The sequence below is a fragment of the Streptomyces sp. BK340 genome, assembly GCF_007827595.1.
Lineage (GTDB): Bacteria > Actinomycetota > Actinomycetes > Streptomycetales > Streptomycetaceae > Streptomyces.
In genome coordinates this window covers 225,746-281,969 of the sequence record NZ_VISR01000001.1, presented here as the reverse complement: position 1 = coordinate 281,969, position 56,224 = coordinate 225,746, and the positions used below count along the sequence as shown (strand labels likewise).

At 71.8% G+C, this 56,224-nt stretch carries 55 protein-coding genes and 1 pseudogene (2 of these 56 cut by a window edge); 28 read left to right on the top strand and 28 right to left on the bottom strand.

Going from position 1 to position 56,224, the window contains the following annotated elements; all coding sequences use genetic code 11:
- The 7 genes from FB157_RS01350 to FB157_RS01320 all read right to left on the bottom strand — a co-directional run.
- Window positions 1-1,413, bottom strand: partial view of a branched-chain amino acid ABC transporter permease gene (locus FB157_RS01350; RefSeq protein ID WP_145875067.1) — the 5' portion only. It extends 411 nt beyond the left edge of the window; the window shows 1,413 of its 1,824 coding nt (coding positions 1-1,413); the start codon lies at window positions 1,411-1,413; its stop codon lies beyond the left edge, outside the window.
- Between the two features lie 5 nt (window positions 1,414-1,418).
- Window positions 1,419-2,351, bottom strand: a complete 933-nt coding sequence (locus FB157_RS01345) for a branched-chain amino acid ABC transporter permease (RefSeq protein WP_145875065.1) — start codon at window positions 2,349-2,351, stop codon at window positions 1,419-1,421.
- Between the two features lie 109 nt (window positions 2,352-2,460).
- On the bottom strand, window positions 2,461-3,699 hold the full coding sequence (locus FB157_RS01340; protein ID WP_145875063.1) for a branched-chain amino acid ABC transporter substrate-binding protein: 1,239 nt from the start codon (window positions 3,697-3,699) through the stop codon (window positions 2,461-2,463).
- 290 nt (window positions 3,700-3,989) lie between these two features.
- Window positions 3,990-4,598, bottom strand: coding sequence for a Tat pathway signal sequence domain protein (locus FB157_RS01335; RefSeq protein ID WP_145875062.1), 609 nt, complete (start codon window positions 4,596-4,598; stop codon window positions 3,990-3,992).
- On the bottom strand, window positions 4,595-5,023 hold the full coding sequence (locus tag FB157_RS01330; RefSeq protein WP_261386124.1) for a hypothetical protein: 429 nt from the start codon (window positions 5,021-5,023) through the stop codon (window positions 4,595-4,597). Before FB157_RS01330 ends, FB157_RS01335 begins: the two co-directional genes overlap by 4 nt.
- A 54-nt stretch (window positions 5,024-5,077) precedes the next feature.
- Entirely contained in the window at window positions 5,078-5,569 is a 492-nt protein-coding gene (locus tag FB157_RS01325; protein ID WP_145875060.1) for a PaaI family thioesterase, read from the bottom strand.
- Window positions 5,570-5,617: 48 nt separating this feature from the next.
- Window positions 5,618-7,960: an FdhF/YdeP family oxidoreductase gene (locus FB157_RS01320; RefSeq protein ID WP_261386123.1), complete on the bottom strand. Its 2,343-nt coding sequence runs from the start codon at window positions 7,958-7,960 to the stop codon at window positions 5,618-5,620.
- Between the two features lie 237 nt (window positions 7,961-8,197).
- Between FB157_RS01320 and polA the strand changes: the two genes are divergently transcribed.
- Both polA and FB157_RS01310 read left to right on the top strand, forming a co-directional pair.
- The gene (gene polA / locus FB157_RS01315) at window positions 8,198-10,924 is read left to right on the top strand and encodes a DNA polymerase I (protein ID WP_145875058.1); all 2,727 of its coding nucleotides are present in this window, start codon (window positions 8,198-8,200) and stop codon (window positions 10,922-10,924) included.
- A gap of 212 nt (window positions 10,925-11,136) precedes the next feature.
- Window positions 11,137-11,544: a hypothetical protein gene (locus FB157_RS01310; RefSeq protein ID WP_145875056.1), complete on the top strand. Its 408-nt coding sequence runs from the start codon at window positions 11,137-11,139 to the stop codon at window positions 11,542-11,544.
- On the opposite strand, the gene FB157_RS01305 is transcribed toward FB157_RS01310, so the two are convergent.
- Window positions 11,462-12,319 (bottom strand): DUF4184 family protein, encoded by an 858-nt coding sequence (locus FB157_RS01305; protein ID WP_145875054.1) that lies wholly within the window; start codon window positions 12,317-12,319, stop codon window positions 11,462-11,464. The two genes, FB157_RS01310 and FB157_RS01305, sit on opposite strands and share 83 nt — an antisense overlap.
- Window positions 12,320-12,637: 318 nt before the next feature.
- Here FB157_RS01305 and FB157_RS01300 point away from each other — a divergent pair, with 318 nt between their 5' ends.
- From FB157_RS01300 to FB157_RS01290, 3 genes are all read left to right on the top strand, one after another.
- Window positions 12,638-14,329: a lytic transglycosylase domain-containing protein gene (locus tag FB157_RS01300; protein ID WP_145875052.1), complete on the top strand. Its 1,692-nt coding sequence runs from the start codon at window positions 12,638-12,640 to the stop codon at window positions 14,327-14,329.
- Between the two features lie 163 nt (window positions 14,330-14,492).
- Window positions 14,493-14,627 carry an SPW_0924 family protein gene (locus FB157_RS01295; RefSeq protein WP_145875050.1) on the top strand — a complete coding sequence of 45 codons (135 nt, stop codon included), beginning with the start codon at window positions 14,493-14,495 and terminating at the stop codon, window positions 14,625-14,627.
- Between the two features lie 27 nt (window positions 14,628-14,654).
- A complete protein-coding gene (locus FB157_RS01290; protein ID WP_145875048.1) occupies window positions 14,655-15,647 on the top strand; it encodes a DUF3068 domain-containing protein in 993 nt (330 codons plus the stop codon).
- Here the strand turns inward: FB157_RS01290 and hrpB are convergent.
- A complete protein-coding gene (gene hrpB, locus FB157_RS01285; protein WP_145875047.1) occupies window positions 15,637-18,162 on the bottom strand; it encodes an ATP-dependent helicase HrpB in 2,526 nt (841 codons plus the stop codon). The genes FB157_RS01290 and hrpB overlap by 11 nt on opposite strands.
- A gap of 70 nt (window positions 18,163-18,232) precedes the next feature.
- Entirely contained in the window at window positions 18,233-19,111 is an 879-nt protein-coding gene (locus FB157_RS01280; protein WP_261386122.1) for a class I SAM-dependent methyltransferase, read from the bottom strand.
- Between the two features lie 318 nt (window positions 19,112-19,429).
- Between FB157_RS01280 and rpsA the strand changes: the two genes are divergently transcribed.
- Entirely contained in the window at window positions 19,430-20,923 is a 1,494-nt protein-coding gene (gene rpsA, locus FB157_RS01275; RefSeq protein ID WP_009322963.1) for a 30S ribosomal protein S1, read from the top strand.
- 159 nt (window positions 20,924-21,082) lie between these two features.
- Here the strand turns inward: rpsA and FB157_RS01270 are convergent, their stop codons facing one another.
- Window positions 21,083-22,051, bottom strand: coding sequence for a right-handed parallel beta-helix repeat-containing protein (locus FB157_RS01270; RefSeq protein ID WP_145875045.1), 969 nt, complete (start codon window positions 22,049-22,051; stop codon window positions 21,083-21,085).
- Window positions 22,052-22,255: 204 nt separating this feature from the next.
- Here FB157_RS01270 and FB157_RS01265 point away from each other — a divergent pair, with 204 nt between their 5' ends.
- From FB157_RS01265 to FB157_RS01255, 3 genes are all read left to right on the top strand, one after another.
- A complete protein-coding gene (locus FB157_RS01265) occupies window positions 22,256-23,194 on the top strand; it encodes a PAC2 family protein (protein ID WP_145875042.1) in 939 nt (312 codons plus the stop codon).
- Window positions 23,195-23,269: 75 nt separating this feature from the next.
- Window positions 23,270-23,917 (top strand): dephospho-CoA kinase, encoded by a 648-nt coding sequence (coaE, locus tag FB157_RS01260; RefSeq protein WP_145875041.1) that lies wholly within the window; start codon window positions 23,270-23,272, stop codon window positions 23,915-23,917.
- A 49-nt stretch (window positions 23,918-23,966) separates the two neighbouring features.
- A complete protein-coding gene (locus tag FB157_RS01255) occupies window positions 23,967-24,347 on the top strand; it encodes a tetratricopeptide repeat protein (protein WP_145875039.1) in 381 nt (126 codons plus the stop codon).
- A gap of 94 nt (window positions 24,348-24,441) precedes the next feature.
- On the opposite strand, the gene FB157_RS01250 is transcribed toward FB157_RS01255, so the two are convergent.
- The gene (locus FB157_RS01250) at window positions 24,442-24,762 is read right to left on the bottom strand and encodes a DUF6343 family protein (protein ID WP_145875037.1); all 321 of its coding nucleotides are present in this window, start codon (window positions 24,760-24,762) and stop codon (window positions 24,442-24,444) included.
- Window positions 24,763-24,839: 77 nt separating this feature from the next.
- Between FB157_RS01250 and FB157_RS01245 the strand changes: the two genes are divergently transcribed.
- The 3 genes from FB157_RS01245 to FB157_RS01235 all read left to right on the top strand — a co-directional run bounded on the left by FB157_RS01245 (window position 24,840) and on the right by FB157_RS01235 (window position 27,037).
- The gene (locus FB157_RS01245) at window positions 24,840-25,766 is read left to right on the top strand and encodes an acyltransferase domain-containing protein (protein WP_145875035.1); all 927 of its coding nucleotides are present in this window, start codon (window positions 24,840-24,842) and stop codon (window positions 25,764-25,766) included.
- Window positions 25,767-25,840: 74 nt separating this feature from the next.
- Complete coding sequence (locus tag FB157_RS01240) at window positions 25,841-26,521, top strand: bifunctional 2-polyprenyl-6-hydroxyphenol methylase/3-demethylubiquinol 3-O-methyltransferase UbiG (RefSeq protein ID WP_145875692.1); 681 nt, start codon at window positions 25,841-25,843, stop codon at window positions 26,519-26,521.
- A 75-nt stretch (window positions 26,522-26,596) separates the two neighbouring features.
- Complete coding sequence (locus tag FB157_RS01235; RefSeq protein ID WP_145875032.1) at window positions 26,597-27,037, top strand: DoxX family protein; 441 nt, start codon at window positions 26,597-26,599, stop codon at window positions 27,035-27,037.
- A 132-nt stretch (window positions 27,038-27,169) separates the two neighbouring features.
- On the opposite strand, the gene FB157_RS01230 is transcribed toward FB157_RS01235, so the two are convergent.
- On the bottom strand, window positions 27,170-27,817 hold the full coding sequence (locus FB157_RS01230) for an RNA-binding S4 domain-containing protein (RefSeq protein WP_145875030.1): 648 nt from the start codon (window positions 27,815-27,817) through the stop codon (window positions 27,170-27,172).
- 83 nt (window positions 27,818-27,900) lie between these two features.
- Here FB157_RS01230 and FB157_RS01225 point away from each other — a divergent pair, with 83 nt between their 5' ends.
- Window positions 27,901-28,596 (top strand): uracil-DNA glycosylase, encoded by a 696-nt coding sequence (locus FB157_RS01225; RefSeq protein WP_145875029.1) that lies wholly within the window; start codon window positions 27,901-27,903, stop codon window positions 28,594-28,596.
- Window positions 28,597-28,603: 7 nt separating this feature from the next.
- On the opposite strand, the gene FB157_RS01220 is transcribed toward FB157_RS01225, so the two are convergent.
- Entirely contained in the window at window positions 28,604-29,278 is a 675-nt protein-coding gene (locus tag FB157_RS01220) for a GntR family transcriptional regulator (RefSeq protein ID WP_145875027.1), read from the bottom strand.
- A gap of 203 nt (window positions 29,279-29,481) precedes the next feature.
- Here FB157_RS01220 and FB157_RS01215 point away from each other — a divergent pair, with 203 nt between their 5' ends.
- Together FB157_RS01215 and FB157_RS01210 are read left to right on the top strand one after the other, a co-directional pair.
- Window positions 29,482-30,942 carry an NCS1 family nucleobase:cation symporter-1 gene (locus FB157_RS01215; protein ID WP_145875025.1) on the top strand — a complete coding sequence of 487 codons (1,461 nt, stop codon included), beginning with the start codon at window positions 29,482-29,484 and terminating at the stop codon, window positions 30,940-30,942.
- A 5-nt stretch (window positions 30,943-30,947) separates the two neighbouring features.
- Complete coding sequence (locus FB157_RS01210) at window positions 30,948-31,673, top strand: aspartate/glutamate racemase family protein (RefSeq protein ID WP_145875023.1); 726 nt, start codon at window positions 30,948-30,950, stop codon at window positions 31,671-31,673.
- Window positions 31,674-31,781: 108 nt separating this feature from the next.
- On the opposite strand, the gene FB157_RS48185 is transcribed toward FB157_RS01210, so the two are convergent.
- Together FB157_RS48185 and FB157_RS48180 are read right to left on the bottom strand one after the other, a co-directional pair.
- Window positions 31,782-32,237 carry a GNAT family N-acetyltransferase gene (locus FB157_RS48185; RefSeq protein ID WP_261386142.1) on the bottom strand — a complete coding sequence of 152 codons (456 nt, stop codon included), beginning with the start codon at window positions 32,235-32,237 and terminating at the stop codon, window positions 31,782-31,784.
- Window positions 32,238-32,318: 81 nt separating this feature from the next.
- A pseudogene (locus tag FB157_RS48180) lies at window positions 32,319-32,651 on the bottom strand (RidA family protein); the annotation flags it as partial.
- A 424-nt stretch (window positions 32,652-33,075) separates the two neighbouring features.
- On the opposite strand from FB157_RS48180, the gene FB157_RS01200 reads away from it, so the two are divergent.
- The 4 genes from FB157_RS01200 to FB157_RS47045 all read left to right on the top strand — a co-directional run bounded on the left by FB157_RS01200 (window position 33,076) and on the right by FB157_RS47045 (window position 37,502).
- Entirely contained in the window at window positions 33,076-34,959 is a 1,884-nt protein-coding gene (locus tag FB157_RS01200) for an FUSC family protein (protein WP_186581275.1), read from the top strand.
- Between the two features lie 56 nt (window positions 34,960-35,015).
- On the top strand, window positions 35,016-36,368 hold the full coding sequence (locus FB157_RS01195) for an amidohydrolase (protein ID WP_145875019.1): 1,353 nt from the start codon (window positions 35,016-35,018) through the stop codon (window positions 36,366-36,368).
- A gap of 141 nt (window positions 36,369-36,509) precedes the next feature.
- A complete protein-coding gene (locus FB157_RS01190) occupies window positions 36,510-37,154 on the top strand; it encodes a DUF899 domain-containing protein (RefSeq protein ID WP_145875016.1) in 645 nt (214 codons plus the stop codon).
- Window positions 37,155-37,328: 174 nt separating this feature from the next.
- A complete protein-coding gene (locus FB157_RS47045) occupies window positions 37,329-37,502 on the top strand; it encodes a hypothetical protein (protein WP_186581274.1) in 174 nt (57 codons plus the stop codon).
- A gap of 6 nt (window positions 37,503-37,508) precedes the next feature.
- Here the strand turns inward: FB157_RS47045 and FB157_RS01185 are convergent, their stop codons facing one another.
- From FB157_RS01185 to FB157_RS01175, 3 genes are all read right to left on the bottom strand, one after another.
- Window positions 37,509-39,452: an ABC transporter ATP-binding protein gene (locus FB157_RS01185; RefSeq protein ID WP_145875014.1), complete on the bottom strand. Its 1,944-nt coding sequence runs from the start codon at window positions 39,450-39,452 to the stop codon at window positions 37,509-37,511.
- A 289-nt stretch (window positions 39,453-39,741) separates the two neighbouring features.
- Window positions 39,742-40,182 (bottom strand): hypothetical protein, encoded by a 441-nt coding sequence (locus FB157_RS01180; RefSeq protein WP_391336489.1) that lies wholly within the window; start codon window positions 40,180-40,182, stop codon window positions 39,742-39,744.
- The gene (locus FB157_RS01175) at window positions 40,167-40,805 is read right to left on the bottom strand and encodes an ATP-binding protein (protein WP_145875012.1); all 639 of its coding nucleotides are present in this window, start codon (window positions 40,803-40,805) and stop codon (window positions 40,167-40,169) included. The genes FB157_RS01180 and FB157_RS01175 overlap by 16 nt, the downstream gene beginning before the upstream one ends.
- A gap of 221 nt (window positions 40,806-41,026) precedes the next feature.
- Here FB157_RS01175 and FB157_RS01170 point away from each other — a divergent pair, with 221 nt between their 5' ends.
- Window positions 41,027-41,887 carry a helix-turn-helix transcriptional regulator gene (locus FB157_RS01170; protein WP_145875010.1) on the top strand — a complete coding sequence of 287 codons (861 nt, stop codon included), beginning with the start codon at window positions 41,027-41,029 and terminating at the stop codon, window positions 41,885-41,887.
- Window positions 41,888-42,142, top strand: a complete 255-nt coding sequence (locus FB157_RS01165; protein WP_145875008.1) for a DUF397 domain-containing protein — start codon at window positions 41,888-41,890, stop codon at window positions 42,140-42,142.
- Window positions 42,143-42,186: 44 nt separating this feature from the next.
- Here FB157_RS01165 and FB157_RS01160 read toward each other — a convergent pair whose 3' ends face one another.
- On the bottom strand, window positions 42,187-43,608 hold the full coding sequence (locus FB157_RS01160; RefSeq protein ID WP_145875006.1) for a PLP-dependent aminotransferase family protein: 1,422 nt from the start codon (window positions 43,606-43,608) through the stop codon (window positions 42,187-42,189).
- A 47-nt stretch (window positions 43,609-43,655) separates the two neighbouring features.
- Here FB157_RS01160 and FB157_RS01155 point away from each other — a divergent pair, with 47 nt between their 5' ends.
- Window positions 43,656-44,216 carry a carboxymuconolactone decarboxylase family protein gene (locus FB157_RS01155; protein WP_145875005.1) on the top strand — a complete coding sequence of 187 codons (561 nt, stop codon included), beginning with the start codon at window positions 43,656-43,658 and terminating at the stop codon, window positions 44,214-44,216.
- 27 nt (window positions 44,217-44,243) lie between these two features.
- On the opposite strand, the gene FB157_RS01150 is transcribed toward FB157_RS01155, so the two are convergent.
- From FB157_RS01150 to FB157_RS01140, 3 genes are all read right to left on the bottom strand, one after another.
- The gene (locus FB157_RS01150) at window positions 44,244-45,731 is read right to left on the bottom strand and encodes a glutamate synthase subunit beta (RefSeq protein WP_145875688.1); all 1,488 of its coding nucleotides are present in this window, start codon (window positions 45,729-45,731) and stop codon (window positions 44,244-44,246) included.
- Between the two features lie 185 nt (window positions 45,732-45,916).
- Window positions 45,917-46,396 carry a DUF1772 domain-containing protein gene (locus FB157_RS01145; RefSeq protein WP_145875686.1) on the bottom strand — a complete coding sequence of 160 codons (480 nt, stop codon included), beginning with the start codon at window positions 46,394-46,396 and terminating at the stop codon, window positions 45,917-45,919.
- A gap of 162 nt (window positions 46,397-46,558) precedes the next feature.
- Complete coding sequence (locus FB157_RS01140; RefSeq protein WP_145875003.1) at window positions 46,559-47,251, bottom strand: DUF2293 domain-containing protein; 693 nt, start codon at window positions 47,249-47,251, stop codon at window positions 46,559-46,561.
- A gap of 293 nt (window positions 47,252-47,544) precedes the next feature.
- Here FB157_RS01140 and FB157_RS01135 point away from each other — a divergent pair, with 293 nt between their 5' ends.
- Together FB157_RS01135 and FB157_RS01130 are read left to right on the top strand one after the other, a co-directional pair.
- Window positions 47,545-48,177: a uridine kinase gene (locus FB157_RS01135; protein WP_145875001.1), complete on the top strand. Its 633-nt coding sequence runs from the start codon at window positions 47,545-47,547 to the stop codon at window positions 48,175-48,177.
- 57 nt (window positions 48,178-48,234) lie between these two features.
- Window positions 48,235-48,648: a PPOX class F420-dependent oxidoreductase gene (locus tag FB157_RS01130; protein ID WP_145875000.1), complete on the top strand. Its 414-nt coding sequence runs from the start codon at window positions 48,235-48,237 to the stop codon at window positions 48,646-48,648.
- A gap of 4 nt (window positions 48,649-48,652) precedes the next feature.
- Here FB157_RS01130 and corA read toward each other — a convergent pair whose 3' ends face one another.
- The gene (gene corA, locus FB157_RS01125; RefSeq protein WP_145874998.1) at window positions 48,653-49,780 is read right to left on the bottom strand and encodes a magnesium/cobalt transporter CorA; all 1,128 of its coding nucleotides are present in this window, start codon (window positions 49,778-49,780) and stop codon (window positions 48,653-48,655) included.
- Between the two features lie 204 nt (window positions 49,781-49,984).
- On the opposite strand from corA, the gene FB157_RS01120 reads away from it, so the two are divergent.
- The gene (locus FB157_RS01120) at window positions 49,985-50,779 is read left to right on the top strand and encodes a methyltransferase (protein WP_145874996.1); all 795 of its coding nucleotides are present in this window, start codon (window positions 49,985-49,987) and stop codon (window positions 50,777-50,779) included.
- A 61-nt stretch (window positions 50,780-50,840) separates the two neighbouring features.
- Here FB157_RS01120 and FB157_RS01115 read toward each other — a convergent pair whose 3' ends face one another.
- The gene (locus tag FB157_RS01115; RefSeq protein ID WP_145874994.1) at window positions 50,841-51,836 is read right to left on the bottom strand and encodes a carbohydrate kinase family protein; all 996 of its coding nucleotides are present in this window, start codon (window positions 51,834-51,836) and stop codon (window positions 50,841-50,843) included.
- Complete coding sequence (locus tag FB157_RS01110; RefSeq protein ID WP_145875684.1) at window positions 51,824-52,726, bottom strand: pseudouridine-5'-phosphate glycosidase; 903 nt, start codon at window positions 52,724-52,726, stop codon at window positions 51,824-51,826. The genes FB157_RS01115 and FB157_RS01110 overlap by 13 nt, the downstream gene beginning before the upstream one ends.
- Before the next feature lie 102 nt (window positions 52,727-52,828).
- Between FB157_RS01110 and FB157_RS01105 the strand changes: the two genes are divergently transcribed.
- Window positions 52,829-53,257, top strand: coding sequence for a VOC family protein (locus tag FB157_RS01105; RefSeq protein WP_145874993.1), 429 nt, complete (start codon window positions 52,829-52,831; stop codon window positions 53,255-53,257).
- Between the two features lie 29 nt (window positions 53,258-53,286).
- On the opposite strand, the gene FB157_RS01100 is transcribed toward FB157_RS01105, so the two are convergent.
- Window positions 53,287-53,841: a methylated-DNA--[protein]-cysteine S-methyltransferase gene (locus FB157_RS01100; protein ID WP_145874991.1), complete on the bottom strand. Its 555-nt coding sequence runs from the start codon at window positions 53,839-53,841 to the stop codon at window positions 53,287-53,289.
- A gap of 53 nt (window positions 53,842-53,894) precedes the next feature.
- Complete coding sequence (locus FB157_RS01095; RefSeq protein WP_145874989.1) at window positions 53,895-54,764, bottom strand: glycerophosphodiester phosphodiesterase family protein; 870 nt, start codon at window positions 54,762-54,764, stop codon at window positions 53,895-53,897.
- Between the two features lie 278 nt (window positions 54,765-55,042).
- Here FB157_RS01095 and FB157_RS01090 point away from each other — a divergent pair, with 278 nt between their 5' ends.
- Window positions 55,043-55,921 (top strand): MHYT domain-containing protein, encoded by an 879-nt coding sequence (locus tag FB157_RS01090; RefSeq protein ID WP_145874988.1) that lies wholly within the window; start codon window positions 55,043-55,045, stop codon window positions 55,919-55,921.
- 40 nt (window positions 55,922-55,961) lie between these two features.
- A protein-coding gene (gene uvrB, locus FB157_RS01085) for an excinuclease ABC subunit UvrB (protein ID WP_145874986.1) crosses the window boundary here: on the top strand, window positions 55,962-56,224 show its start. Its footprint extends 1,885 nt past the window's final position; only the first 263 of its 2,148 coding nucleotides appear in the window; it begins with the start codon at window positions 55,962-55,964; its stop codon lies beyond the right edge, outside the window.

Sequence of the window (56,224 nt, the reverse complement as noted above, 5' to 3'; positions counted from 1 at the left end):
GGTCTCGTCCTCGCGGATGGCGATCCAGGCGCGGCCGATGCGGGAGTCGCTGCTGCGCCGGAACACCACGACCACGATGAGCGTGATGAGCAGCATCAGCAGGAAGTAGTTCGCGAACCGGCCGACGGTGGCGCCGAGGAACTGGTGCTCCTGGCCGAAGTCGAAGCCGAGGATGTTCAGGTTCGGGATCGAGGAGATGCCGTTGGAGCCGTTGGTGACGTCCGGGCCCGAGGTGCCGTCCATGTTGAGGACGGTGATGCGGAAGATCTCACCGAAGCCGAGGGTCACGATGGCGAGGTAGTCGCCGCGCAGTCGCAGGGTCGGGGCGCCGATCAGCACGCCGAAGACCATCGCGACGGCCGCGCCGCACAGCGCCGAGGCCCAGAACGGCAGGTTGACGTGCAGCGGCGAGGACGGGGAGCCGGAGACCAGGGCCGCGGTGTAGGCGCCGACACCGAGGAAGGCGACGTAACCGAGGTCGAGGAGGCCGGCGAGGCCGACGACGATGTTCAGGCCGAGCGCGACGGTGGCGAAGATCAGGATGTAGACGCCGATCGTCGCGTACTGGTCGTCGGACTGGGTGAACGGGAAGGCGGCCGCGGCGACGAAGGCACCGGTCATGGTGATGTTGCGGTGACGCGCGGTGATCGCCGAGACCCGGGCCACGAGCCCGGCCTTGGCGAGGGCGCCGAAGCCGAAGCCGGCGGTGATGAGGAAGCCGATGAACAGCTGGTCGTACTCGGTGCCGATGCCGTAGGTGAAGACGATCAGACCGACGGCCATCGCCGCGATGATGACGAGGATCTCGGCGTAGGCGGGAAGCTTGGGGGCCGGCGCCGGGGTCTTGGCGGCGAAGGCCGCCTTGAAGTTGCTCCAGTTCTGCCGGGACTGGTGGCGGAACTTCTCCAGGCCGGTGTCGTCCGGGTCGGCGAGGTCCGGGGCCGGCCGCTCGTACGGCAGGGCCAGCGCGCCGACCAGGGCCGCCAGGGTGGCGATGGCCACGAGGAAGCCGCCGGCCTCCAGGTTCACCAGACCGCCCAGCTTGGCGCTGATGGCGATGACCGTGTACCAGGCGGTGGCGAAGGCGCCGAGCGCGGACGTCTTGAGGGCGCTGTCGGCGCTGCCCGGGGTCAGCCACTGCAGGCCCTTGACACCGTAGGAGGCCAGGCCGAAGACGGTGGTGAGGATGCCGCCGATCAGGACGAGGACCTGAAGGCCGCCGGGGTAGCCGTAGACGGTGAGGTCGCCGGGGAACGCGGCGGTCCAGGTCCAGGCGAGGAAGGTGGAGAGGATCGTCAGGACGCCGCCGCCGGTGGCGAGGGCCCGGCCGAGCGGGGCGGGCAGGCCGATCAGGCCGGACGGGGCGGCCGCGGGAGCGCTGGGGGTCCCGGATGCGGTGGTCTGTGTGGTCATCGGTGTCACGCCCTGTCCGCGACGCGTTCGCCGAGCAGACCCTGGGGCCTGAACAGCAGAACGAGGATGAGGAGTACGAACGCCCAGACGTCTGCCCAGGACTGGCTGCCGAACTTGTCCATGCCGGGGATGTCGGCGATGTAGGCGGTGGACAGGGCCTCGGCGACGCCGAGGACGAGGCCGCCGAGCATGGCGCCGTAGATGTTGCCGATACCGCCGAGGACGGCCGCGGTGAACGCCTTCAGGCCGAGGATGAAGCCCATGCGGAAGTCGATCTGGCCGTACTTGAGGCCGTAGGCCACGGATCCGACGGCGGCGAAGGTGGCACCGAGGGCGAACGCGACCACGATGATGCGGTCGGTGTTGATGCCCATCAGCTTCGCGGTGTCCGGGTCCTGGGCGGTGGCCTGCATGCCGCGCCCGGTACGGGTGCGCATCACGAAGTAGGCGAGGAACGCCATGCTGAGCGGCGCCGCGCAGACCAGGAAGATGTCACCGGTCTGGATCGTGACGTTGCCGATCTCGAAGGGCCCGCCGGGGATGCTCGGGAAGGTGCGGGCGGACTTGGCGCCCGGGTACCAGGCCCACACCGCCTGCTGGAGGGCGAGGGAGAGACCGATGGCGGTGATGAGGGGAGCGAGGCGGGGTGCGCTGCGCAGGGGGCGGTAGGCGAACCGTTCCGCTCCGACGGCGACCGTGACGGCGACGAGGATGGCGCCGATGAGCATCAGCGGCAGGGCCACCCACATCGAGGTGCCGTCGGGAAGGATGTAGGCGTAGACCGTGAGCGCGCCGAACGCACCGGTCATGAATATCTCGCCGTGGGCGAAGTTGATGAGCTGGACAATGCCATAGACCATCGTGTAGCCGATGGCGACCAGCCCGTACATGGATCCAAGTAGCAGGCCGTTGACCAGCTGCTGCGGCAGTTCGTTCACCGCATGTCCTCCGAGCGTTCGGAAAGTTCGACGGATGTGACCGGATGCGAGTCCGCGCGGGGCGCCAGTGGAACAGCGCCCCGCGCGGCTCGGTTGGTGCGGGTGTGGGTCAGCTGCCGTTGAAGGTGCCGGACTCCACGGCCTTCCAGGCACCGCTCTTGACGGAGTAGACGGTGAGCTGCTTGTTGGTCGCGTCACCGTACTCGTCGAAGGAGACCTTGCCGGTCACACCGTCGAAGGAGACGTTCTGCATCGCGGCGGTGATCTTCGCGCGGGCGTCGGACGGCAGCTTGCCGCCGTTGTCGTCGACGACCTTCTTCACGGCCTCGATGATCGACCACGCGGAGTCGTAGGAGTAACCGCCGTACGCCGCGTACGCCTCCTTGTAGCCCGCCGCCTTGTAGTTGGCGACGAACTCCTTGGCGGAGTCGAGCGTCTCGACCGGCGCGCCGACCGAAGTGGCCAGGTCGCCGGTGCCGGAGGCGCCGGCCAGCTTGATGAAGTCGTCGGCGTAGATGCCGTCACCGCCGACCAGCGGGATCTTGGCGCCGGCGGCCTTGATCTGCTTGCTGAGCGGACCGGCCTGCGGGTACTCGCCGCCGTAGTAGACCACCTGGGCGCCGGAGTTCTTCACCTTGGTGGCGACCGCGGAGAAGTCCTTGGTGTCGGGGTTGATGTGCTCGGTGCCGACGATCTTGCCGCCGAGCTTCTTGAACTCGTCGGTGAACGTCCCGGCGAGGCCGGCGCCGTACGTCTTCTTGTCGTCGATGACGAAGGCCTTGGTCTTCTTGGCCTTGTTGTAGACGTACTGGGCGGCGAACGGGCCCTGGATGGCGTCCGTGGTCGCGGTGCGGAAGTACGACTTGTACTGGCGCGCCTTCGACTTGCGCCAGTCGGTGCCCTGGGTCAGGTCCGGGCTGGTGTTGGCCGGGGAGACCTCGACGAGCTTGGCGTCGTCGAAGACCTTCTGCATCGACTGGGCCACGGAGGAGTTCAGCGGACCGACGACGCCGAGGACGTCCTTCTCGCCGACGAAGCCGGTGGCGTTCGTCTGGCCCGAGGAGGGCTGGGCCTGGTCGTCGCGCGCCTCGACCTTGAAGGTGATGCCCTTGACGTAGTTCTTCTTGTTGGCCGTCTTGGCCGCCAGGTCCACAGAGTTGCGGATGCCCAGGCCGAGCGCGGACAGGTCGCCGGTCAGCGGGGCGTCGACGCCGATGGTGACGGTGGTGCCGCCACCGTTGCCGGAGTCCGAACCCTTGTCGCCGCTGTCGCGCGAGCCGCAGGCGGTGAGGGTGAGCGTACCCGCCGCCAGGGCGGCGGTGATGGCGATGAGCGAACGTTGACGCACGATCAGTCCTTTCCGATCGACGACCGCATCCCCGTGGAAACGGTCGAGCCGCTCGCGCCTGGCCGAAGTGAGAATCCGAGTGCGCGGTGACTGGCCGTGACTCTAGGCGTGTGCAGGGAACGTGGAGGAGGGTCTGACCAATGCTGTGACGCTCTTGTTATGACACGAGGTAATGCAGAGCGGTACGCCGTGGGGGGAACGGAGGAATTAAGGCCGATTCGCCCTGTCCGCATTGTGAGAACCCGCAGGAACCACCCAGATCGGTTCAGGCGTCTCGAGGGTTTTGGTGATTACCTGCCACTGTTGCTGCAGGCGACTTTCAGGGCGTGCGAGAGGTGCTGTGCGTAGCGGGGACCGAGGATGAAACTCTGAATCTGGATTGCACGCGTATTACGTAGAGTTACTTCCAGGAAAGGCATCCCGGCGTCCTTCGGAACCTTTCCGCATTCCGTCACTTGCATGGTTATGGTGATCTTGCGGGGAGCGCCTGCCTTTGTCCGGAAGGGGACATGCGGCGCCGCGGCCACCGACAGGCCGGCGTACGGCTGGGTGACTTGGGTGACGGCGACCGGCGGCCCCGACGCCACGCTCAACAGCACGTCGAAGCGGAAGCTGCGGGCCGGTGCGCCGGGCGGGGCGGCCCGCTCGCGCAGGTACGACACCGTCACCACCTGGGCGGGGTAGGGAACTTGGGGCGGTGGCGGTTGCTGCGGGCGGGTCGCGTAGAGATAGCCGCCGCCCGCGAGCAGGAACGCGACGGCGGCGAGGGCCAGGGCGGCGCGGCGGTGGCGGGCGTACAGGGACGAGAGCAGTACGTGCCCGCGGCCGCGGGGCGCTCGCGGCGCGGTGTCCCACGCCTGCGTGCCCTCGCCGGGCTCCAGGGAGCCGATGCCGCTCATCGCCACGGACCTCCGCCCGGGGTTCCGTGCCGGTACCGCTCGGCGCAGGACCTGCGGGCCTGACGGTCGATCAACTCGTCGGCGGCCGCGGCCCCTTGGCTCCGCCCGGCAGCCCGTGCCGCGTCCACGACGTCGCGCAGGATCTCGTACTGCCCGTTGGACAGCCCCATGGACTGGTAGTCGCCGTAGGTGCCGCTGTCGAGCACCTTCCGCGACCAGTGCGCGACGATCCTCGCGCACAGCTCCGCGTCGGAGGCCGGCGACGCGGAGGCGGCGGCCGAGCCGCGGGCCGAGCGCCCGGGGCCGCCGGAGCCGCCCGCACCCGGCCCGGCGCCGCCGGTCCCGCCGCAGCTCGTCGTCCACAGCAGCGCCAGCGAGAGCACCAGCAACCTCACCCCCGGCCGGGGGCCCCCAAGCCGTCCCATGTGCCGAAGCTAAGGGGAGGGGCGGCGGGGGGCAACGGGGCGGCGGGGACGCTCTCAGCCGCCGGCGGGCCGGACGTGCGCCTCGTCACCGGCCCGCACGTCGCGCAGCAGGCAGGTCAGCCGGGCGCTGCACACCCGGCGGCCCTCCTCGTCGCTGATCACGATGTCGTACGTCGCCGTCGACCGCCCGCGGTGCACCGGCGTCGCCACGCCGGTCACCAGGCCGGAGCGGACCCCGCGGTGGTGCGTGCAGTTCAGGTCCACGCCGACCGCGATCTTCGAGCTGCCGCCGTGCAGCATGGAGCCGACCGAGCCCAGGGTCTCCGCCAGTACCGCGGACGCGCCTCCGTGCAGCAGCCCGTACGGCTGGGTGTTGCCCTCCACCGGCATCGTGCCGACGACCCGCTCCGCCGACGCCTCCAGGATCTGCACACCCATCCGCGCCCCGAGGTGGCCCGCCGAGAACAGTGCGGGCAGGTCGACACCGAGCGCGGCGTACTCGTCGATGACCTCCTGCGGGAATTTCACCTGCTGCTGCTCGCCCATGGGCCCGGCTCCGTTCGTCGTACACCTGTCACTTGGCTGAGCAAACGCTCAGTCGGTCGCCGATTGTTCCAGACGGGCTTCCGGCCGGGGCTTCGGGAGGCCCTCCAGCGCGCTCTCCAGGCGCACCACGACGGACTTGCTGGCCGGGGTGTTGCTGGTGTCGGCGGTGGCGTCCAGCGGCACGAGCACGTTGGTCTCCGGGTAGTACGCCGCCGCGCAGCCCCGCGTCGTCGGATAGTGCACGACACGGAAGCCGGGCGCCCGCCGCTCCACGCCGTCCTTCCACTCGCTCACCAGGTCCACGTACGACCCGTCGGTGACCCCCAGGGCCCGCGCGTCCTCCGGGTTCACCAGCACCACCCTGCGGCCGTCGGTGATGCCCCGGTAGCGGTCGTCCAGGCCGTAGATCGTGGTGTTGTACTGGTCGTGCGAGCGCAGGGTCTGCAGCAGCAGCCGGCCCTCGGGCAGCTCCGGGTACTCCACCGGCGCCGCCGTGAAGTTCGCCTTGCCGGTCGCCGTCGGGAAGCGGCGCTCGTCGCGCGGCGCGTGCGGCAGCGTGAAGCCGCCCGGTCGGGCCACGCGCGCGTTGAAGTCCTCGAAACCGGGGATCACGCGGGCGATGCGGTCGCGGATCGTCGCGTAGTCCTTCTCGAACTCCTCCCACGGCACCTTGCTGTCCGCGCCGAGCACCCGGCGCGCCAGCCGGCACACGATCGCCGGCTCGGACAGCAGCTGCGGGCTCGCCGGCGCGAGCCGCCCGCGCGAGGCGTGCACCATGCCCATGGAGTCCTCGACGGTGACGAACTGCTCCGCGCTCTTCCCGTCCGGGCCGACCTGCAGATCGCGCTCCGTACGGCCGAGCGTCGGCAGGATCAGGGCGCGCGCGCCCGTGACGACGTGCGAGCGGTTGAGCTTGGTCGACACGTGCACGGTCAGCCGCGCGCGCCGCATGGCCGCCTCGGTGACCTCCGTGTCGGGGGAGGCGGCGACGAAGTTGCCGCCCATGGCGAAGAACACCTTCGCCTCACCGTCCCGCAGCGCGCGGATGGCCCGCACGACGTCGAAGCCGTGCTCACGCGGGGGTGCGAACCCGAACTCCTTCTCCAGCGCGTCCAGGAACGCCGGGGCGGGCCGCTCGAAGATGCCCATCGTGCGGTCGCCCTGCACGTTGGAGTGGCCGCGCACCGGGCACACGCCCGCACCCGGGCGGCCGATGTTGCCGCGCAGGAGCAGGAAGTTGACCACTTCGCGGATGGTCGGGACGGCGTGCTTGTGCTGGGTGAGGCCCATCGCCCAGCAGACGATGGTCCGCTCGGAGGCGAGGACCATGCCGAGAGCCTGCTCGATCTCCGTCCGGGACAGGCCGGTCGCCCTGAGCGTCTCGTCCCAGTCGGCGGCACGCGCGGCCTCGGTGAACTCCTCGTACCCGTGCGTGTGTTCGCGCACGAACTCCTCGTCGACCGCGCCCTCGGTCTCCAGGACCAGCTTGTTGAGGAGACGGAACAGGGCCTGGTCGCCACCGATGCGGATCTGCAGGAACAGATCGGTGAGGGCGGCGCCCTTGAGCATGCCCTGCGGGGTCTGCGGGTTCTTGAACCGCTCCAGTCCGGCCTCGGGCAGCGGGTTGATGCTGATGATCCTCGCGCCGTTCTCCTTGGCCTTCTCCAGCGCGGACAGCATGCGGGGATGGTTCGTCCCGGGGTTCTGCCCCGCGACGACGATCAGGTCGGCCTTGTACAGGTCCTCCAGCAGGACGCTGCCCTTGCCGATGCCGATCGTCTCGGAGAGCGCCGAGCCGGACGACTCGTGGCACATGTTCGAGCAGTCGGGCAGGTTGTTCGTGCCCAGCTCGCGCGCGAAGAGCTGGTACAGGAACGCGGCCTCGTTGCTGGTCCGCCCCGAGGTGTAGAAGACGGACTCGTCGGGGGAGCCGAGGGCGGAGATCTCCTCGGCGATGATGTCGAAGGCGCGCTCCCAGCTCACCGGCTCGTAGTGATCCCCGCCCTCGGCCAGATGCATGGGATGCGTGAGCCGCCCCTGCTGTCCCAGCCAGTACCCGCTCCTGGTGGCCAGGTCGGCCACGGAGTGCGCGGCGAAGAACTCCGGGGTGACCCGGCGCAGGGTGGCCTCCTCGGCGACCGCCTTGGCGCCGTTCTCGCAGAACTCCGCCTTGTGCCGGTGGTCCGGCTCCGGCCAGGCGCAGCCCGGGCAGTCGAAGCCGTCCTTCTGGTTCACCCGCAGCAGGGTCAGCGCGGTGCGCTTCACACCCATCTGCTGCTGGGCGATGCGCAGGGTGTGCCCGATGGCGGGCAGCCCCGCCGCAGCGTGCTTCGGCTCCGCGACCTGCGGTGCGTCCTGAACCGGATCGTCCTTGGGCGGTTTGGTCGCCATCGCGCGGTCCCCTTCGACTGCGGGTGAGAAGTACGCCGCAGATCCTCCCACGGGGTACCGACAGTGGGGAGCCCCGGTCCTGCCGGGCGCCGGGAGCAATGCCCGTGCCGGGGTCCGCCGGGGCCGGCCGGGGCCGGCGGGGGGCCTGCGGCTTCCGCCCCGTGTCCGTGGGCCTCCGCACGGGGTGCCGACCCGCCGCGGGCCGGAGTGTCAGTGGGGCGTGGCAGGATCGGGGGCGTGGCAGAGACAGCATCGAAGAAGACCGACAAGAACCCCGGCGGCACCCGTCCCCGGCTGATGCTCATGGACGGGCACTCGCTGGCCTACCGCGCGTTCTTCGCGCTGCCCGCGGAGAACTTCACGACCGCGACGGGCCAGCCGACGAACGCGATCTACGGTTTCGCGTCGATGCTGGCCAACACCCTGCGTGACGAGGCGCCCACGCACTTCGCGGTGGCCTTCGACGTCTCCCGCAAGACCTGGCGCTCCGAGCAGTTCACCGAGTACAAGGCGAACCGCTCCAAGACCCCGGACGAGTTCAAGGGCCAGGTCGAGCTGATCGGCGAGCTGCTCGACGCCATGCACGCACCGCGCTTCGCCGTCGAGGGCTTCGAGGCCGACGACATCATCGCCACCCTCGCCACCCAGGCCGAGGCCGAGGGCTTCGAGGTGCTGATCGTCACCGGCGACCGCGACTCCTTCCAGCTGGTCACCGAGAACACCACAGTGCTGTACCCGACGAAGGGTGTCTCGGAGCTGACCCGCTTCACCCCGGAGAAGGTTTTCGAGAAGTACGGGTTGACGCCCGTCCAGTACCCCGACTTCGCGGCCCTGCGCGGTGACCCGTCCGACAACCTCCCCGGCATCCCCGGGGTCGGCGAGAAGACCGCCGCGAAGTGGATCAACCAGTTCGGCTCGTTCGCCGAGCTGGTCGAGCGCGTCGACGAGGTCAAGGGCAAGGCCGGGCAGAACCTCCGCGACCACCTGGAGGCGGTCAAGCTGAACCGCCGCCTCACCGAGCTGGAGCGCGGGGTCGAGCTGCCGAAGACGGTCACCGACCTGGAGCGGGGCCCGTACGACCGCAAGACCGTCGCGATGGTCCTGGACACCCTGGAGATCCGCAACCCCTCCCTGCGCGAGCGTCTCTTCGCGGTCGACCCGGGCACCGAGGAGGCCGAGGCCACCCCGGTCGCGACGGAGGGCGTGGAACTGGACGGCAAGATCCTCGGCACCGGCGAGCTGGCCCCCTGGCTGGCCGAGCACGGCACCGAGACCCTGGGCGTAGCCACGGTGGGCACCTGGGCCCTGGGCACCGGCTCGGTCGCCGAGGTCGCCCTGGCGGCGGCCGGGGGAGCGGCCGCCTGGTTCGAACCGGCCGAGCTGGACGAGACCGACGAGAACGCGTTCGCGGCCTGGCTGGCCGACGCAGGCCGCGCCAAGGTGTTCCACAGCGCCAAGGGCGCGATGCGCGTCTTCGCCGAGCACGGCTGGAGTGTCGAGGGCGTCGCCATGGACACCGCCCTCGCCGCCTACCTGGTCAAGCCGGGCCGCCGCTCCTTCGACCTGGACGCGCTGTCCCTGGAGTATCTGCACCGCGAGCTGGCCCCGGCCGCCGCGGCCGACGGCCAGCTGGCCTTCGGCGCGGACGACGGCGCCGAGGCCGAGGCGCTGATGATCCAGGCCCGCGCCGTCCTCGACCTGGGCGAGGCCTTCGAGGTCCGCCTCCAGGAGGTCGGTGCGGCCGACCTCCTCCGGGACATGGAACTGCCCACCTCCGCCCTGCTCGCCCGCATGGAGCGTCACGGCATCGCCGCCGACCGCGCGCACCTGGAGGCGATGGAGCAGATGTTCGCCGCCGCCGTGCAGCAGGCCGTGAAGGAGGCGCACGCGGCCGCCGGCCACGAGTTCAACCTGGGCTCTCCGAAGCAGCTCCAGGAAGTCCTCTTCGGCGAGCTGGCCCTGCCCAGGACGAAGAAGACCAAGACCGGCTACACGACCGACGCCGACGCCCTCGCCTGGCTCGCCACCCAGACCGACAACGAACTGCCCGTGATCATGCTCCGGCATCGCGAGCAGGCGAAGCTGCGCGTCACGGTCGAGGGCCTGATCAAGACCGTCGCCGGCGACGGCCGGATCCACACCACCTTCAACCAGACGGTGGCCGCGACCGGCCGGCTGTCCTCCACGGACCCGAACCTGCAGAACATCCCGGTCCGCACCGACGAGGGCCGGGCGATCCGCCGCGGCTTCGTGGTCGGCGAGGGCTTCGAGTCCCTGATGACCGCCGACTACAGCCAGATCGAGCTGCGCGTGATGGCCCACCTCTCCGAGGACGAGGGCCTGATCGAGGCGTTCACCTCCGGCGAGGACCTGCACACCACGGTCGCCTCCCAGGTCTTCTCCGTCGAGCGGGACGCGGTGGACGCGGAGATGCGCCGCAAGATCAAGGCCATGTCGTACGGCCTGGCGTACGGCCTCTCCGCCTTCGGTCTCTCCCAGCAGCTGAACATCGAGGCGGCCGAGGCGCGCGCCCTGATGGACACCTACTTCGAGCGCTTCGGCGGCGTCCGGGACTATCTGCGCCGCGCGGTCGACGAGGCGCGGGCTACGGGCTACACGGCAACGCTCTTCGGGCGCCGGCGCTACCTCCCGGACCTCAACAGCGACAACCGGCAGCGCCGCGAGGCGGCCGAGCGCATGGCCCTGAACGCGCCGATCCAGGGCACGGCGGCCGACATCGTCAAGATCGCCATGCTCAACGTCGACCGGGCCCTGCGCGAGGCGGACCTCAAGTCCCGCATGCTCCTCCAGGTCCACGACGAAATCGTCCTGGAGATCGCCCCCGGCGAGCGCAAGGCCACCGAGGAGATCGTCCGCCACGAGATGGCGAACGCGGTCCTCCTGAGGGCCCCGCTCGACGTCTCGGTGGGCGTGGGCCCGGACTGGGAGTCGGCGGCGCACTAGCCGGGACAGCACCTGATCGCGAGCCGTTGCGGCAGGAAAGGGAGACTCTGCTCCGCAGAGAATTTCCCGCCGCAACGGCGATCAACCCCCACGGCGCATCCCGGCGGTGCCGAACTCACCGAAACCCACCCTGCCGAACCCGCGGAGGGCGTTTCACTCACGTGGCCCCCGCCAAAACGCCCCCCGAGCCCCGGACCCGCAACACTGCGAGCATGGGTATACGCATGCTCCACCACCGGACACCCGAAGCGCAGGGCAGCACCCCGGCCCCGGCGGACACCGCCGCGGACCGGGCCACGCCCGCCTCGCCGGTCCCGGCCCTCGCGGCCGACGCAAGCACCGCCCGCATCCCCGCCGACCTGGCCACGACCGTACGCAGGGCCGCGGTGGACCTCCGGAGCCGACTCGCCGCCCGCACCCGCCACGCCCCCGACTGGCGCGCCTGGCCGGATCTCGCCCGCGGCTACCTCGCGCTGCTGCTCACCCTGATCCCGAGAGCGCGGCCCCGGCGCACCCTCACCGTGTTCGTGGTCCCCGTCATCGAGCGGACGACCGGTCCCGGCGCCCACCGACCGACGCTGCGGGAGGGCCCGGAGCCGGGACAGGGCGCCACACCCTGACCCCGGCGGCGTACACCAGCACCCCGAGCACCAGCCCGGAGCCCACGCCGAAGCACAGGGTGGGCACCAGGTCCCAGGGCCGCGCGTGCGCAGCCCAGTACTCCCACCACCGCGCCACCCGCTGCGCCGCTCCCGCCAGGGCGCATCCGCCGAGCACGGCGGCGGCCCACCAGCGGTCCCGTACGGACAGGGCGGGCACCCCCGCCGGCTCGCCGGCCGGCGCCCGCCGCAGCGCGCGTACCAGGAACACGGCGATGACCACGGCGGCCACCGCGGACGTGCCGTACTGCAGCCAGGAGTAGAGCGGCATGCCCGCAAGGCCGCGCCCGAGGGCCGGAACCAGCCGGGACCCCCACCGGTCGTGATGCGTGAACGCGTCCCACACGATATGCGTCAGCGCGCCGAGCACCGCGGAGACGTACCACCACAGCACCGAAACGGCCCGCACGCGCGCGCGTGGCGCACCGCAGCGCAGCAGAGCGGCCGGGCGGCCCTGCCGGGCCCGGGGCAGCAGCGCCACCAGCGGTTCCCGGACGAGCAGCCACAGCCCCACCAGCGCCCAGGAGATGGGCACGTCGACGCCGGCCACTCCGGCGAAGGAGTGCGTGACCGCACCGAACTCCATGCCGCCCGGCAGGACGCTCGCGGCGTAGTAGGTCATGTCGGGCGCGAAGGAGCCCGCGACGAGCACCGAGGGCACCAGCCGGCCCCGGCCGCCGCCGTCCCGGCGGATGGCGGGCAGCACGGCCGCCGCATGGCTGAGCGTGAACGGCAACAGAGCCCCCTGGAGCGGTCGTCGGCCGTGACACCGGAACCGGTGATCACGCCCGTCCAGTATGCGCGAGTACCGTCCGACGCCCGCCGCACCAACGGAAGTTGGCCAACCGGTGAAAAACGGGCGCGAACCCGTGCCCGCTTCAAGGAAGGTGTCGTAGGGTCACCTGGGTCGCGGTGCCGGGCGCACGTTCGAACGTACGTCGCGCGGATGGAAAGACGGAACAGGCGCAACCAGAGCACCGGGTCAACCGTCAGACCAGGGCGAGGCACACGGACGGAGACGGACGCAGGGGCGTCCACGGGAGGGGTTCACTCTATGGCGGCGCACATCGGCAGGCGGCTGCGCAAGGGAGCGGCGACCACCGCCGTGGCCGCGGCAGCGGTCGCGGCTCTGTCCGCGTCCCAGGCTCCGGGAGCGCCCGGCGAGGACCACGGCAGACAGGCCGCGGCCGGCGCCAGCGCCCCGGTACCGGACGTGACCGCCGACGCCAACGCCACCGGCAACTCGCCGTACTACACGGACCTGCCGCCGCTCAACAGCCCCAACCCCAGCCCGTCGCCCACCGTCGGCACGCCCGTCTCCCGGGGCCCGGCCGAGGCCGGTATCCCCACGACGGTCCTCGACGCCTACAAGAAGGCCGAGGCCGAGCTGCGCAGCTCCAAGCCGGGCTGCAACCTTCCCTGGCAACTCCTGGCCGCCATCGGCAAGGTCGAGTCGGGCCACGCGCGCGGCGGCCGTGTCGACGCCGACGGCACCACGCTGAGCCCGATCCTCGGCCCGCAGCTCGACGGCAACGGCTTCGCGCTCATCAAGGACACCGACCACGGCGAGTACGACGGCAACAGCAGCTACGACCAGGCCGTCGGCCCGATGCAGTTCATCCCGTCCACCTGGGCCTGGGCCGGCCGCGACGGCAACGGCGACGGCAAGGCGGACCCCAACAACGTCTACGACGCCGCGCTCGCCGCCGGTCACTACCTGTGCCGCAACGACTGGGACCTGTCCGGCGAGGCCGGCCTGCACAGTGCGGTCCTCAGCTACAACAACTCGCAGGACTACCTGAACCTGGTCCTGAGCTGGCTGGAGTACTACCGCAAGGGCAGCCACTCCGTGCCCGACGGCACCGGCGGCGTGCCCTCCCACCGCAGCGACGGCGGCTCGAAGCACACCACGAAGCCCTCCGGCCCGCCGAAGACCAAGCCGGGCAAGCCCGGCGGCGGCAAGGGGCACCACGACCCGAAACCGCCGAAGCCGCCGAAGCCGCCCACGCCCTCCGACACCGTGGACCACCTGGAGGACGCGAGCACCGGCAACGCGAAGCTCACCGCGATGGCCGGTGACGCGTTCGCCCAGCGGATCGGCACCCGCGCCGAGACCAAGGCGGGGTCGGCCGTCGGCAAGGTCCGGATCCGGTTCACCATCACCGGCGACACCGACGCCACGTTCGCCGGGGGCGAGACCGTGGCCACGATCGCCACCGACGCCAAGGGCGTGGCGCTCGCACCGGCGCTCGAGGCGGGCGAGAAGACCGGCACCTTCAAGATCACCACCGCTGTCGTCGGCCACAAGACCAAGGGCGTCGACTACACGGCCACCGTCACCGCACGCGCCGCCGACACCCTGGCCCGCACCAGCGACACCCCGCTGACCTGCACCCCGGGCGGCGAGTTCGCCGACCAGGTCCAGGTGAAGGCGACGTACAAGGGCACCGTCGCCGACAAGGTGGCGGCCACCGCCACCCTGATCAAGTCGGCCGACGACGCCACCGAGAACGACAAGGGTCCTTACTTCAAGGACGCCGACGGCAAGGCCGTACGCACCCTCACCGGCCTCGAGACGGACGACAAGGGTCTGCTCACGCTGCCGAAGCTGTACGCGGACGACGTCACGGGCACCTTCCTGCTCCGCATCACCACCACCGGCGGCGCGACGCTCACCGTCGAGCTGCAGGTCGCCGCGGCCGACGCCTCGGCCAGCCCCTCGCCGAGCCCGTCCGCGACCCCCTGACGGCGCGAAGCCGGCACAGCGCAACAGGGCGCCCCCTTCGCCGCGGCGAAGGGGGCGCCCTTGTCCGTATGCCCGTACGCGTTACGTGTTCTCATCTCGCGCGCGCGTTGCTACGGTGCCGCACCTGACGATCCATCAGGAACCGTCCGCCGGGAGGCCCCGCATGCGCGCCCTGATCGCCGCCGCGACCGGACTCGCCCTCGCGCTCGCCCTGGTCCTCGCGATCACCGCCATGGGCACGCCGACGGGCCGGACGTCCCCCAAACCGCTGCTGACGACGGTGCCCGCGCATCCGTAGCAGCGCCCGTCCGGGAGGGAGGCCGGAATGCGCCGCAAGGCAAGCCTGGTCCTGCTCGCCTGTGCCGTGTTCTTCGCGGCGCTGTCCCCGCTGCTGCGCTGGTACGCCTTCCCGCGCCTGGCCAGGATCCCCGCGAACCAGTACCAGGACATGGTCCTCGAGGCCAAGGGCGCGACCCTCCTCGACTACGGCACCATGCGCGCGAGGAAGGTCCCCGAGGTGACCATCGTGCAGACCCTCAAGGGCAACGTGGAGGCGGCCGAGCGGATCGGGAAGAGCGCGGGGCGGCCCGTCGTCGTCTGGGACGGGCTGTCCTACGTCCAGGGCCCCGACGGCAAGATGGTCTCCCGCGTCCCGGAGCGCTACATCTTCGACGCCCACAGCCAGGACCCCGTCCACGCCACCGGCGAGTCGGTCGACGGAGACCCGGTCGAGCGGGACGGCATCGAGTTCAAGTGGCCGTTCCTGACCCAGAAGCGCGACTACGAGTACTTCGACGCGCAGACCCGCACCACCAGCCCCATCCACTACCAGGGCACCCGCACCTTCCGCGGCCTGAAGGTCTACTACTTCGAACAGACCATCCCCTGGACCAAGGTCGCCATGCCCAAGACCATGCCGGTCAAGGGCATCACCCCCGAGTCGGTGGCCAGGACCGGCACCACCCGCTGGTACAGCACGGTCCGCAGGTTCTGGGTCGAACCCGTCACCGGAGCGCCCGTCTACGGCGAGGAGCTCCACAAGGAGGAGCTGCGCGGCGGCACCCTGCTCGGCGGCCGCGCCCGCGTGACCGCGTTCGCCGGGGACGTGAAGATGCGCGAGGACTACATCGAGCACACCGTCGCCCTGGTCGAGCACAACCGCACCCTGGTCCTGCTGATGACCTCCTACCTGCCCTGGGGCTTCCTGAGCCTCGGCCTGCTGCTCCTCGCGCTCTCCCTCTGCCTGGAGGCACGCGGCCGCCGGCCCGGGGACCCGGCACCCGCGCGGGCGACGGAACCCGAACCGGTCAGCGCCTGAGCCGCGCGTTGGTGTGCCGGGTGGGCTCGGCGGTCGCCGGGTCCTCGGGCCACGGATGCTTCGGGTAGCGCCCGCGCAGCTCCGCGCGCACACCCTTGTAGCCGTCCTTCCAGAAGGAGGCGAGGTCGGCCGTGACGGCGGCGGGCCGTCCGGCGGGGGAGAGGAGATGGACGAGCACCGGCACCCCGGCCACCGCGGGGGTCTCCTGCAGCCCGAACATTTCCTGCAGCTTCACCGCGAGGACGGGCCGCTCCGGGTCCGCGTAGTCGATCCGGATTCTGGACCCACTGGGTACGGCGATCCGTTCGGGCGCCAGCTCGTCCAGCCGGACCGCCTCCCCGCTCGCCCAGGGCAGCAACCTCGCAAGCACCTGCCCGGCGTCGATCCGCCCGAGATCGGCCCGCCTCCGGGCCCGGCCCAGCTCCGGCTCCAACCACTCGTCCACGCGCGCGTACAGCGCTTCGTCCGACACGTCCGGCCACGGCTCCCCGAGGCGCGCACGCACGAACGCCAGCCGCTGCCGCAGCACCTCCGCCTCCGCGGACCACCGCAACAGCCCGAACCCCTCCTGCCGGAGCCCTTCGAGGAGGGCGCCGCGCACGAGCCCGGGATCGACGTCCCTCAGGGGCCGTACGGCCAGCTCGATGGCCCCGAGCCGTTCGACACGCCGGGCCACGACATCCCCGTCGGCCCAGTGCACCTCGTCCCGCTCCGCCAGCAGCGCCCCGGCCGCGGCCCGCGCCACGTCCTCGTGCACACCGGCTCCGAGCCGCACGCGCGCGTGCCCCTTCCCGCCGGGCCGGTCGGCGACGGCGACGACGATCCAGGGTGCGCCGCGCAGCGCCGACCCCTCGGACAGCTCGGCCCGGGTCCCGGACGCCATGAGGTACGAGCCGCCGTCGAGCCTGGCGACCCGCTCGGGGAAGGCGAGCGCGGCGACGAGACCGGCGGTGCTGTCGTCACCGGAGCCGGGTCCGGCCTGGGAGGCCGCCGGCAACCGACGGTCCCGGGTGACCGGGTGGGAGAACTCCTCCGACACGGCCCGCAGCCGCCGTACTTCACCGGTCCACCGCCCCGCGTAGGCGTCACCCCCACGCCGGGCACGCCGCAGCGCACCGGCAAGATCATCCCCGTAGTCCCGGGGCACCTCTTCGGAGAGCAGAGCGACGACCGGGGCACCCCCACCGGAGGTGTCCAGCAGGGCCCGCCCCAGCCGGGGGTGCACCCCCAGCCGCCCCAGCCGTACGCCGACCTCGGTGGCCCGGCCGGCGGAGTCCACCGCTCCCACCGCCGTCAGCGTGGAGCGCGCCGCAGCCATGGCCCCACCCGGCGGCGCATCCAGCAGCGCCAGCCCGGAGGCGTCGGGATCGCCCCAGCAGGCCGCCTGGAGGGCGAACGCGGTCAGGTCGGCCACCTTGATCTCCGGCGCGGGAAAGGCCGGCAGACGGACGTCCTCCGCCTCCGTCCAGCACCGGTACACCACACCCGGCGCCTCACGTCCGGCCCGCCCCGTCCGCTGCCGCCCGGCGGCCCGGGACGCCCGTACCGTGGCCAGCCCGCTCAAGCCGCGCGCGTGGTCCACACGGGGCTCCCGCGCCAGGCCCGAGTCGACCACCACCCGCACCCCGGGCACCGTCAGCGACGACTCCGCCACGGACGTGGCCAGCACCACCCGGCGCCGCTCCCCGGGGGCCAGCACCGCGTCCTGCACGGCGGCCGGGGCCCGCCCGTGCACCTGCAGCACCTCGACCTCGCCCGGATGGCCCAGCTGCCCGGCCACACGCGCGATCTCGCCCACGCCGGGCAGGAAACACAGCACGTCACCCTCCCGCTCGGCCAGCGCCCGCCGCACCACCGCCGCCACATGACCCAGCAGCGCCGGATCGACCCACATGCCGTGCGGCGGCCGCACCGCACGCGCGGGCGGCGCCCAGACGACGTCCACGGGATGCGAGACACCCTCGGCCTCGACCACCGGAGCGTCGCCGAGCAGCCGCGCCCAGCCCTGCGCGTCCGTGGTCGCCGACGCGGCCACCAGCCGCAGCTCCGGCCGCAGCGTCTGCCGCACGTCCCAGAGGAAGGCGGCCACCGTGTCGGCGTCCAGGTGCCGCTCATGGCACTCGTCGAGGACCACCACGTCGACGCCGGCCAGCTCCGGATCCCGTTGGAGCCGCTGCAACAGCACACCGGTCGTCACGACCTCCACGCGCGCGCGGCGCCCCACGACCCGCTCGCCGCGCACCGTGAAGCCGACGCTCTCGCCGGGCTTCTCGCCCAGCAGCCACGCCATCCGCCGGGCCGCCGCCCGCGCCGCGATCCGCCGCGGCTCGGCCACCACGACCCGGCGCGCCGGGCCGCCACCGACCAGCCCCGCCAGCACGAGCGGCACCAGCGTCGTCTTGCCGGTGCCGGGCGGCGCCACCAGCACGGCGGTGCCGTGCCCCTCCAGGGCGTCGCTCAGGGCGGGCAGGGCGGCACGGACGGGCAGCGCGTCCAGGGCGTCGTAACGGATCACGCCCCCAGTGTCGTACGGACGCGAGAACGCCCCGCACGCGTGCGTGCGGGGCGCCGGTGAGCGAGGCCGCTCAGTCCCGTTCGCAGACGAAGATCGCCGTACCCGGGATCAGGTTCCCGCGCAGCGGAGACCAGCCGCCCCACTCCGAGGTGTTCCAGGCCGGCCACTCCGGCTCCACCAGGTCCACGAGCCGGAAGCCCGAGGCCACGACGTCCCGGACCCGGTCGCCGAGCGTTCTGTGGTGTTCGACGTAGACCGCGCGGCCCTCCTCGTCCTGCTCCACGTAGGGCGTGCGGTCGAAGTAGGACGCGGACACCGACAGGCCCTCGGGGCCGGGCTCGTCCGGAAAGGCCCAGCGGATCGGGTGCGTCACCGAGAAGACGAACCGGCCACCCGGCCGCAGCACCCGCCGCACCTCGCGCAGGACCAGCCGCGGGTCGGCCACGAACGGCAGCGCCCCGTAGGCGGAGCACGCCAGGTCGAAGGAGCCGTCCGCGAAGGGCAGCGCGCCGGCATCGGCGCAGATCAGCGGAAACGATCCGCCGATGCGCAGGGCGTGCTGGAGCTGGCGGTGCGAGATGTCCAGGGCCACCGGCCGGGCGCCCTGGGCGGCCAGCCAGCGCGCGCACTGCGCCGCGCCCGCACCTATCTCCAGGACCGCCTTGCCCTTCAGGTCCTCCGGCGCGCCGAGCAGCTCGGCCTCGACCTCGTCCAGGCCCTCCGGGCCCCAGACGAAGCGGTCGTCGCCGAGGAAGGTGCCGTGCTCGACCTGGTACTCGTCGGCGTTGCGGTCCCACCAGCCACGGTTGGCCCGGGTGCTCTCCGCGACGCCGGTGTCACGCCGGGTGGCTTCCGGTTCGAACCCCTCGGGGTCGAGTGCTTCGGACTCTTGGATGATCGGCTCCCTCGTCGTACTCTTCCGTGCAACCCGCCCGGGCGAGTGCGTCACAGAAGGGGTCTCGCGGCCCTGCGCGGCCTCCTGGGACGCTTTCTTGTGCCGGGTATGCGGTGAACCGCCCCGGGTGTGCGCCTTCGCGCATTGACCATGTCCGGCTGCCCCCGTATGCTACAAGTTGCGCTGCGGGCCTGCGCACCTCAGACGTAGCAGGCTGCGCTCGCATCTGTTGTATGTCCCCTCGGTTGTCGAGGCGCCATCACCAGTTCCTGGTGGGGCGCTTCCTTGGCTGTCCGGCTTCTTCAGAGCGATACGGGCTCCCGGCGTAGCAGTACCTACGACTTCAATGTCCGTACCGGAGCCCTTTCCCACATGACGAGCAGCACCGAGACCACCGCCACCACCCCGCAGGTTGCGGTCAACGACATCGGTAACGAGGAAGCCTTCCTCGCCGCGATCGACGAGACGATCAAGTACTTCAACGACGGCGACATCGTCGACGGCGTCATCGTGAAGGTCGACCGGGACGAGGTCCTGCTCGACATCGGTTACAAGACCGAAGGTGTCATCCCGAGCCGCGAGCTCTCGATCAAGCACGACGTCGACCCGAACGAGGTCGTGGCCGTCGGCGACGAGATCGAGGCCCTTGTCCTCCAGAAGGAGGACAAGGAAGGCCGCCTGATCCTCTCGAAGAAGCGCGCCCAGTACGAGCGTGCCTGGGGCACCATCGAGAAGATCAAGGAAGAAGACGGCATCGTCACCGGTACCGTCATCGAGGTCGTCAAGGGTGGTCTCATCCTCGACATCGGCCTCCGTGGCTTCCTCCCGGCCTCCCTTGTCGAGATGCGCCGCGTTCGCGACCTCCAGCCGTACGTCGGCAAGGAGCTCGAGGCCAAGATCATCGAGCTGGACAAGAACCGCAACAACGTGGTCCTGTCCCGCCGTGCCTGGCTCGAGCAGACCCAGTCCGAGGTCCGCCAGACGTTCCTCACGACCCTCCAGAAGGGTCAGGTCCGCTCCGGCGTCGTCTCCTCGATCGTCAACTTCGGTGCCTTCGTGGACCTGGGTGGCGTCGACGGTCTGGTCCACGTCTCCGAGCTCTCCTGGAAGCACATCGACCACCCGTCCGAGGTTGTCGAGGTCGGCCAGGAGGTCACCGTCGAGGTTCTCGACGTCGACATGGACCGCGAGCGCGTCTCCCTGTCGCTGAAGGCGACCCAGGAAGACCCGTGGCAGCAGTTCGCCCGGACCCACCAGATCGGTCAGGTCGTCCCGGGTAAGGTCACCAAGCTGGTTCCGTTCGGTGCGTTCGTCCGCGTGGACGAGGGCATCGAGGGTCTGGTCCACATCTCCGAGCTGGCCGAGCGCCACGTGGAGATCCCGGAGCAGGTCGTCCAGGTCAACGACGAGATCTTCGTCAAGGTCATCGACATCGACCTCGAGCGTCGTCGCATCAGCCTCTCGCTGAAGCAGGCCAACGAGTCCTTCGGTGCCGACCCGGCCTCGGTCGAGTTCGACCCGACCCTGTACGGCATGGCCGCGTCCTACGACGACCAGGGCAACTACATCTACCCCGAGGGGTTCGACCCCGAGACCAACGACTGGCTCGAGGGCTACGAGAAGCAGCGCGAGGAGTGGGAGCGCCAGTACGCCGAGGCGCAGTCCCGCTTCGAGCAGCACCAGCAGCAGGTCATCAAGTCCCGCGAGGCCGACGCTGCCGCTGCCGCCGAGGGTGGCGAGGCTGCCGCTCCGGCCGCTTCGGGTGGCGGTTCGTACTCCTCCGAGGGTGCGGACACCTCTGGTGCCCTGGCCTCGGACGAGGCCCTGGCCGCGCTCCGCGAGAAGCTGGCCGGCGGCCAGAGCTGAGCGCTAGCCGCTGGGTTTAGCCGATAGTGCTGAGGGGCCGTACCTTTCGAGGTGCGGCCCCTCGGACTTGTTCGGGGCCCGCCGCTCGTCCCTCGGCCGCGGGCCGCTGCGGCTGATCGCGCGGTTCCCCGCGCCCCTGGGGAGCTCGCGCCACCCGTATCAGGGGGTGACCGGGATGTTGGTCAGGCCCTTGCCGCCCGTCACCGTGTTGCTGCCGTACACCGTCGTCCTGCACGCGGTGCTGTAGTTCGTCACGTTGATCGCCAGCCGGGTCGAGCCGGTGGCGCCGGTCAGAGTCGACTTGTTGTTCCTGAAGACCGCGCCACAGCCCCAGCCGGACTGCTGGGTGTGGGTCTGATAGCCGTCGTTGCTGGTGTTCCGGCCGGTGTTGTCCTGGACGAGGACGTCGTCGCCCTTCACGTCGACCCAGGAGTCGTCGTAGTTGGCGCCCGTCAGCCCGCTGCCGTCGAACGTGTTGCCGACGATCCGCGCGCCTGTCGTGCCCTCCTTGATGTCGACGTTCTCGCCGCCGACGTCGGGGCCGATCGTGTTGCCGAGGATCTGGACGCGGTCGCTCTTGTCGGAGAGCGTGTTCGCGGTCCCCACGTAGACGCCCTCGCCCATGCCCCGGCCGTCGTTCCCGGTGTCGTAGATCCTCGAGTTCCTGAGCACGCCGTCCGTGCTGGAGTTGCGGAAGTGCACGCCCTCCATGTCGAGCCCGTGCACGGTGACGCTGTCCACCACGACACCCTTGGCCGAGTCGATCATGATGCCCTTCTGGCCGCCGGTCACGGTCAGCCCGCTGACCGTCCAGTAGGACGCGCCGTTCAGGTGCAGGCCGTAGCCGCCGCTCGCGGTGAGTACGGCTTTCGGGGAGCCGGTGAGGGCGATGCGGGCCGTGGCGCCGGCCGGCGTGCTCGCCTTGAAGTTGCCGGTGTACGTGCCGTCCGCGAGATGGATCGTGTCGCCCGGCTTCGCACTGCTGAGCGCGGTCTTGAGCTGGGCCGCGGTGCCGACCTCGACGGTCCGGGCGGTCGGGGCGGCCGGGGCCGGACTCGCGGAGAGGAGCAGGCCGCCGGTGGCGGTGGTCGCGGCGAGCAGGGAGGTGAGCAGCGTGCGCGTGCGCATGGGGGGTGCCTTCCTGTCGTACGGACGGCTGATCTCATACATGAACGCTGTGCGTGAATGTGAACTCTGGTCTTCGTGAAGGTACGGACCAGTTGACGGGGCGTCAAGGTGTGCGGAGCGAGGTGCCTGCTCAGCGGCCCGGCGCGGGAATGCCCATGCCCCAGGGGACGTTGTCGAAGAAGAACACGAGGAGGAGCGGTCACAGTGCTTGATCCGCAGGGTTTGTACGCATGGGAGCCGAAGGGTCTGGCCGTCGTCGACATGGCGCTCGCCCAGGAGTCGGCCGGACTTGTCATGCTCTACCACTTCGACGGATACATCGACGCGGGTGAGACCGGCGACCAGATCGTCGACCGGCTCCTCGACTCACTGCCCCACCAGGTCGTGGCCCGCTTCGACCACGACCGGCTCGTGGACTACCGGGCCCGCCGCCCGCTGCTGACCTTCAAGCGGGACAGCTGGACCGACTACGAGGAACCCTCCATCGAGGTCCACCTCGTCCAGGACGCCACCGGCGCTCCCTTCCTGCTGCTGTCCGGGCCCGAACCGGACGTGGAGTGGGAGCGGTTCGCGGCCGCCGTACGGCAGATCGTGGAGCGGCTCGGCGTCCGCCTGTCCGTGAACTTCCACGGCATCCCCATGGGCGTCCCGCACACCCGCCCCGTGGGCCTCACCCCGCACGGCAACCGCACCGACCTGGTCCCGGGCCACCGCAGCCCCTTCGACGAGGCCCAGGTGCCCGGCAGTGCCGAGTCGCTGCTGGAGTACCGCCTGATCGAGGCGGGACACGACGTCCTGGGTGTCGCCGCGCACGTCCCGCACTACATCGCCCGCTCGCCGTACCCGGACGCCGCGCTGACCGTCCTGGAGGCCGTCACCGCCGCCACCGGGCTGGTGCTGCCGGGCATCGCGCACTCCCTGCGCACGGAGGCGCACCGCACGCAGACCGAGATCGACCGGCAGGTCCAGGAGGGCGACGAGGAGCTGACCTCGCTCGTCCAGGGCCTTGAGCACCAGTACGACGCGGCCGCGGGCGCCGAGACCCGGGGCAACATGCTCGCCGAGCCGGTCGAGATTCCGTCCGCCGACGAGATCGGGCGGGAATTCGAGCGGTTCCTGGCGGAGCGCGAGGGCGAGAGCTGAGCACGGTCGGCAGGCCCGGCCGCGGAGCCGACGCCGGGGGTGGTCCCGTCGGCGGCAGGGCCTAAGCTTCCGCTCATGCTGAAAGTGGGCCTGACCGGCGGCATCGGCGCCGGCAAGAGCGAGGTGTCGCGGCTGCTCGTGGAGCACGGGGCCGTGCTGATCGACGCCGACCGGATCGCGCGCGAGGTCGTGGCGCCCGGCACGCCCGGGCTCGCGGCCGTGGTGGAGGCCTTCGGCGAGGAGATCCTCGCCGCGGACGGCAGCCTGGACCGGCCCCGGCTCGGCTCCATCGTCTTCGCCGATCCCGGGAAGCTGGCCGTCCTCAACTCGATCGTGCATCCCCTGGTGGGCGCCCGCTCCCTCGAACTGGAGAGCGCCGCGGCCGAGGACGCCGTCGTGATCCACGACGTGCCGCTCCTGACCGAGAACGGCCTGGCGCCGCTGTACGACCTGGTGGTCGTCGTCGACGCGAGCCCCGAGACCCAGCTCGACCGGCTGGTCCGGCTGCGCGGGATGACCGAGGACGACGCTCGCGCGCGTATGGCCGCGCAGGCCACCCGTGAGCAGCGCCGGGAGATCGCGGACGTCGTGATCGACAACGACGTCCCCCTGGACGCGCTGCACAAGCGCGTGGCGGACGTCTGGGACGATCTCGTGCGCCGGGCGCGCGAGCCGCGGGCGGCATCCGGGGACGGGCGGCCGCGCGACGGTGGCGCGGAATAGCCGTTCGCGTCGGGGCGTTGAACCGCCGCAGTGAGGGAAGGACTTTGCCGTGCCCGAGACCAGCGGTTCGACCGGACGTACTCCGGAGACGCATGTCATAGACTTCCGCGCCGCCGAGCAGCTGCTCAACGCGCGGGATCCGCGGGGTGCGGTGAAGCTGCTGGACGGAGTCATCGCCGCGCATCCCGAGAACACCGCCGCCCGGCTGCTGCGTGCGCGTGCATTCTTCGCGGCCGCACAACTGCGGCCTGCCGAACTCGAGTTCACCATCGTGCTGGAGCGGGAGCCGGACAACGCGTTCGCGCACTTCGCACTCGCCCGCACCTACGAACGCCAGGGCCGCGCCGACCAGGCCAAGCGTCACTTCCGGCTGGCCGCGGCGCTCGACCCAAACCCGCAGTACCTGAAGGCGGCGGGCTTCGAGTCCTGACCGTCGGCGGGTCCGCCCCGGGGGTGCCCGCGCTGATGGGTCCGCGCCGGGGCACGCCCAGGAGCGAGCCCGCGCCGGGGGGCGAAAGCCGCCGTCACGGGTGCCGGGGCCGAGGCGGGCGCGTGTAGGGCCGGCTGCTCGGCCGCGGGCGGGGCGGGCCGCCGTCGACCGGCCGGTACGGCGGTACGTCCCGGCCCGGCTGGTAGTGCGGGCCCTGCCGGATGTGTCTGAGGATCATGGTCATGTCGACGGTGGCCACCAGCCAGAGCACCCCGCACGCGGCCGCCCAGCCGGGGCGCCCGACGAGTGCGAACACCGCGGTGCCGAAGACCGCCCAGACCAGCCCCCACACGCTCAGCCAGAAACGCGCTCGCAGCGCACTGCGCGCGGTCGCCGGTTCACTGCCCGTACGCATCGGATCACCACTCCTCCTTGCAACGTACTCTTCGGCGGGGACGTTCATCAACGACGTCCGCCGAAGGGGGATGCTCCGTGCTGCCGGACGCCGACGACCTGCCCGACGTGCTCCTCGACCTGGCCGTGCCGCACGAGGAGATCAACGAACTGGTCGCGCTGCGGCGCACCGTGACACGTGACCCGGGCGCGCGGCGCCTCCTCGAGGAGGGTGTGGAGGAACTGCTCCGGGACCTGGGCGAGACGGGCCGCACACCCGACCTCGCCGAGCTGCTCGCATCCGCTCCGCCCGCTCTGCACGCCGCCTTCGCCGTGTACGTCTTCGTCGCCGCGCTCCCGCACACCCTCGCCCACCACCGGGAACGCGGCATCCCGGCCGAGATCTCCCGGCGCACGCTGGCCGACCTGGGCCGTCAGATCGCGGTGCACCGCAGACGGCACGGCAGGGCCGGGGTGCAGTCGCCGCGCTGGCTCGCCCATCACTTCCGCGGGGAGCTGTACCAGCTGGGGCGGCTGCAGTTCGAGCGGGCGCGACTCGGACAGCACACCGCGCCGGTGATCGCGACGGCCGGTCTGGACGCGGTTCCCGGCACACCCTGCCTGAACCTGCACATACCCGACTTCCACGGCCCGCTGACGCCGTCCGCCTGCGACAGTTCCCTGGCGCTGGCCCGGGAGTTCTTCGCCCTGCACTTCCCCGAGGAGCACACCGACGCCGTGCTGTGCCATTCCTGGCTGCTCGACCCCCAGTTGAAGCGGTACCTGCCCGCGCGGTCCAACGTCGTGCGCTTCCAGGAACGCTTCCGCATCGCCCGCGAGGACACGGAACCGGCCGACACCGAGCCCGTCCAGTTCGTCTTCGGGGACCCGGACCTGCCGGTCGCCCGTCTGCCGCGGCGCACGTCCGTGGAGCGGGCCGTCGGCGACCATCTGCGGGCCGGCGGGCACTGGTACATCGGGCACGGCTGGTTTCCGCTCCGGGAGTTCCCGCTGCGGGGTGAATGACTCGAACGAGTGAACCGGGGCAGGGTGGGAACGGGCTTGCGGAGGCCGCCCGTTGTTCGGGCATGACAGTCGAAATGCGCGAGGGACACGACGGAACCGGACCCGGTGCGATCACTCCGGACGGCTGCGCGGTCGAGCTGTACACGCGGCTGCCGGTGGGGGACGAGCCGGACGTCATCGCCGCAGCGGTGCCCGCAGGGGCACACATCCTGGAGCTGGGCAGCGGAGTGGGCCGGATGACCCACCCCCTGCTGGAGCGCGGCTTCACGGTCACGGCGGTGGACGAGTCCGCCGAGATGCTCGCCCACGTCCGCGGGGCGCGCACGATATGCACCCCGATCGAGAAGCTGGACCTGGACGGGAGGTTCGACGTGGTGATGCTCGCGTCGTTCCTCGTGCACAACGGTGACGTCGAGGTGAGGCGGGGCATGCTGCGCGCCTGCGCCCGGCACGTGGCCGAGGGCGGCTGCGTGCTCATCCAGCGGGAGGGCGCGGACTACCACACGAACGTACCGAGGGAGCGGGACGACCCGAGCGGCTTCACCGTGCGGATCGCGTCGTCGGAACCGGTCGGCGACGGGGTGAACTCGGTGCGCGCCGAGTACGTGTTCCCGGACGCGGTCTGGACCCAGACGTTCCTGGCCCGGCCCCTGACGAAGGAGCAGTTCGAGGAGGCGCTGGCGGAGGCGGGACTGGAGGTGGACGCCTGTCTGACTCCCGACGGGACATGGGTGAGGGCGGTACCGGCCGCGTAGGAGCGATGAGTTTGTGGACTGCGGGCGGTCTACCTCGGTGACAGCAATCGGGACCGCTTCACCCAGGAGACCCCCATGTCCGAGACCACTGCCCCCGTCGCTTCCGCTCCTTCCACCGCTTCCGCGACCAGGCGCGGCCGCCTCGCCCGGATCGCCCTGCGCACGGTGCAGGTGCTGCTCGCCCTCTTCTACGCGATCGCGAGCGCCCTGCCCAAGCTGATCGCGCACCCGTCGGCCGTCGAGTCCTTCGACAAGATCGGCTGGGGCAGCGTGGGCATGTACACCATCGGCGCGCTCGAACTGACCGGTGCGGTCGCGTTGTTGGTGCCGGTTCTGCAGTCGGTGGCGGCGATCGCGCTGAGCGCGCTGATGGTGGGTGCGTTCGTCGTCCAGCTCACCGTCTTCGACGGTCAGTACGCGGCGACCCCGCTGATCCTGATCGTGCCGCTCGTCCTGATCGCCTGGTCCCGGCGCGGGCACAACGCGGAACTGCTGCAGCTGCTGCAGCGGGCGTGACGCATGCGGGACACCGCAGGTGACGTCGGCCGGGGCGCGGGGGCCCGGCCGGCCTCACCGTGCGCGGACACGGTCACCAGCGTGCTGGACGGTGTGCCGGGACATGGGGACGATGCACACGCGGGCAGCGGCTCACCGACCCCGGGGCCGTCCGCCCCGCCCGCCGGGCCCCTGCGCTCTGTCGGACCCGGCTGACCCGTCCGGGCCACCCGGACCGCTCGGTGCACTCGGCCCGCCGAGTGCACCCATGCCGCCCGGCCCGCGCAGTCGTTCCATCTCGCGGCGATCCCGCTTGGTGGGGCGGCCGGCGCCGCGGTCGCGGAGGCCGGCGGGGGCCACGGCCTCGCGCGGCGGGGGAGGAGGGGAGTTGTCGATGTAGCACTGGGCGGCCACCGGGGCGCCGACGCGCTTGCGGATCAGCCGCTTGACGATCACGACTCGCTCCCGGCCCTCGTTCCGCAGGCGCACCTCGTCGCCGACGCGCACGGAGTAGGCGGGCTTCACGCGCTCGCCGTTGACGTGGACGTGCCCGCCACGGCAGGCGGTGGCGCCGAGCGAGCGGGTCTTGATCAGGCGGACGGCCCAGATCCAGCTGTCGATCCGTACGGTCTCGCCGCTCGTCGGCCCCGCGGCCTCGGCGGCAGACACGGCGGCGGCGATCTTCGGGGCGACCGGCTGGGCACCGGTGGCTCCAGAACCCTCGGCGTCCTGGACGGGGGCCGCGTCGCCCGATCCGCCGGAGTCACGCTGCACGTTCTCGTCCGCATCCTCGGAAGCCATGTCCTGACCTTAACCCGGCGGACTGGGCGATCCGGAGACGTTTTCCGGGGAGCGGCTGTCCAGGGCGGGCATACGGTGGCCGTATGGACGACAGCTGTGCCCTTGCCCGGCTCGACCAGCGCGTCGCGGAGTGCCGGGCCTGTCCACGGCTGGTCGAGTGGCGTGAGGAGGTGGCTCGGACCAAGCGGGCCGCATTCGCCGACTGGACGTACTGGGGGCGGCCGGTGCCCGGCTTCGGGCCGGCCGACGCCCGCCTCGTGATCATCGGGCTGGCCCCCGCCGCGCACGGGGGCAACCGCACGGGTCGCATGTTCACCGGGGACCGCTCGGGAGACGTGCTGTACCAGGCGCTGCACGACGTGGGACTCGCCTCGCAGCCCACCTCCGTGCGTGCCGATGACGGCCTGGAGCTGTACGGGGTGCGCGTCACCGCACCCGTGCACTGCGCCCCGCCCGCCAACAAGCCCACCCCCGAGGAGCGTGACACCTGCCGCCCCTGGCTGGTTCAGGAGCTGAAGCTGCTGCGGCCGACGCTCAGGGCCGCCGTGGTGCTCGGTGCCTTCGGCTGGCAGGCGGCGCTGCCCGCGTTCGCCGAGGCCGGCTGGCCCGTGCCCCGGCCCCGACCCGTCTTCGCCCACGGCACCCGGGTCGCCCTCGGCGGCCTGGACGTCTTCGGCTGCTTCCATGTCAGCCAGCGCAACACCTTCACGGGCCGGCTCACCCCCGAGATGCTGCGCGAAGTGCTGCGCACGGCGGCCGACGCGGCCGGACTGCCGTAGCGAGACCTCAGCCGGTTTCGTCCGGCTCGGTTCCGAACAGGTGCCGAACCGTCGAGCGGTAGTTGGCGCGCACGTGGCCGAGTGCGTGGGCGCGAGCGCGGTCCGGATCGCCGGAGGCGATGGCCTCGTACAACTCGCGGTGTTCGGACAGGAGCTGGGGCCACTCCTCGTTCTGCCGGGTGAGCCAGCGCAGCCGGCCGTCGACCGGCTCCATGACGGAGATCAGCAGGCTGTTGCCGGCCATGGCCAGGATGCGGTCGTGGAAGCGGGTGTTGATGTCCGTGATCGCCTCACCGTCCCCCTCCGTCGTCGCCGTCGCGGCCTCGGCCAGCAGCTCCCGCAGCTCCGCCAGCGACTCGGGCGTCACTCGTGCCGCGGCCAGTCCCGCCGCGTACACCTCCAACGCCTCGCGCAGTTCGAAGAGTTCCTTCACATCGGTCGGGGTCAGCCGACGTACGACCGTGCGGCGCGCCGACTCGAACAGGACGAAGCCCTCCGCGACCAGGGCGCGGATCGCCTCCCGCACCGGCACCCGGGAGACGCCGAACCGCTCGGCCAGCTCTCGTTCGACGAGCCGTTCACCGGGCCCGAGACGCCCCGCGATGATGTCCTGCCGCAGGGTCGCGAGGACCCGTTCGCGCACCGCGCCCAGGGGTTCGGTCTTCGTCGTGGTGGGGCTCATGGGGCCATCTTCGCCGACCCGGCGGTGCTTTTACGGAGAAGTAACGGCGATGACATCGGTCCGAACGCTTGACGGCGAGACCATGAGGCAGTTTGGTATACCAAACGAAACGCTCGGGCACCCCCCACAGGCCCGGCACCCCCACAGTCCGGCACTCCGGACGAGCAGCCGCCCTCCTCCGTCCCCTCGCCCATGGAGGCCCCGTGTCCCTCGCCGACCGCGCCGAAGCCACCGGCGCCCCAGCGTTCGTCCCCGACCCACGCCTCACCAACGAGGACCTCGCCCCCGCGGAGCAGCGGAACTGGAAGGTCTTCGACCTGTTCGCCATGTGGATGTCCGACGTCCACAACCTCGGCAACTACACCTTCGCCGCCGGTCTGCTGGTCCTCGGCATGAACGTCTGGCAGGTCTTCACCTCCCTGCTCGCCGGCTTCGTGCTCATCTACGCCGGCATGAACTGGATGGGGCGGATCGGCCAGCGCCACGGCGTCCCCTTCCCAGTCGTCAGCCGCATCAGCTTCGGCGTCTGGGGCGCCAACATCCCGGCCCTGATCCGGGCCGTGATCGCCATCATGTGGTACGGCATCCAGACCTATCTGGCCTCCGTCGCCGTCAACGTGATGCTACTGGCGGCCTGGCCGGGCCTGGAGTCCCTGACCCACACTTCCTTCCTCGGCCTGGACGCCCTCGGCTGGATCTCCTTCGTCTCCCTCTGGCTGATCCAGGCACTGATCATCAGTCAGGGCATGGAATCGGTACGGAAGTTCCAGGACTTCTGCGGTCCGGCGATCTGGCTGGTGATGATCGCGCTGGCGGTCTGGGTCCTGGCCAAGGCCCACTGGAGCATCTCGCTCACCTCCACGCCGCACCCGGTCTCCGTCGGTGAGCAGTGGCGGCAGTGGTTCGGCGCGATCGGCCTGGTCCTCGCCACCTACGGCACGCTGATGCTCAACTTCTGCGACTTCTCCCGCTTCGCACCCGACTACAGGACGGTCCGGCGCGGGAACTTCTGGGGCCTGCCCATCAACTCCACCGCCTTCGTCGTCGTCTCCGTCATCGTCACCGCGGGCTCCCTGGAGGTCTGGGGCGAGGCCATCACTGACCCGGCGGAGCTGGTCGCCAAGGTCGGCAACACCTGGGTGCTGCTGCTGGCCGCGCTGATGTTCGCCATCGCCACGATGGGGGTCAACATCGTCGCCAACTTCGTCTCACCGGCGTACGACCTGGCCAACGTCTGGCCCCAGAAGATCACCTTCAAGGTCGGCGGACTGATCAGCACCGTGGCCGCCCTGGTCGTCACCCCCTGGAACCTCTTCTCCAACCCGACCGTGGTCAACTACTTCCTCGGTGGCCTCGGCGCCTTCCTGGGACCGCTGTTCGGCGTGATCATGGTCGACTACCATGCGGTCAAGCGCGGCCGGGTCGACGTGAACCAGCTCTTCGACGCCACACCCGGCTCCCGCTACTACTACCGCAAGGGCGTCAACCCGAAGGCTCTGTGGGCGTTCCTGCCCTCGGCTGCGGTCGCCGCGGTGCTGGCGCTGGTCAAGGCCTTCAGTGACGTGGCGCCGTACTCCTGGTTCATCGGCACGGCGCTGGCCGCCGGGCTGTACGCGCTGCTGTGCCGCGGCGGGCGGGCCCGGACGGCCGGGGCGGAGGTCTGACGGACGTGCGGATCGTCGTCACCAACTGCAACACCACGCAGGAGATGACCGAGGAGATCGTCCGTGGTGCCCGGGCCGCCGCAGCCCCGGGCACCACCGTGACCGGGCTGACCCCCGCGTGGGGCCCGGCATCGGCCGAGGGCTGGCTCGACAGCTACCTCTCGGCCGCGGCCGTCCTCGACGCACTGCGCACCTACGCCGGCCCGCCGTACGACGCCGTCGTGCTGGCCGGGTTCGGGGAGCACGGCCGGGAGGGCGTACGGGAGCTGGTGGACGTGCCCGTCGTGGACATCACCGAGGCCGCGGCCCACCTCGCCTGCCTCCTCGGGCGGCGGTACGGGGTCGTCACCACCCTCGACCGGTCCCGCGGCCAGATCGAGGACAGCCTGGAGAGTGCCGGTGTGGCCCGCAACTGCGCCGCCGTGATCGGCACGGGCCTCGGCGTGCTCGACCTCGCCGACGACCCGGCCCGCACCGAGGCCGCCTTCCTCGCCGCTGCCGAACGGGCCCGCGAGGCCGGTGCCGAGGTCCTGGTGCTGGGCTGCGCCGGGATGACAGGACTGCAGCGGGCGGTGGGGGAGAAGCTCGGGCTCCCGGTGGTCGACGGAGTCGGAGCGGCGGTGAAGCTGGCGGAGTCGCTGGCGTCGCTGGGACTGACGACCAGCCGGGCGGGCACCTATGCGAAGCCACTGCCGAAGGGCAGGACCTGGGGAGCACGCCCGAGGACGTGAGGGACACCCTTCACGTCGATGTCCTGCACGCCTACGTCCTGCACGTGGACGTCCCGCACATGGACCTCCTTCACCTGGGTGTTCTTCACATGGACGTCCGGGCGTCCCTCAGGGCCGCCACTCGTACCGCACGTCCGGCTCCCGCTCCTCGTTGTCGCGGCCGTCCGTGTACTCGACGGCGACGAATCCATGCCGCTCGTAGAACCGGTGGGCCGGCTCGTTGACCTGGAAGGTCCACAGGCCGAGTCCGCCCGGACTCCGCTCCTTGGCCAGCGCGACGAACCGGTCGCCGATGCCACGGCCGCGCCAGCCGGGGTCGAGGTACAGCTGGGACAGCTCGTCGCCGGCGAGCACCATCATGCCCACGATCTCGCCGTCTCCCGTCGCGGCGACCCAGGTCTCCCGCGACGGCACCACGACCTCACGGAAGTAGTCGCGCACGTCGTCGTCGGAGCGCGGCCGCACGACCGTGGGCAACGCGGCGTCGTAGGACCGCAGCCACACGTCGGCGACGGCACGGGCGTCCGCCGCCACCGCACGGCGAAGGACCGGCTCCGCCGTCACCCCGCCCTCCTCCCGCTCCGGCACCACGGCCGTCGCCGTGATCTCCACCAGCTGCCCGGTGTACCCGAGGCAGGCGACACCGAGCAGCGTCGACGAGTGCGGTCCCCGGCTCAGCCCCGAGGCCTCGACGACCTCCCACACCGCGGACAGCACCGACGGCTCGCCGCTCACGACGTACACGTCGGTCGCGACGACATGCTCCAAGTCGCTGCCCACCGAGCGCAGTTGCTCCCGGAGATTGGCGACCACCTGCTCCGCCTGCCGCACGGGATCCCCGGCTCCCACCACCTCCCCCTTCGCGTCGAGCGGCACGGCTCCCGCGAGAAACGCGAGCTTCGTCCCGGCCTCGACGACGGAGGCGTGGGAGTAGGTGGGCGGCGGGAAGAGCCCCGGTACGGTCACTCGGCGAATCATGGCGGCCCCAAGGGTGGTGGGTGGACAACCTGCCGATCATCCGGCGCCCGCCCCAGCCTCCGCACCCGAATTTCCGGCTCGGCAACGGCCCCGGACGGCCGGTCCGACGTGCCGCCGCCCGCCTCCCGGCGCGCCACCGTGACCCTCGCCGACACCGCCCGCCGCCGGCGCCGGGCGGCGGCCCTCGCCGAACGCCCCGCACGATCCTCGGACCGGGTCCCGAGAGGTGAGGGGGCGACCTTGGCCCCAGGACCCCGGGCACATTGCGTTCATAAAGAAACCCCCCACCCCGCCACCTTTCACCTCCCCGAAACGTGATCACCCCGTTTGCCCGGTGAAAGCGATCTACCGTGGGACACACATCCAGCAGTCCGGCCGCCGTCGTCCGAAGGCTCACCCCTGCCCTCGAACGAACAGGAGCCCCGTGCCGCGCCCCGCCGTACCGACCCTGCCCCCTTGGCTCGCCCATGCGTTCCGCACCCAGCGCGGGCCCGTCCCCTGGAGCGCGGTGACCCGGGGTGCGCTCGCCGCCGGGCCGCTGCTGCTCGCCGGCGTCGTCGCGGGACATGTCTCCGACGGGGTGGTCGCCGCCATCGCCGCGATGCTCGCCGGTATCAACGACCGGCCCGGCAGCAGGCGGGCCTCCGTCCGTCGGCTCGGGGTGCCCGCGCTGGCCGGCGCCCTCGGGCTGCTCGTGGGGACGTACACCGGGCAGCTGCTGTCCGCCGTACCGCTGACCCTCTTCCTCACTCTCCTCGGGCTGGCCGCAGGAGGCGCGAGTGCCGTCGGGCCCGTCGCCTCCGCCGCCGGTACCCAGCTGCTCGTCGCCGCCGCCATCGGTGCGGGGATGCCGGCGGCCGAGAGCGGCTGGCAGCGGGCCCTCGCCTTCCTCGCCGGCGCCGGCTGGCTGCTCCTGCTGCGGCTGGCGCTGCCCACGCCCGGTTCGCTCACCGGGGACTTCCGCTTCGACGGCGAACGGGAGGCGGTCGCCGACGTGTACGACGCCGTCGCCGAGCTGCTCGACGCCGTGGGCGGCGACACCGCCACCACCCGCCGGGCCGCGCTCACCGCCGCCCTCGACCACGCCCAGGACGCCCTCGCCGGGCCCCGGCTGCGCCGGTGCGCCGGCTCCACCGCCGAGCGCAGGCTGCACGCCCAGTACGCCGCCGCGCTGCCCATGGCCGAAGCCGCCACCGCCCTCGCCTGGGCGGGCGAGCCCGTCTCCGCGCGCGCGGCGGAAGGGCCCCGGCGGCTCGCCGCCGCCGTCCGCGGCAACACCGGCACCGGCCCGCTGCCGGCCCCTGGGTTCCCCCACGCTCGGCTTCGCTCGCGCGGGGCAAGCCCCGTCGCCCCCGCCCTGCGCGCCCTCGACAACGCCCTGCTGCGCGCAGCGGAGGCCTTCGACCGGACCGCGGGCGGCGCACACCGGCCGTTCGCCCGGCGCCGCGGCGTCGCGGACGCCGTCCGGGCCGCGCTCGGCACCGGCGGACGGGAGTACGGGCTGCGCGTCGCGCTCTGCTTCGGGGCCAGCGCCGCCGTCGCCCAGGCCCTGCACCACACCCGCTGGTACGGGCAGCACCAGCACTGGTACTGGCTGCCCGCCACCGCCGTCTTCCTCGTCAAGCCCGACCTCGGGCCGCTCGCCTCCCGCGTGCTGAGCCGGGCCGCCGGGACCGTGCTCGGTGCCCTGGTGTTCGCCGGGCTCGCCACGCCGCTGCCGCGCCCGGAGGGGCTGATCGTGCTGGTGGCGGTGTGCGGGGCGCTCGTCCCCGTCGCCACCCGGAACTTCGGCGCCCTCACCACCGTCGTCACCGTCCTCGTGCTGGCCCTGGTGATGGCCGGCGGCGAGCCGCAGGCCTCCGTCAGCCGGATCGGCGAGACCCTGCTGGCCTGCGTGATCGTGCTGATCGTCGGACATCTGCCGATGCCGGGGGAGCGGGGCGGCGGGGTACGGGCCCGGCTCGCCGTCGCCGCGAGCGCCGCGCACGCCTATCTCGTGCACGTCCTGAACGAGTCCGGCGACCGCACCGAACGATGGGCGCTGCGCCGCGAGGCCTACCGCACCCTCGCCGAAGCCCGTACCGCGATCGCGCTCTCCGCCGCCGAACTGCCCGCCCTCGCCCGGCACACCGAGGGCACGGACGCCGTCGCCGCCGTCCTGGAACGACTCGTCGACACCACCACGGCCTGCGCCGTACACCTCGACGACACCGGCCGCCTCACCCCACGGCACACCCGTCAACTGCAGGAACTGCTCGACGAGTTGGAAGACGGCCGGGAGCCTGGCCGGCCGCCTGCCGCCGCGTAGCACCGGCCGGGCGATTCGGCCCGCCCTCCGGTACGGGACCGTCGTACGTTGGCCCCATGAGCGCCTCTCCCGCCGACCTGATCGTCACCGGCTGCACCGTCCTCGTGCACGACGGGGACGAGCGGATCGCCTTCCGTGAGGACGCCGCGATCGTCGTACGCGAAGGCGTGATCGAGGCGGTGACCACCGCGGCCGCCGCGGCGGACCTGCCGGCCACGGAGCGGATCGAGGCGCGCGGGCAGGTCGCGATGCCCGGACTCGTCAACTGCCACACGCACGCACCGATGGTCGCCCTGCGCGGGCTCGCCGAGGACCTGCCGACCGAGGAGTGGTTCAACGACGTCGTCTGGCCCGTCGAGTCCAACCTCACCGGGAAGGACGTCGAACTGGGCGCCCGGCTCGCCTGCGCCGAGATGATCCGCGGCGGGGTCACCTGCTTCGCCGACCACTACTTCCACATGGACGTGGTCGCCGACGTCGTCACCGAGTGCGGGATGCGGGCCCACCTCGGCGAGGCCTACTTCTCCTCACAGGGTCCGCGAGGACGGGAACGGTCACTGGAGTTCGCGCTGGGCCACCGGGGCGCCGCGGGCGGGCGCATCACCACCGCCCTCGCACCGCACGCCCCCTACACCGTCACGGACGCCGACCTCACCGCCACCGCCGAGCTCGCCCGCGCCCACGGCCTTCCCGTCCACCTGCACGCCGCCGAGAACCGCGACCAGACCGACACCAGCCTCGCCCGGCACGGCGTCACCCCCGTCGAGGTCCTCGACCGCACCGGACTCCTCGACACCGACCTGCTCGTCGCCCACGGCACCGGCATCATCGAGCGCGACCTGCCGCTCCTCGCCCGCACGAGGGGCCGTACGGCGGTGGCGACCGCACCCCGCGGCTATCTCAAGTTCGCCTGGCCCGGCACCACCCCGGTACGGGCCCTGCGCGCGATCGGTGTCCCCGTCGGCCTCGCCACGGACGGCGCCGCCTCCAACAACTCCCTCGACGTGTGGGAGTCGATGGCGCTGACCTCCCTGATCCAGAAGTCCACCGAGGGCGACCCGCGCTGGCTGACCTCCCGCCAGGCCCTGCACCACGCCACGCTGCAGAGCGCCCGCGCGGTCGGCCTCGGCGGCAGCATCGGGACCCTCGCCCCCGGCCGGCGTGCCGACATCATCCTGGTCGACCTCACCGGCCCGCACACCCGGCCGGTCCACGACCTCGCCGCCACCCTCGTGCACAGCGCCCGCTCCGCCGACGTCCGTACCACCGTCGTGGACGGCCGCGTCCTGATGCGGGACCGCGAGCTCCTCACCCTCGACGTGCCCGCCGTCGTGGGCGAGCTGGACCGGAGACTGCCCGCCCTGATCGACCGGAGCCACGGACGGCGCATCCAGGAGTACGACACCTGAGTCCGGCCCGGGACGGGTGAGCCGGCTCCGGGGCGCCTGAGCGGTGCCGGAGAAAAATCCCGGAATCCGGCGCCGTACTCCGATGAGTTCCGCCCCCGCCGGCGGTCACCACCCCGAACCGACCGGCGGACAGGAGGGCCCATGTCGCTTCCGGAGATCGTCTCGCGTGAGCAGTGGCGCGCGGCGCGCGAGGAGTTGCTGCGCAAGGAGGAGGCGGTCAGCAGGGCGCGGGACATACTGAGCGCCGAGCGGCGGCGGCTGCCCGTGGTCGAGGTCGACCCGGAGTACGTCTTCGAGGGCGGCGACGGCAAGGCCACCCTCCTCGACCTCTTCGAGGGGCGGGCCCAACTCGTCGTCCACCACTTCATGTTCGCGCCGGAGTGGGAGGCGGGCTGCCCGTGCTGCGCGGCCTTCCTCGACCAGGTCGGCCACCTCGCCCATCTGCGGGCCCGGAACACCTCGTTCGCGGCCGTCTCCCGGGCGCCGTTCACCCGGCTCCTGCCGTTCAAGGCGCGGATGGGCTGGGCGGTACCGTGGTACTCGTCCTGCCACAGCGACTTCAACCGTGACTTCGAGGCGACCGTCGAGCGCGCCGGGGAGCTGGTCGAGCGGCCCGGCCTCAGCTGCTTCCTGCGGGAGCGCGACCAGGTCTTCCACACCTACTCGGTCCACGACGACGGCCTGGACGGACTCGGCGCCACCACCGGCCTGCTCGACCTCACCGCGCTCGGCCGTGACCCGGCGGGCAGCGACCGGCTCCGGTACCACGACGAATACGAGGAGTGACACAGAACCTGGCGAGACTGTCGCCGAATGTGCCGTTCCTATCGGAAAGTGATCGGATTCTCACGGTCTGCCCTGACCCGGTGTCAACAATGTCTCAGTCCCGTCACCGAGCGAGCCGTCAGCCTTCTCCAGGGCGTTAACTCCAAGAAGTACGACGCTTTCTGGAGGTGCGAGATGGTGAACGGGCGAACCGTGCTCGAGTGCTTTCCCGCAGGTGGCCCGCGGGGATCGTGGCCGGCCGAGGAGTTCGCGCACGCCCGGCGGCTCGAAGGCCTGCCCGCCGAGGTCGTCATGGACCTCGCGACGGACACCTTCCTGGTCATCGTGCGCGGCGACGCCACGGAGTGAGCCGGCTCAGGCCGGCTTCGGGGCCGGCACCTTCGCCGTGAACTGCTCCGCCTGCAGCGCGTACAGCTCCGCGTAGACACCGCCCCTGGCCAGGAGTTCCTCCGGAGTGCCCGACTCCACAAGCCGCCCGTGCTCCAGCACGTGCACCAGATCGGCATGGCGGACCGAGGCCAGCCGGTGGGTGATCAGAACGACCGTCTGACCGCTGCCCGCCAGCGCCCGGATCTTGTCGAACACCTCCAGCTCGGCCCGCGCGTCCAGCGCAGCCGTCGGCTCGTCCACGATCAGGATGCGCCCGCGCCGGTAGGCCGCCCGGGCGATGCCGAGGCGCTGCCACTGGCCGCCGGACAGCTCGTGGCCGCCGCTGAAGTTGCGCGCCAGCAGCGTGTCCAGGCCGCGCGGCAGATCCGCCACCACCTCCTCGGCCCCCGCCTCGGCGATCGACGCGGTCAGACGTTCCTCGGTGAGGGGCGCGGAGGAGCGGCCGACGGCCACGTTCACCCGTGCGGTGAACGGCCAGCGCTTGAAGTCCTGGGCCACCATCGCGACGCGCTCGGCGAGCAGCCGCCGGTCGGCGCTCGCGGCGTCGACACCGTCCCACAGGATCCGGCCCCGGTCCGGTGTGTAGAGACCCGCGAGCAGCTTGACCAGGGTGGTCTTGCCCGAGCCGTTCTCGCCGACGAGCGCGATGATCCGGCCGAGCGGGAGCGTGAGGCTCACGTCGTCGAGGGCGGGGTGGGACGCCTCACCCGGATAGCCGAACGTGACGTTCTCGAACCGGATCTCGCGTGGCTCCTCGGGCAGCGGCAGGCCCCCGGCCGGGATCGCACGCTCGGCCGCCTCGGTGTACAGCCGCTGCAGATCGCCCACGAACAGGGCCTCCTCGTGCAGCTCGTTGATCTCCAGCACCAGCGTGTCCAGGCTCGCCGATCCGGTACGGATCGCGATCACCGCCGTACCGGCCACGGACAGGGCCATCGCGCCGCCCAGCAGCAGCGCGCCCAGCGTGGCGTACGTCGCGACGGTCGCGAGCCCCGTCCAGGCGGCCGCGACCAGGCCGGTCCGGGCCGCCAGCCGGGACAGCCGGGCCTGCTCCGCCTCGGCGGTCTCCGACATGGCGCGGAAATGCCGCAGCAGGAACGGGCCGACGCCGTGCACCCGGATCTCCGGCGCCGCGGCGGGCTCGGTGAGCAGGTTGCCGATCAGATGGCCCGCGCGGGCGTGCTGCACCCAGGTGTGGAAGGACTCGTAGCGGCGGCGGGCGTTGACCAGGGCGCCCCAGGCACTGGGCAGGGTCATGGTGACCAGCAGCGGCAGCAGTGCCGGATGCAGCACGGTGAGCACACCGGCCGCCGCGATCAGGGAGATCACCGCGTTGACGACCCGGGCACCGATGGAGATCATGCCGCGGGCGGACCTGGCGCCGTACTGGGCGGTGTCCAGCAGTTTGTGGAAGGCGTGGTCCTCGATCGCGGCCAGCTCCACGTTGGCCGCCCGCTCCAGGTACAGCTCGGTGGCCACCCGCTCCACCTTGGGCTCCAGCCGTCCGGTGGCATAGGTCGAAGCGGCCCGCAGCAGCGCCGCGACCAGCATCACGGCGGCCACGACGGCCAGGGCGGGGGCGGCCGCGCGCAGCCGCTGCGCGATGTCGGGCCCGGCAAGCAGCTTCCCGAGTGCGCTGTTCACGGCCAGCAGGCTCACCGCCTGGGTCACGCCCCGGGCGAGCTCGGTGGCCAGCACGACCCGGGCCGCCCGCGGGTCCGCCCGGCGGGCCAGCCGCAGGCTGGACGCCAGCATGCCGGGCAACCGGACCACCATCGCCCGGAAGCTCAGCTCCAGAAAGGCCTCCGCGTGCTCGTTCCACCCCATGTCGTACCGCAGCGGCCCCCCGAACAGCAGCTGCTCCGACCCCGAGACCTCGGAGCCACCCGCCTCGCGCTTCTCTCCCACCGTGCCCCTCCACCGCGGCCCATGACCGAACGGCCACTATCGCGGGCGGACCGGCGGCGGGGCAGGGCGCGAGAGGTGGCACCGGGGGCGCGTAGGGGGTGCGGCGGTGGCGGGCGTGCGGCGGTGGCGGGCGTGGCCGTCGGGCCGGGACGCGGGGCCGGGACCTGACGTGACGCTGTTGCGTCGGGCGAGCGAGGAGGTGCCGGTCAGAAGGAGGTGCTGGTCAGGAGGAGGTGCCGGTCAGGAGTCCCGGCCTCGCCTCACCCCGTCGGCCGAGCCCGGCGCAGCCTCACGCAGAGACGGCTCGGGACCAGTCCGGGGTGGTCCCCGTCACCCGGCACAGAGCCAGGTAGAGGGGGATCGGCGGGGTGTAGGGGACCGTGCCCTCGGGGCGGTGGATCAGGCGGGCGGTGGCGGGGACCAGGGCGCCGGGGGCGTACTGGGCGGGGGCAGGCCAGGGGAGGGCGTAGTCGGAGTCCGACGGGAGGATCCACCACCAGTGGGTGCCGTCGGCGTACACGCAGCCCACCCGGGGCAGCCGCGGGACGATCAGAGGTCCGAGGCGGTCGGGTACGGCCACGGCGTCACAGCCCAGCGGTGACGTCATGCCCTCCGGCACCTGCAGACGACGGACCGTGGCCGGCGTGTGCTGCCGGCGTCCGAGGCGGACCAGGGTGTCCAGGCCGAGCGGCCGGCCGGAGTCGTCGGCGCCGCTCACGGCTGTTCCCACGCTTGCCGCTGCTTCGGGGCCCGGTACCGGGCCTGTGCCTCTTCCTCCTCGCCCGGACCGGGCGGCGGGCCGTCCGGCTTCGGGCGGGCACCCCAGCCCAGGTCGTTGCGGGGTTCCACGGTGCCGAGGGCCGCGTCGGTCTGACGGGCCAGCTCGGCCCAGACCAGCAGCCCCGGCCCGTGTTCCTGCGCACCCCAGGCCTGGCACAGCGCGTCGACGAGGAGCAACCCCCTCCCGTGCTCCTCATCGGGGCGCTGCGGGGAGGGGTGGGGCTCGCCGGGCGCACAACCCTCGTCACGCACGGCTATGCGGACCATGTCGTCGTGGTCGTGCAGCTCGCACACGACGCGACTGCTCGCGGTGTGCACGATCGCGTTGGTGACCAGCTCGGATATGACGAGGGCCGCGTTGTCGCAGGTGTCCGCGCACACCGACCAGCCGGTCAGCCGGGCACGCGCCAGGCGTCTCGCCTGGGCGGGGGAACCCGGATGTGCGGCCAGCTCGAAGCGGAACCGGCGCTCGGCAGCGCCCCCACCGGGGGCTGCTCCCGTTGCCGCACCTGGACCAAGGCGGTCTGCGGCGGCGTCTGTTCCTAAGGGCGCGGACGGAATCACGCTTGCCACTATCTCCCCGGCGTGGACACTTGGCAAGTGTCACTCTGAAAATTGCAGAGTGCTGTGTGACTCGGTCAACCGCCGTGGCACACTGCTCGCAACAGCACCTCGAGCGGCGCCAATTGGGACCGTCGTCGATCCGGCCGGATCTTCGAATGAGTCTTCGAACGGCGCCGCAGGGCTGTCGGGATTCTTTTGCCGGAGCGGACTCTTGTGTCGGAGGTGGGAGCGTGAGCGAGCCGCGGTCCGCGCCGACCGTGGGCCAGGTGGTCCTCGGCCGACGCCTGCTGGACCTGCGGGAGCGTGCCGGGCTGAAGCGCGAGGAGGCCGCCGGTGTGCTCCGCGTCGCCCCCGCCACCATCCGCCGTATGGAGATGGCCGAGGTCGCCCTCAAGATCCCGTACCTGCAACTGCTCCTGAAGGCCTACGGAGTTCCCGAGGCCGAGGCCGACCTCTTCGTCCAGCTGGCCGAGGAGGCCAACAAGCCCGGCTGGTGGCAGCGTTTCCACGACATCCTGCCGGGCTGGTTCTCGATGTACGTCAGCCTGGAGGGCGCCGCCGCCCTCATCCGCTCCTACGAGCCGCACTTCGTCCCCGGTCTGCTGCAGACCGAGGACTACGCGCGCGGCGTGCTGAAGTCGGGTGCCATCGGCCAGACCAGCCCCGACGACATCGAGCGCCATGTCGCGCTGCGCATGCAACGCCAGGAACTGCTGACTCGTACCGACGCCCCCCGTTTCTGGGCGGTGATGGACGAGACGGCCCTGCGCCGCCCGGTCGGCGGCCCGGAGGTGATGCGTACGCAGATCGAGAAGTTGCTCGAGGCCACGACGCTGCCGAATGTGACGCTCCAGGTCGCCCCGTTCGCCAACGGGCCCCACCCGGGGACGTACGGACCCTTCGTCCTGTTCCGATTCGCCATGCCGGAACTCCCGGACATGGTCTACAGCGAGTACATGACCGGCGCCGTCTACCTGGACGCGCGTTCCGAGGTGGCGACCCACCTGGAGGTCATGGACCGCATGGCGGCGCAGGCCGCCACGGCACAACGCACGAAGGAGATCCTCCAGGATCTCCGCAAGGAGCTGTGAATGGATCACATAGAGCCGCGCACTCGCGTCTACAACGGCATGCCCGCGCGTGAGTTGGGCAGCGAGGGGTGGCACAAGCCCTGGAGCGGCGGCAACGGCGGAAACTGCCTGGAGGCGATGAAGCTCGCCGACGGCCGGATCGCCGTACGGCAGTCGACCGACCCCGACGGACCGGCGCTGATCTACACCACGGACGAGATGACCGCGTTCATCGAGGGCGCCAAGGCGGGGGAGGCCGACTTCCTGCTCTCCTGAACTGCCTGATGCCTATTGCTTCTTGCTCGACCTGCCCATGACTCTCACCCGGGTGGCAGCACCCCGCACAACGCCTCCAGCGCCGCACCGTAGGCGTGTTCCGGCGGCGTTGCGTACCCGACCACCAGGCCGTCGGCCGCCGGCATCCGCGTCTGCGGGTGCCGGAACGCGGCCAGTCCGTCCAGGGCGACCCCCTGCCACGCGGCCGCCTTCACCGCCGACCGCTCGGTGCCGGGCGGCAGCCTGAGCACGGCGTGCAGCCCGGCCGCGATGCCGGTCACCTCGATGTGCGGCGCGTGTGCGGCGAGCGCCGCGACCAACCGGTCACGGCGGCGCCGGTACGACTGCCGCATGCGCCGTACGTGACGGTCGTACGACCCGGAGAGCACGAAGTCCGCGAGCGCCAGCTGATCCGGCACGCTCGCCCACGCCTCCCGCTCCCCCTTGGCCGCGAGCACCGGCCCGACGTACCGCTCGGGCAGCACCATCCAGCCCAGCCGCAGTGCCGGTGACAGGCTCTTGCTGACCGAGCCGATGTGGATCACCCGCTCCGGGTCGAGCCCCTGGAGCGCGCCGACGGGTCTGCGGTCGTACCGGAACTCGCCGTCGTAGTCGTCCTCCAGAACCACCGCCCCCCGCGCGCGTGCCCAGTCGATCACCGCCGCCCGGCGTTCCGGATGCAGCGGACCCCCGGTCGGGAACTGGTGCGCGGGCGTGAGCAGCGTGGCCCGCTCCCGCCCCAGCTCCGCCACCCGCGCCCCGTGCTCGTCCAGCGCGAGCGGTACGGTCCGCACTCCAGCCGCCGCGAGCAGCCCGCGGTGGAAGTCCAGGCCGTACGCCTCCACGGCCAGCGGACCGCGCAGCACACCTCCGCCGCCCTGCCCGAACAGCAGCCGCAGGGCGTGCGCGAAGCCGGAGCAGATCACGATCCGGTCCGGTTCGGTGCGCACCCCCCGCGCGCGTGCCAGATAGTCCGTGAGCGCCTCCCGCAGCTCGCGGCGCCCGGCGGGGTCGCCCGGCCCGAACGCCTCGCTGGGTGCCGCCTGCAACGCCCTGCGGTACGCGGCCGACCAGGCCGCCCTCGGGAAGGCCGAGGCGTCCGGGGTGCCCTGCCGCAGATCGTGCCGCGGCCCACGCGCGCGTGGAGGTGTCTTCTCGGGCACGCGCTCGGCGTGCCGCAGGGGCTCCGCACGCTCGGCGACCCGGGTGCCCGAGCCCTGCCGGGCGGTCAGCCAGCCCTCCGCGACCAGCTCCGCGTACGCGTCGGCGACGGTGTTGCGGGCCACGCCCAGGTCGGCGGCGAGCGAGCGGTACGGCGGCAGCCGGGTGCCCGGCGCCAGCCGTCCGCTGCGCACGGCCTCACGCAGCGCCTGGATCAGCGCCGCCCGCCGACCGCCCGGCCCGGACAGCTCCAGGTGCAGGTCGGCGCCGATCCGCTCCGCTGAATTGACCCATGAATCCACCATGAAAATGCACCCTACAGCCGGTCTTTCAGAGCCATAGGTTTGAACACATGACGACGACGAACACGATCGGCACCGCGACCACCACCCCCGCTGCCACCCAGGCCGCCGCCCCCGCGCCCGCCCCTGCCGCGGCCACCGACGCGGCCGAGGCGGCCCGCACCCGCCTGGACTTCGCGAAGGCCGCCCCGAAGGCCTTCCGCGCCCTCATCGGCTTCGACGCCGCCGCCCGTGCCGGCCTCGAACCGGCCCTCGTCGAACTGATCCAGATCCGTGCCTCGCACCTCAACCACTGCGCCTACTGCCTCCACATGCACACCAACGACGCCCGCAAGGCCGGCGAGAGCGAGGACCGGCTGCACATGGTCGCCGTCTGGCGAGAGGCCCGGCACTTCTTCACCCCGAAGGAGCAGGCCGCTCTCGCCCTGACCGAGGCGGTCACCCTGGTGGCCGGCGCGGGCGTCCCCGACGAGGTCTACGCCCAGGCCGCCGCCCAGTTCGACGAGGCGGAACTGGCCCAGGTCCTGGCCCTGATCCTCACGATCAACACATGGAACCGGGTGGCGCTGGCGACCGGGAAGGTGGCGGGGACGGACGAGAGGCGCCGCTGACGCCCGCAGGCCGCAACTCCCGCTTCCTCACACGGACATCGGCCGGTCATGCGCAGATATCGGCGACGGCAGCCGTGAACTTCCCGTCAGGTAACGGTCCACGGCCGCCGCCACCGCCCGCCCCTCCGCGATCGCCCACACGATGAGCGACTGTCCACGCGCCGCGTCCCCGGCGGCGAACACGCCGGCGACGTTGGTCGCGAAGCCGCTGTCGCGAGCGATCGTGCCTCGTGGCTCCATCAACAGTCCCAACTGGTCGACCAGGCCGTCCTCCCGGTCGGGCCCGGAGAAACCGAGGGCGAGCAGCACCAGGTCGGCGGGCAGTGTCCGCCCGGTGCCCTGCACCGGCTGCCGCCGCTCGTCCACCTCGACCAGGTGCAGCGACCGCACGTGCCCGCTGTCGTCCCCGGCGAAGCGGAGCGTGGACGCCGCGAACAGCCTCGCGTCCGCGTCCGCCGCCGGAGCCGTCCGCAGGTCCCGCGCCTCCTCGTGCGCGGCGGACAGCCGGTAGAGCTTCGGGTACGTCGGCCACGGCTCGGCCTCCTCGTCGCGCTCGGTACCCGGCTGCGCGTAGATGTCCAGCTGGGTCACCGACGCGGCCCCCTCGCGCACCGCGGTGCCCAGACAGTCAGCTCCGGTGTCGCCGCCACCCACGATCACCACATGCTTTCCGGCCGCGGACAGCGGCGAGGCCTCCAGATCCCCCGCGCACACCCGGTTGGCCAGCGGCAGGTACACCATCGCCTGGTGTATCCCGGTCAACTCCCGGCCCGGCACCGGAAGCTCCCGCCAGGCCGTCGCACCCGTGGCCACCACCACCGCGTCGTAGCGGGTCCGCAGATCGTCCGCCGGGACATCCCGCCCGACCACCGTCGACGTACGGAACCTCGTCCCCTCGGCCCGCATCTGGGCGAGCCGCCGGTCCAGATGCCGCTTCTCCATCTTGAACTCGGGGATGCCGTACCGCATCAGGCCCCCGATCCGGTCGTCCCGCTCGTACACGGCGACCGTGTGCCCGGCCCTGGTCAGCTGCTGCGCCGCGGCGAGCCCGGTCGGCCCGGAGCCGATCACCGCGACGGTCTTTCCCGACAGCCGGTCCGGAGGCCGCGGCGGGGTGAAACCCTCCTCCCACGCCCGGTCGGCGATCGCGCACTCGACGTTCTTGATGGTCACGGCCGGCTGGTTGATCGCCAGCACGCACCCGGCCTCGCAGGGCGCCGGACACAGCCTCCCGGTGAACTCGGGAAAGTTGTTCGTCGCGTGCAGCCGGTCGCTCGCGGCCCGCCAGTCCTCGCGGGAGACCAGGTCGTTCCACTCGGGGATCAGATTGCCCAGCGGGCAGGCGTCGTGGCAGAACGGGATGCCGCAGTCCATGCAGCGGTCCGCCTGCTTGCTGACGATCGGCAGCAGCGCTCCCGGGACGTAGACCTCGTCCCAGTCCCTGACCCGTTCCTCGACGGGCCGCCGCGGCCACTCCTGGCGCGGCGTGGTCATGAACCCCTTGGGATCGGCCATGGTCGTCTTCCTCGCGTACGTGTACCGGAGGTACTCGATGTACGACGGGCCGTGCGTCATCGGGCGGCACTCTTTCGGCCACGATACGTCCACCCCGACCCGCACGCAGAGTGGCCGACAGCGCTTTCTGAGCGGTTTTCCTCAGCTCCCGGCCCGCCGCCTCCCCGATCCCGTACAGGACAGGCTCAGGCGAGGGCCAGCACGTACACGACGGCGGCCGCGGCGGAGGCGACCGTGCGGACGTGGTTCCAGACCGTCCACTCGCGCACGTACCGCGGCCAGTACGCCGTGGCCTCGGGGCTGCCCGGGGCCATCCGGGCCAGCCTGTCGTTGCGGGGCACGTTCGCGACCATGGTCAGCCCGAAGGAGCCGAACAGATACAGAGCGCTGCCCAGCAGCAGCTCCGCCTTGCCCGCGTCGGGCCACACCACGAACGTCACCACCGCGGTCGTCGCGCACAGCGCCGCCGAGCCCATGAACACCAGCATGAAGGCGGGCCGCACGGCCGCCACGTTGATCGCCTTCATCGCGGCGACGCCCTGCGCCGCAGGCAGCGCGGCCAGCCCGCGCATCACGAAGGTCGAGAACCCGCAGAACACCCCGGCCACCAGCCCGGTCCCCAGCACACCCAGTACGGCCAGCACGAAGAACGGCCCATCGATCACGTTCACACCCCACTTCCAGCTCCTCCCGGGCCGAGACCCGGCTTCATCGCTCCCCTCCAGTCAAGGCGCAGCACGCCGAGGCGACCATGGCCGAGGGACGCGGGCGCATTCGCGAGCGTCCGGCCCCGCTGCGTGTCCGGCCCCGCTCCGTGTCCGGCCTCCTCAGCCGACATCGGCCTCCTCTGCCCACCCCCGCAGCACGCTCTCCACGCCCGCCGCGATCCGCCACCGCGCCTCGAACCTCGACGCCCCGCTCATCAGCAGCTGGTCGTACGGCGTGTCCACGTGCCGTACGGCTGCCACGACCGCCGAGATCACCGCCCCCTCCGTCAATGCCCGTCCTGCCGCACTGCGCCCGACCCGCCCGCTGCCCCGCGCCGACGCGTGCGCCGCGATCGCCCGGGCGCGGTCGGCCGGGCACCCCGGAAACAGCCGTAGGATCTCCGCCGCGAACGCTGCCGTGAACCGCTCGTCCTCCGCCGCCCTGCGCCGGGCGTCGCGGGCCCGCCGCCGACGCCTCGCCTCCGCGTCCGCCAGGCACCGTGCCTCGGCCCGGGCGAGTGCCGCCTCCTCCACGAGAACGCCCTGCCGTTCGTACCGGCTCCTGCGCCGGTTGAACCGCACGACCACCACCGACAGCGTGCTCTCCTCCCTCGCCCGGCGGGTCAGCGCGGTGTCGCCCCGCGGCAGGAACACCAGGTGCCCCAGGTCGGCACAGTGGAGGCAGCGCGGTGCCCCGTCCTCCAGCACGAGCAGTGGGAGCGGACCACGCCGACACCCCGCGCAGCGCTTGCTCCGCAGCGGCTGGACGGCGACAAGTCCACTGGGTACCCGGGGAGTTGACGAAGGTGCCATACGCCCTTCTTTCCCCGTCTCCGCCCACCGCTCCCACGCCCGACCTGCCGCAGCCGCTCCTTCTCCCCGATGCCGAAACCGACACCCGCGTACGGATGCCGCACCGGCGTGGCGACACTTCCGACCGGCGCGGTGCCCGTCGCCCGCCCTGCCGGCCTCGCCACCGCTTTCGGTATCCGCCGACGGCCAGTGGTGTGCGCCGGCGACCTGGGCCCGGGGCCGGACGGCCGTCCCGGTTGCCGTCGCCGCCCCTGCCATCCCTCCCGGCCGACCCCTCCCGGCATCATGGGGCTGTGCGACTCGAAGCGATCACCTGGGACCGGCTCGCCGAGCTGCTCGCCGACCGGCTGCTCGAGCTGGATCCGGCCGACGGGGGCGCCTGGCCGCGCGTCGGCTTCGACGGGGCGCCGGCCGCCCGTCCGGTGGACCTCGCCGAGCGCGTCGCCGAGGCGCTGCGCGTACGCGGCCGGCCGTCACTCGTCGTCGGCGCCGAGGGCTTTCTGCGCCCTGCGTCTCTCCGTCTGGAACACGGGCGACGGGACGCGGAGTCGTACTACGACGGCTGGTTCGACACGGGTGCGCTGTGGCGCGAGGTCTTCGGCCCACTCGACCCCGGTGGCAACGGCCGCGTGCTGCCCGACCTGTGGGACCCGGTCACCGACCGTGCCACCCGCAGCCCCTACGTCCAACTCCCGCCCGGCGGGATCCTGTTGCTCCATGGCCCCCTTCTCCTGCGGCACTGGTTCCCCTTCGACCTGACCGTCCACGTCCTCCTTTCCCAGGGCGCCCTGCGCCGTCGTACCCCGGAGGCCGACCACTGGACGCTCCCCGCCTTCGAGCGCTACGAGGGCGAGACCGACCCGGCCGGCACGGCCGACGTCCTCGTGCGTGCCGACGATCCTCGCCACCCCGCCTGGAGCGGCTGATCCAAGCGGTCGGATCAACCCCCTTTACATGCACGCGCATGTAATTAGAGTGGGGTCATGGCAATCCCCTCCGGCGCTCCCGTCGCCTTCGACGACTCCGTCCGTGCCCTCCTCGACGGCAAGAACTTCGCCGGCGTCGCCACCCTCGGCCCCGACGGCGCCCCGCAGAACTCGGTGGTCTGGATCAAGCGCGAGGGTGACACCGTGCTCTTCTCGTCCACCGAAGGCCGTCAGAAGGTGCGCAACCTCCGCCGTGACCCGCGCATCAGCCTGACCGTCTTCGATCTCGCCAATCCCTACCACTCCGCCGAGATCCGGGGCGTCGCCGAGATCCTGCCGGACGAGGGCAAGCGGCTCCCGCACGAGCTGTCGCACAAGTACCTCGGCATCGACCCGCCGGCCGAGAAGGACGACGAGGTCCGCGTGATCATCAAGATCGTCCCGCGGAAGGTCGTGGCCTTCTCGGCGTGAGAGGTCACAGCCAGCCGTTGCGCCGGAAGCCCCGGTAGAGCACGAGACAGGCCGCCGCCATCACGCCCATCACGAGCGGATAGCCGAACCGCCAGTGCAGCTCCGGCATGTGGTCGAAGTTCATGCCGTAGACCCCGCACACCATCGTCGGTACGGCGATCACCGCCGCCCAGGCCGTGATCTTCCGCATGTCCTCGTTCTGTGCGACCGTCACCTGCGCGAGGTGTGCCTGCAGGATGGAGTTGAGCAGTTCGTCGAACGCGGCTATCTGCTCCTTGGCCCGCATCAGATGGTCGAACACATCCCTGAAGTACGCCTGTATCTCCGCGTCGATCACACGGATCGGCCGGGTCGCCAGATCCTCCACCGGGCGGGCCAGCGGCACCACCGCCCGCTTCAGTTCGAGGAGTTCACGCTTCAGCTGATAGATGCGCCCCGGGTCGGCCCGCGCACCGTTCTCCGAGAACACGTCCGTCTCGACCTGGTCGATGTCGGCCTGCACCGCGTCCGTGACGGTCAGATAGTCGTCCACGACGTGGTCGGCGATCGCGTGCAGCACCGCCGCCGGCCCCTTGGCGAGCTGCTGCGGGTCCGCCTCCAGCTCCTCGCGCAGCGGGCCGAGCGAGCCGTGCCGCCCGTGCCGCACCGTGATGACGAAGTCCTCGCCGACGAACACCATGATCTCGCCGGTGTCGACCACCTCGCTCGTCGCCGTCAGCTGCTCGTGTTCCACGTAGCAGACGGTCTTGAACACGGCGAAGAGCGTTTCCCCGTACCGCTCCAGCTTGGGGCGCTGATGGGCCTCCACCGCGTCCTCCACCGCCAGCGGGTGCAGGTCGAACAGTTCGGCGATGCCCGCGAACTCGCTGTCCGTCGGCTCGTGCAGCCCCAGCCAGACGAACCCCTCGCCGCTCTTGCGCACCATCTCCACTGCGTGCACCAGGTCGGTGCACCCGGGCACCCGGGTGCCGTCCTGGTACGTCACGCAGTTCACCACGGAGGAACCCAGCGGTGACCGGGCGGGGTGGCTCAGGTCCACGCGCGGCCGCCGCCGGGCCAGCCGCGCCACCTTGCGCAGGCTGCCGACCCTGTCTAGCCCCGTGACCTTCCGCAGATTCCCTGCCATGGACATCTGGATCTCCTCGCGTGGATCTCCTCGCACAACGCCTTCGCGCCTTGCCCGGCCAGTGTGCCAGCCCGGTGCAAAGTGCGGGTAAGCCTGTGGGAACAGTCCGTTCCGCTTTGTTCCCGCCTGTGGACGGAGCGCCGGTCGGTACAACCGGTTCGAGTGAGCCGCACGACTTCGAGTGAGCCGGGCGACTGCGATGATCGCGGCATGACGCCATCCGACGGGTACCTCCTGAACAACCGGCAGGACGAGGCGGGGGAGCGCTTCGGCGCCTTCGCCTCCCTCTTCGATCCGGTGACGTTCCGGCACCTCGAAGGGGTCGGGGTCGGCCCCGGTCGTCGCTGCTGGGAAGTGGGGGCCGGCGGTACCTCCGTGGTGTCCTGGCTCGCCCGGCAGGTCGGACCCGCCGGCCAGGTCGTGGCCACCGACATCGACACCTCGCGGCTCGCCGCCGTGGCCCGCCCTCCGGTCGAGGTCCGCGTCCACGACGTGGGCGCGGACGAGCCGCCGGGCGACGGCTTCGACCTGGTGCACGCCCGGCTGGTCCTCGTCCATGTCCCGGACCGGGAAAGGGCGTTGCGCTCCATGGTCAGTGCGCTGCGGCCCGGCGGAATGCTGCTGATCGAGGACGCCGACCCGGCCCTTCAGCCCCTGATCTGCCCCGACGAGCACGGCCCCGAGCAGCGGCTCGCCAACCGCCTTCGGCAGGGCTTCCGCAAGCTGCTCGCCGACCGCGGCGCCGATCTGTCCTACGGCCGCAAGCTCCCGCGTCTGCTCCGCGAGGCCGGGCTGCATGACGTGGCTGCGGACGCGTACTTCCCCGTCACCTCGCCCGCCTGCACAGCCCTGGAGTCCGCCACGGTCCGCCAGATCCGTGGCCGGCTCGTGGCCGCAGGCCTCGCCACCGACGAGGACATCGACCGCCACCTGGCCAACGTGGAGGCGGGTGGCATGGACCTGGCCACCGCGCCGATGATCTCCGCGTGGGGGCGTAAGGGCTGAGTGCCGACGAAGCCGGCCGCGTCGCACGGCGGCGGCAATGATCCAGAAGACGATGGCCAGGTCAGAAGTCGGCATTTCGGACAGAAGGTGCCTTGTGTGTCAGGTTGGTCAGAGGCATCCCCTGTCCGTCCCCGCCCCGGTGCGGTGGTCTGCCGCCTACCCGTTCCACCGCTCGTGCTCCTGCCCGGCAGCCCTGTGCCGCCGCCTCCTCCGGATCCATGCCCGTGAGCAGGGCGGCCAGGAACGCGCCGGTGAAGGCGTCGCCGGCGCCCGTGGTGTCCAGCGGGTTCGCCGGCACGGCCGGAACCCGGGCGGTCACGGCCCCGGAACGGGCCACCAGTGCCCCGGCCACACCCGACTTGGCCACCACCAGCGGGACCAGACGGCTCAACTTGGCCGCCGCGTCCGCCGGTTCGGGCAGCCCGGTCAGCAGACACGCCTCGTCCCGGCTGGGCAGCAGCACGTCCAGGCCCTCCGTGAACGCCAAGAAACGGTCCACGCCGAACTCCAGCAGGAAGCCCGCCGACGCCGGGTCCAGACTGACCGGCACCCCACGCCCACGTGCCGCGGCGAGGGCAACCTCGGCGAGCGCCCGGCTCGGCTCGGAGAACAACAGATAGCCGGACAGATGCAGCCGGGCGACCCCGTCGAGCAACGCGTCGGACCAGTCGGCGGGTTCGAGCCGCAGGGATGCCCCGCTGTCCGTGAGAAACGTGCGCTCGGCCGAGGCGCCGGTGTCGACGAGGCAGATCACCGTCCCGGTCGTCGCCTCCCGGTCGACCACCAGCCTGGGCCGCACCCCGGCCGCCAGCAGCTCCCGCTCGTGCCACTCCGCCGCGTCCGCGCCGACCCGCCCGAGCAGCCGTACGTCCACACAGCCCGTATGGGCCGCCCAGCAGGCCACGTTGGCGCCCGCGCCGCCCGGCAGGGTCCGGATGGCGGCGGCCGTGTCGGTGCCGGTCGCGAGCGGCCCCCGGTGCCGGGCGACGACATCGGTGACGACGTCCCCGACGACCAGCAGCGCCCTGCCCCGGGGTGCGGGCACTACCTGGTCCACGCCGCCGCGATCCGCGCCGCCAGCCGCACATTGCCGCGCACCGCCGCCAGGTTGGCGTCCAGCGAGGCGCCGTCCGTGTGCCGGACCAGGAAGTCGAGCAGGAACGGCGTGACCGCCTGCCCGGTGACTCCCTCCTCGTCACAGGCGCGCAGCGCGTCGGCGAGCACGCGCGCGTGCAGCCCCGGATCGAGCTGCTCCTCCTCCGGGACAGGGTTGGCGACGATCAGCGCCGACTCCGGCGCGTTCAGCGCATCCTGCGCCCGCATGACCTCGGCGACCTCTTCCGGGCTCTGCAGCGTCCAGTCGACCGGATGCCCGGAGTCGGACAGATAGAACCCGGGGAACCGGTCGGTGCGGTACCCGGCGACGGCCACGCCCAGCGTCTCCAGCCGCTGCAGGGTCGCCGGCACGTCCAGGATCGACTTCACGCCCGCGCACACCACCGTGATCCGGGTCCGCGCCAGCAGGCCCAGGTCGGCGGACTCGTCCTGGGTCACCGTCCACTCCCGGTGCACACCGCCCAGCCCGCCCGTGGCGAACACCCGGACGCCCGCCAGCGCGGCCAGTTGCGCCGTCGCCGACACGGTCGTGGCCCCGCTCGCACCCGCCGCCACGGCAGGCGGCAGATCGCGGTGGCCCAGCTTGCGGATGCCGTCCTCGTTCGCGATCCGCTCCAGCTGCTCCTTGTCCAGGCCCACGTACGGGCGCCCGTCCAGGACGGCGATGGTCGCGGGGACGGCGCCCTCCTGCCGCACCACGTGCTCCAGCTCCAGCGCCACCTGCAGATTGCGCGGACGTGGCAGCCCGTGCGCGATGATCGTGGACTCCAGGGCCACCACCGGCCGCCGCGCGTCCATCGCTTCCCGGACTTCTTCCGACACCACCAGCACCACGTGCCCGCCTCCTGTCCGTCGGTCCTTCCTCATCTCTGGCGGGCGCCGCATCCCGCTAAACGCTTGCCGTCTGTGGGGGACACCACCAGCCTGGACCGCATGACTGACCACACCACGCGTCTCGACCACGTCGTCCTGTGGGTGGCCGACCCGGTCGCAGCCGCGGGCTTCTACGAGAACGCCGTCGGCCTGGAGCCGCTGAAGGTCGCCGAGTACACCGAGGGAAAGGTGTCGTTCGTCTCCGTACGCGTCAACGAGGAGACGATCCTGGACCTCGCGCCGCACAGCCTCGTGGAGCGCATGAACATGCTTCCCGGCTCCGTCGAGAGCGCGGGCCATCCCGTCAACCACGTCTGTCTGGCGCTGTCGTCCGCCGGCTTCGACGCCCTGCGCGCCCGCCTGGCCGAACACCGCGTCCCCGTGTCCGACATCGGCCACGACTCCTCCGGTGCCCGCGGGAACGCGAAGCGGAACTTCTATTTCCGGGACCCGGACGGCAACGTCTTCGAGGCCCGGCACTACGCGTAGCCGTATTCGGGGCGTGCGGCCCGCCGCCGTCAGAACAGCGGCTCGGGCAGCACGCCCTCCAGCGCGAGCAGCTTGCGCTTGGTCTCCAGACCGCCACCGAAGCCGCCGATGCCGCCGTCGCTCTCCACCACCCGGTGGCACGGAACGACGACCGGCAGCGGATTGGCGCCCATCGCCGCACCGACCGCCTGCGCCCCGCCCGGCTGCCCGACCCGGCCGGCCAGATCCCCGTACCCCACCAGCGTGCCGTACGGGACCCCGGATGCCAGCTCGCGCAGCACCTGCCGGTTGAAGCCCGAGACGAGCGACCAGTCCAGGGGCAGGTCGAAGTCATGACGCTCACCCGCGAAGTACGCCTCGAGCTGCCGTATCGCCTCGGCCAGCAGCGGCGAGTCCGGGTCCTCGACGGGTGGGGTGCCCAGCCGGGCCGCCAGCCGCTCCAGGGTCCGGTCGCGCACCGCGTCCGTGGCGTGGAAGACGACGTTGACGAGTCCCTCGCGTGTCGCCGCCAGCATCAGCGGGCCGATGCCGGTGCCCACGAGGGCCCATACGACCCGCTGCTCGTCCTGCCCATGGCTGTCCATGCGCCCACCGTACGACCCGCCACTGACAACGCCCGCCGCACCGCGGTCCCGGCTCAGCCCGTGCGCAGTGCCGTCCGGACGACGTCGGGCTTGTTGGTGATGATCCCGTCGACGCCGTAGCCCGCGGCCTTCCAGGCGCCGGCCGCGTCGTCGACCGTCCAGGCGAACACCCCGAGCCGCCTGCCGTGCGGTCCGGTGACGGCATGCACCGCGGAGACGTAGCGGGCGGAGATCGACCCGTACGAGGGATTGATCAGGTCGCTGAAACGCGCGTACTGGCCCAGCTGCGCCACGGGCGGCGTGCCGAGGTAGGCGGTGGTGAGCGCCGGCTTCAGCCTGTGCACGGTACGCACGCTGTCCGCGTCGAAACTCTGCACGATCAGCCGGCCGAGGTGCCGGCGGTCCAGCCAGCCCTCGTTGCCGAGCAATCGCACGGTCTGCTGCTCGATGCCGGGATACAGCTCCGGGTTCTTCACCTCCAGGAGCAGCTTCTCGTGGTTGTGCTCGACCCGGCGCATGTACTGCTTCAGAGTGGGCACGCGCGTGCCCGCGTACGCCGGGGAGAACCAGCTGCCCGCGTCCAGCCGGGCGATCTCGGCGGCGGTGAAGTCCTTCACCTTCCAGGGCGCCCGGCCCGGGAAGACGTCCTCGACGTTCGTGGTGCGCCGCAGGCTGTCGTCGTGGATGACTACCAGCTGGCCGTCCTTGGTGCGCTGGACGTCGTTCTCGACCCAGGAGAAGCCCAGCTGAGCGGCCTTGTCGATGGAGGCCAGGGTGTTCTCGGGAGCGTAGGCGGAGGCACCGCGGTGGGCGACCACCGTGGGCTCGCCGGCCTCGCCCGCCAGGGCGTCGGGGGCGGGGCTCAGCAGAGCTGCCGTCCCCAGGATCGCGGTTGCCGTGGCGGCGACTGCGCGCGCGTACATGCGGACTCCTCGCGTCGAGCGATTACCGACTGCATCAGCTTGACAGCAGAGAGTCAACGCACGCGGGCGCAGGACGGCCACACGATGAATGGTGTCGCCCAAGTCCGCTCACGGGTGCCGCACAAGTGGGGCAAGGGCGTGTTTCTTTGCCGGAAAATCGTTCGACCATTCCGGTGCGGGTCATACTCTCTGCGTCAACCCTGACCGCCGGCGCGGTCCTGGGACGGGGGCGCATTTCAGAAATTCCGGGACGCAACAGGGCGGAAGGGCAGCCGCGCATGCAGGGCACGGTCGACGGATTCAGCTACGGGGTCGTCACCCCGTTGGTGGCCTTTCTGATGGCCTGCCTCGGTGGCGCCCTCGGCCTGCGCTGCACCACCCGGTCCCTGCTGGTCACGCACTCCTGGCGGCCCGCCTGGCTGGCCCTCGGCTCGGCCGCGATCGGCTCCGGCATATGGACCATGCACTTCGTCGCCATGATGGGCTTCACCATCGAAGAGACGCCGATCCACTACGACGGACCGATCACCTACGCCAGCCTCGGCCTCGCCATCGTCATGGTGGGCGTCGGGATCTTCATCGTCGGCTACCGGGGCGCCACCGGCGCCGCTCTGTTCACCGGCGGCACGATCACCGGTCTGGGCGTCGCCTCGATGCACTACCTCGGCATGGCGGGCATGCACTTCGACGGACGGTTCTCGTACAACACGCTCACCGTCGCCGCCTCCGTAGCCATAGCGGTCGTGGCCGCCACGGCCGCCCTGTGGGCGGCCGGACGCGTGCGGGGGTTCCTGTGGAGCGTCGGCGCCAGCATGGTGATGGGCCTCGCCGTCACCGGCATGCACTACACCGGTATGGCCGCCCTCGACGTCCACCTCCACAACGCTCCCGGCTCCGCCACCACGGGCTCGCCGACCACGGTGCTCGCGCCGATGCTGATCGGCCCGCTCGCCTTCCTGCTCCTCGCCGGCGTCGTCGTGATGTTCGACCCGCTGATGGTCATGGGCAGGCCCACCCGGCGGGACGTCGAGGACAAGCCGGGTGTCCCGGCCGCCGCCGTGCCCTCCCACCAGCACCGCCCCCCGGCGCTCCACGCCGGCCGCCGGCCGGTCCGCGACTCCCGGCTCCACGGCTCCCGCGCCCCGCAGAACCGCTGACCGGGACCCGTTGTCAGTGCGGGGTCGTACGGTGGATCCCATGCGGCCCGTTTCCCACATCGAACGCACGGTGGCGCCCTTCGAGGTCGTCAGCCCCTACCAGCCCAGCGGAGACCAGCCGGCGGCCATCGCCGAGCTGGCCAAGCGCATCGAGGCCGGTGAGAAGGACGTCGTCCTGCTCGGCGCGACCGGCACCGGCAAGTCCGCCACCACCGCGTGGATGATCGAGAAGCTCCAGCGCCCCACCCTCGTGATGGCGCCGAACAAGACGCTGGCCGCCCAGCTGGCCAACGAGTTCCGCGA

Bases quoted from the DNA above. Each gene is read 5' to 3' on its own strand.
- FB157_RS01335 (WP_145875062.1), bottom strand. From the start codon at position 4,598: ATGAGCGGCATCGGCTCCCTGGAGCCCGGCGAGGGCACGCAGGCGTGG.
- FB157_RS01120 (WP_145874996.1), top strand. From the start codon at position 49,985: ATGACGCCATCCGACGGGTACCTCCTGAACAACCGGCAGGACGAGGCG.
- FB157_RS01095 (WP_145874989.1), bottom strand. From the start codon at position 54,764: ATGTACGCGCGCGCAGTCGCCGCCACGGCAACCGCGATCCTGGGGACG.
- FB157_RS01230 (WP_145875030.1), bottom strand. From the start codon at position 27,817: ATGGCTTCCGAGGATGCGGACGAGAACGTGCAGCGTGACTCCGGCGGA.
- FB157_RS01330 (WP_261386124.1), bottom strand. From the start codon at position 5,023: ATGGGACGGCTTGGGGGCCCCCGGCCGGGGGTGAGGTTGCTGGTGCTC.
- FB157_RS01220 (WP_145875027.1), bottom strand. From the start codon at position 29,278: ATGAGCCCCACCACGACGAAGACCGAACCCCTGGGCGCGGTGCGCGAA.
- FB157_RS01190 (WP_145875016.1), top strand. From the start codon at position 36,510: ATGTCGCTTCCGGAGATCGTCTCGCGTGAGCAGTGGCGCGCGGCGCGC.
- FB157_RS01105 (WP_145874993.1), top strand. From the start codon at position 52,829: ATGACTGACCACACCACGCGTCTCGACCACGTCGTCCTGTGGGTGGCC.
- FB157_RS01195 (WP_145875019.1), top strand. From the start codon at position 35,016: ATGAGCGCCTCTCCCGCCGACCTGATCGTCACCGGCTGCACCGTCCTC.
- FB157_RS01325 (WP_145875060.1), bottom strand. From the start codon at position 5,569: ATGGGCGAGCAGCAGCAGGTGAAATTCCCGCAGGAGGTCATCGACGAG.
- FB157_RS01240 (WP_145875692.1), top strand. From the start codon at position 25,841: ATGCGCGAGGGACACGACGGAACCGGACCCGGTGCGATCACTCCGGAC.
- FB157_RS01160 (WP_145875006.1), bottom strand. From the start codon at position 43,608: ATGGTGGATTCATGGGTCAATTCAGCGGAGCGGATCGGCGCCGACCTG.
- FB157_RS47045 (WP_186581274.1), top strand. From the start codon at position 37,329: ATGGTGAACGGGCGAACCGTGCTCGAGTGCTTTCCCGCAGGTGGCCCG.
- FB157_RS01295 (WP_145875050.1), top strand. From the start codon at position 14,493: ATGCGCGCCCTGATCGCCGCCGCGACCGGACTCGCCCTCGCGCTCGCC.
- coaE (WP_145875041.1), top strand. From the start codon at position 23,270: ATGCTGAAAGTGGGCCTGACCGGCGGCATCGGCGCCGGCAAGAGCGAG.
- corA (WP_145874998.1), bottom strand. From the start codon at position 49,780: ATGTCCATGGCAGGGAATCTGCGGAAGGTCACGGGGCTAGACAGGGTC.
- FB157_RS01100 (WP_145874991.1), bottom strand. From the start codon at position 53,841: ATGGACAGCCATGGGCAGGACGAGCAGCGGGTCGTATGGGCCCTCGTG.
- FB157_RS01150 (WP_145875688.1), bottom strand. From the start codon at position 45,731: ATGGCCGATCCCAAGGGGTTCATGACCACGCCGCGCCAGGAGTGGCCG.
- FB157_RS01165 (WP_145875008.1), top strand. From the start codon at position 41,888: ATGGATCACATAGAGCCGCGCACTCGCGTCTACAACGGCATGCCCGCG.
- FB157_RS01290 (WP_145875048.1), top strand. From the start codon at position 14,655: ATGCGCCGCAAGGCAAGCCTGGTCCTGCTCGCCTGTGCCGTGTTCTTC.
- FB157_RS01140 (WP_145875003.1), bottom strand. From the start codon at position 47,251: ATGGCACCTTCGTCAACTCCCCGGGTACCCAGTGGACTTGTCGCCGTC.
- FB157_RS01130 (WP_145875000.1), top strand. From the start codon at position 48,235: ATGGCAATCCCCTCCGGCGCTCCCGTCGCCTTCGACGACTCCGTCCGT.
- FB157_RS01090 (WP_145874988.1), top strand. From the start codon at position 55,043: ATGCAGGGCACGGTCGACGGATTCAGCTACGGGGTCGTCACCCCGTTG.
- FB157_RS01155 (WP_145875005.1), top strand. From the start codon at position 43,656: ATGACGACGACGAACACGATCGGCACCGCGACCACCACCCCCGCTGCC.
- FB157_RS01235 (WP_145875032.1), top strand. From the start codon at position 26,597: ATGTCCGAGACCACTGCCCCCGTCGCTTCCGCTCCTTCCACCGCTTCC.
- FB157_RS01225 (WP_145875029.1), top strand. From the start codon at position 27,901: ATGGACGACAGCTGTGCCCTTGCCCGGCTCGACCAGCGCGTCGCGGAG.
- rpsA (WP_009322963.1), top strand. From the start codon at position 19,430: ATGACGAGCAGCACCGAGACCACCGCCACCACCCCGCAGGTTGCGGTC.
- FB157_RS01300 (WP_145875052.1), top strand. From the start codon at position 12,638: ATGGCGGCGCACATCGGCAGGCGGCTGCGCAAGGGAGCGGCGACCACC.
- FB157_RS01320 (WP_261386123.1), bottom strand. From the start codon at position 7,960: ATGGCGACCAAACCGCCCAAGGACGATCCGGTTCAGGACGCACCGCAG.
- FB157_RS01270 (WP_145875045.1), bottom strand. From the start codon at position 22,051: ATGCGCACGCGCACGCTGCTCACCTCCCTGCTCGCCGCGACCACCGCC.
- FB157_RS01310 (WP_145875056.1), top strand. From the start codon at position 11,137: ATGGGTATACGCATGCTCCACCACCGGACACCCGAAGCGCAGGGCAGC.
- FB157_RS01250 (WP_145875037.1), bottom strand. From the start codon at position 24,762: ATGCGTACGGGCAGTGAACCGGCGACCGCGCGCAGTGCGCTGCGAGCG.